This is a genomic window from Micromonospora sp. NPDC007220, assembly GCF_040634035.1.
GTDB classification, from domain to species: domain Bacteria; phylum Actinomycetota; class Actinomycetes; order Mycobacteriales; family Micromonosporaceae; genus Micromonospora; species Micromonospora reichwaldensis.
In genome coordinates this window covers 57,672-114,588 of record NZ_JBEYEU010000002.1, presented here as the reverse complement: position 1 = coordinate 114,588, position 56,917 = coordinate 57,672, and the positions used below count along the sequence as shown (strand labels likewise).

The 56,917-nt window shown below is 73.4% G+C and carries 49 protein-coding genes (2 of these 49 only partly in view); 25 read left to right on the top strand and 24 right to left on the bottom strand.

Annotation, left to right across the window (positions count from 1 at the left end; genetic code table 11):
• A protein-coding gene (locus ABZ573_RS06620; RefSeq protein ID WP_327029250.1) for a maleylpyruvate isomerase N-terminal domain-containing protein crosses the window boundary here: on the bottom strand, positions 1-375 show its 5' portion. 264 nt of this gene lie to the left of the window's left edge; only the first 375 of its 639 coding nucleotides appear in the window; it begins with the start codon at positions 373-375; its stop codon lies beyond the left edge, outside the window.
• A 244-nt stretch (positions 376-619) separates the two neighbouring features.
• On the bottom strand, positions 620-3,361 hold the full coding sequence (locus tag ABZ573_RS06615; RefSeq protein ID WP_358116321.1) for a cellulose binding domain-containing protein: 2,742 nt from the start codon (positions 3,359-3,361) through the stop codon (positions 620-622).
• Positions 3,362-3,641: 280 nt separating this feature from the next.
• On the opposite strand from ABZ573_RS06615, the gene ABZ573_RS06610 reads away from it, so the two are divergent.
• Positions 3,642-4,328: a BON domain-containing protein gene (locus ABZ573_RS06610; protein WP_151457639.1), complete on the top strand. Its 687-nt coding sequence runs from the start codon at positions 3,642-3,644 to the stop codon at positions 4,326-4,328.
• A gap of 83 nt (positions 4,329-4,411) precedes the next feature.
• Positions 4,412-4,957 carry a DsbA family protein gene (locus tag ABZ573_RS06605; protein WP_358116318.1) on the top strand — a complete coding sequence of 182 codons (546 nt, stop codon included), beginning with the start codon at positions 4,412-4,414 and terminating at the stop codon, positions 4,955-4,957.
• Positions 4,958-5,093: 136 nt separating this feature from the next.
• On the opposite strand, the gene ABZ573_RS06600 is transcribed toward ABZ573_RS06605, so the two are convergent.
• Positions 5,094-8,075: a LuxR C-terminal-related transcriptional regulator gene (locus ABZ573_RS06600; protein WP_358116316.1), complete on the bottom strand. Its 2,982-nt coding sequence runs from the start codon at positions 8,073-8,075 to the stop codon at positions 5,094-5,096.
• Between the two features lie 192 nt (positions 8,076-8,267).
• On the opposite strand from ABZ573_RS06600, the gene ABZ573_RS06595 reads away from it, so the two are divergent.
• The 5 genes from ABZ573_RS06595 (at position 8,268) to serS (ending at position 13,754) form a co-directional block, all read left to right on the top strand.
• Positions 8,268-8,717, top strand: coding sequence for a hypothetical protein (locus ABZ573_RS06595; RefSeq protein WP_358116313.1), 450 nt, complete (start codon positions 8,268-8,270; stop codon positions 8,715-8,717).
• Positions 8,714-9,892, top strand: coding sequence for a zinc-dependent alcohol dehydrogenase (locus ABZ573_RS06590; protein ID WP_151457412.1), 1,179 nt, complete (start codon positions 8,714-8,716; stop codon positions 9,890-9,892). The genes ABZ573_RS06595 and ABZ573_RS06590 overlap by 4 nt, the downstream gene beginning before the upstream one ends.
• A 44-nt stretch (positions 9,893-9,936) precedes the next feature.
• Positions 9,937-11,118 (top strand): saccharopine dehydrogenase NADP-binding domain-containing protein, encoded by a 1,182-nt coding sequence (locus ABZ573_RS06585; protein WP_151457411.1) that lies wholly within the window; start codon positions 9,937-9,939, stop codon positions 11,116-11,118.
• Between the two features lie 90 nt (positions 11,119-11,208).
• Positions 11,209-12,285 (top strand): MerR family transcriptional regulator, encoded by a 1,077-nt coding sequence (locus ABZ573_RS06580; protein WP_358116746.1) that lies wholly within the window; start codon positions 11,209-11,211, stop codon positions 12,283-12,285.
• A gap of 185 nt (positions 12,286-12,470) precedes the next feature.
• The gene (gene serS / locus ABZ573_RS06575; RefSeq protein ID WP_132237168.1) at positions 12,471-13,754 is read left to right on the top strand and encodes a serine--tRNA ligase; all 1,284 of its coding nucleotides are present in this window, start codon (positions 12,471-12,473) and stop codon (positions 13,752-13,754) included.
• A 22-nt stretch (positions 13,755-13,776) separates the two neighbouring features.
• On the opposite strand, the gene ABZ573_RS06570 is transcribed toward serS, so the two are convergent.
• The 3 genes from ABZ573_RS06570 to ABZ573_RS06560 form a co-directional block, all read right to left on the bottom strand.
• Positions 13,777-15,243, bottom strand: coding sequence for an NADH-ubiquinone oxidoreductase-F iron-sulfur binding region domain-containing protein (locus ABZ573_RS06570; protein WP_358116308.1), 1,467 nt, complete (start codon positions 15,241-15,243; stop codon positions 13,777-13,779).
• Entirely contained in the window at positions 15,240-16,838 is a 1,599-nt protein-coding gene (locus tag ABZ573_RS06565; protein ID WP_225852433.1) for a ferric reductase-like transmembrane domain-containing protein, read from the bottom strand. The genes ABZ573_RS06570 and ABZ573_RS06565 overlap by 4 nt, the downstream gene beginning before the upstream one ends.
• Before the next feature lie 124 nt (positions 16,839-16,962).
• Positions 16,963-17,388, bottom strand: coding sequence for an NUDIX hydrolase (locus tag ABZ573_RS06560; protein WP_151456763.1), 426 nt, complete (start codon positions 17,386-17,388; stop codon positions 16,963-16,965).
• 172 nt (positions 17,389-17,560) lie between these two features.
• Here ABZ573_RS06560 and ABZ573_RS06555 point away from each other — a divergent pair, with 172 nt between their 5' ends.
• The 7 genes from ABZ573_RS06555 (at position 17,561) to ABZ573_RS06525 (ending at position 22,818) form a co-directional block, all read left to right on the top strand.
• Positions 17,561-18,052, top strand: coding sequence for a YfbM family protein (locus ABZ573_RS06555; RefSeq protein ID WP_225852436.1), 492 nt, complete (start codon positions 17,561-17,563; stop codon positions 18,050-18,052).
• A gap of 122 nt (positions 18,053-18,174) precedes the next feature.
• Entirely contained in the window at positions 18,175-18,675 is a 501-nt protein-coding gene (locus tag ABZ573_RS06550) for a YcxB family protein (protein ID WP_151456765.1), read from the top strand.
• 82 nt (positions 18,676-18,757) lie between these two features.
• Entirely contained in the window at positions 18,758-19,444 is a 687-nt protein-coding gene (locus ABZ573_RS06545) for a hypothetical protein (protein ID WP_151456766.1), read from the top strand.
• Between the two features lie 197 nt (positions 19,445-19,641).
• Positions 19,642-21,090, top strand: coding sequence for an alpha-amylase family protein (locus tag ABZ573_RS06540; RefSeq protein WP_151456767.1), 1,449 nt, complete (start codon positions 19,642-19,644; stop codon positions 21,088-21,090).
• Positions 21,091-21,173: 83 nt separating this feature from the next.
• Positions 21,174-22,082, top strand: a complete 909-nt coding sequence (locus tag ABZ573_RS06535; RefSeq protein WP_225852434.1) for a L,D-transpeptidase — start codon at positions 21,174-21,176, stop codon at positions 22,080-22,082.
• A gap of 110 nt (positions 22,083-22,192) precedes the next feature.
• The gene (locus ABZ573_RS06530; RefSeq protein ID WP_151456768.1) at positions 22,193-22,402 is read left to right on the top strand and encodes a type II toxin-antitoxin system VapB family antitoxin; all 210 of its coding nucleotides are present in this window, start codon (positions 22,193-22,195) and stop codon (positions 22,400-22,402) included.
• Positions 22,399-22,818, top strand: a complete 420-nt coding sequence (locus ABZ573_RS06525) for a PIN domain nuclease (RefSeq protein WP_151456769.1) — start codon at positions 22,399-22,401, stop codon at positions 22,816-22,818. The genes ABZ573_RS06530 and ABZ573_RS06525 overlap by 4 nt, the downstream gene beginning before the upstream one ends.
• Positions 22,819-22,847: 29 nt before the next feature.
• Here the strand turns inward: ABZ573_RS06525 and ABZ573_RS06520 are convergent, their stop codons facing one another.
• The 3 genes from ABZ573_RS06520 to ABZ573_RS06510 all read right to left on the bottom strand — a co-directional run bounded on the left by ABZ573_RS06520 (position 22,848) and on the right by ABZ573_RS06510 (position 25,769).
• The gene (locus ABZ573_RS06520; protein WP_358116300.1) at positions 22,848-24,959 is read right to left on the bottom strand and encodes a prolyl oligopeptidase family serine peptidase; all 2,112 of its coding nucleotides are present in this window, start codon (positions 24,957-24,959) and stop codon (positions 22,848-22,850) included.
• A gap of 121 nt (positions 24,960-25,080) precedes the next feature.
• A complete protein-coding gene (locus ABZ573_RS06515; RefSeq protein WP_358116297.1) occupies positions 25,081-25,491 on the bottom strand; it encodes a PIN domain-containing protein in 411 nt (136 codons plus the stop codon).
• Positions 25,488-25,769, bottom strand: coding sequence for a hypothetical protein (locus ABZ573_RS06510; protein ID WP_151453714.1), 282 nt, complete (start codon positions 25,767-25,769; stop codon positions 25,488-25,490). The genes ABZ573_RS06515 and ABZ573_RS06510 overlap by 4 nt, the downstream gene beginning before the upstream one ends.
• A 31-nt stretch (positions 25,770-25,800) precedes the next feature.
• On the opposite strand from ABZ573_RS06510, the gene ABZ573_RS06505 reads away from it, so the two are divergent.
• Entirely contained in the window at positions 25,801-26,226 is a 426-nt protein-coding gene (locus tag ABZ573_RS06505; RefSeq protein WP_358116294.1) for a GYD domain-containing protein, read from the top strand.
• A gap of 132 nt (positions 26,227-26,358) precedes the next feature.
• On the opposite strand, the gene ABZ573_RS06500 is transcribed toward ABZ573_RS06505, so the two are convergent.
• Together ABZ573_RS06500 and ABZ573_RS06495 are read right to left on the bottom strand one after the other, a co-directional pair.
• Positions 26,359-26,997, bottom strand: coding sequence for an N-acetylmuramoyl-L-alanine amidase (locus ABZ573_RS06500; protein ID WP_305069285.1), 639 nt, complete (start codon positions 26,995-26,997; stop codon positions 26,359-26,361).
• Positions 26,998-27,143: 146 nt separating this feature from the next.
• A complete protein-coding gene (locus tag ABZ573_RS06495; protein WP_358116291.1) occupies positions 27,144-28,271 on the bottom strand; it encodes a DUF3103 family protein in 1,128 nt (375 codons plus the stop codon).
• A 948-nt stretch (positions 28,272-29,219) separates the two neighbouring features.
• On the opposite strand from ABZ573_RS06495, the gene ABZ573_RS06490 reads away from it, so the two are divergent.
• The 3 genes from ABZ573_RS06490 to ABZ573_RS06480 all read left to right on the top strand — a co-directional run bounded on the left by ABZ573_RS06490 (position 29,220) and on the right by ABZ573_RS06480 (position 31,404).
• On the top strand, positions 29,220-29,540 hold the full coding sequence (locus ABZ573_RS06490) for a MerR family transcriptional regulator (RefSeq protein ID WP_132237156.1): 321 nt from the start codon (positions 29,220-29,222) through the stop codon (positions 29,538-29,540).
• A gap of 305 nt (positions 29,541-29,845) precedes the next feature.
• Positions 29,846-30,049: a cold-shock protein gene (locus ABZ573_RS06485; RefSeq protein ID WP_151453711.1), complete on the top strand. Its 204-nt coding sequence runs from the start codon at positions 29,846-29,848 to the stop codon at positions 30,047-30,049.
• A 206-nt stretch (positions 30,050-30,255) separates the two neighbouring features.
• Positions 30,256-31,404 carry a site-2 protease family protein gene (locus tag ABZ573_RS06480; RefSeq protein WP_151453710.1) on the top strand — a complete coding sequence of 383 codons (1,149 nt, stop codon included), beginning with the start codon at positions 30,256-30,258 and terminating at the stop codon, positions 31,402-31,404.
• Here the strand turns inward: ABZ573_RS06480 and ABZ573_RS06475 are convergent.
• Together ABZ573_RS06475 and ABZ573_RS06470 are read right to left on the bottom strand one after the other, a co-directional pair.
• Positions 31,401-32,660 carry an FAD-binding protein gene (locus ABZ573_RS06475; protein ID WP_327029263.1) on the bottom strand — a complete coding sequence of 420 codons (1,260 nt, stop codon included), beginning with the start codon at positions 32,658-32,660 and terminating at the stop codon, positions 31,401-31,403. The two genes, ABZ573_RS06480 and ABZ573_RS06475, sit on opposite strands and share 4 nt — an antisense overlap.
• A complete protein-coding gene (locus ABZ573_RS06470) occupies positions 32,657-33,211 on the bottom strand; it encodes a hypothetical protein (protein ID WP_151453709.1) in 555 nt (184 codons plus the stop codon). The genes ABZ573_RS06475 and ABZ573_RS06470 overlap by 4 nt, the downstream gene beginning before the upstream one ends.
• Positions 33,212-33,285: 74 nt before the next feature.
• On the opposite strand from ABZ573_RS06470, the gene ABZ573_RS06465 reads away from it, so the two are divergent.
• Complete coding sequence (locus tag ABZ573_RS06465) at positions 33,286-33,489, top strand: hypothetical protein (protein WP_225852064.1); 204 nt, start codon at positions 33,286-33,288, stop codon at positions 33,487-33,489.
• A gap of 96 nt (positions 33,490-33,585) precedes the next feature.
• On the opposite strand, the gene ABZ573_RS06460 is transcribed toward ABZ573_RS06465, so the two are convergent.
• Positions 33,586-34,515, bottom strand: a complete 930-nt coding sequence (locus tag ABZ573_RS06460; protein WP_151453708.1) for an LLM class F420-dependent oxidoreductase — start codon at positions 34,513-34,515, stop codon at positions 33,586-33,588.
• A 173-nt stretch (positions 34,516-34,688) separates the two neighbouring features.
• Here ABZ573_RS06460 and ABZ573_RS06455 point away from each other — a divergent pair, with 173 nt between their 5' ends.
• Positions 34,689-35,846, top strand: a complete 1,158-nt coding sequence (locus ABZ573_RS06455) for an acyl-CoA dehydrogenase family protein (protein ID WP_151453707.1) — start codon at positions 34,689-34,691, stop codon at positions 35,844-35,846.
• Positions 35,847-35,939: 93 nt separating this feature from the next.
• On the opposite strand, the gene ABZ573_RS06450 is transcribed toward ABZ573_RS06455, so the two are convergent.
• The 6 genes from ABZ573_RS06450 to ABZ573_RS06425 form a co-directional block, all read right to left on the bottom strand.
• Positions 35,940-36,617, bottom strand: a complete 678-nt coding sequence (locus ABZ573_RS06450; RefSeq protein WP_225852063.1) for a hypothetical protein — start codon at positions 36,615-36,617, stop codon at positions 35,940-35,942.
• A 127-nt stretch (positions 36,618-36,744) separates the two neighbouring features.
• A complete protein-coding gene (locus ABZ573_RS06445) occupies positions 36,745-37,782 on the bottom strand; it encodes a hypothetical protein (RefSeq protein ID WP_151453706.1) in 1,038 nt (345 codons plus the stop codon).
• Positions 37,782-38,051: a hypothetical protein gene (locus tag ABZ573_RS06440; RefSeq protein ID WP_358116281.1), complete on the bottom strand. Its 270-nt coding sequence runs from the start codon at positions 38,049-38,051 to the stop codon at positions 37,782-37,784. Before ABZ573_RS06440 ends, ABZ573_RS06445 begins: the two co-directional genes overlap by 1 nt.
• A 443-nt stretch (positions 38,052-38,494) precedes the next feature.
• Positions 38,495-41,749, bottom strand: a complete 3,255-nt coding sequence (locus tag ABZ573_RS06435) for a DUF87 domain-containing protein (RefSeq protein ID WP_358116278.1) — start codon at positions 41,747-41,749, stop codon at positions 38,495-38,497.
• Positions 41,746-42,441 carry a hypothetical protein gene (locus tag ABZ573_RS06430; RefSeq protein WP_327029266.1) on the bottom strand — a complete coding sequence of 232 codons (696 nt, stop codon included), beginning with the start codon at positions 42,439-42,441 and terminating at the stop codon, positions 41,746-41,748. The genes ABZ573_RS06435 and ABZ573_RS06430 overlap by 4 nt, the downstream gene beginning before the upstream one ends.
• Complete coding sequence (locus ABZ573_RS06425) at positions 42,438-43,523, bottom strand: DUF559 domain-containing protein (RefSeq protein ID WP_327029267.1); 1,086 nt, start codon at positions 43,521-43,523, stop codon at positions 42,438-42,440. The genes ABZ573_RS06430 and ABZ573_RS06425 overlap by 4 nt, the downstream gene beginning before the upstream one ends.
• Before the next feature lie 188 nt (positions 43,524-43,711).
• On the opposite strand from ABZ573_RS06425, the gene ABZ573_RS06420 reads away from it, so the two are divergent.
• The gene (locus tag ABZ573_RS06420) at positions 43,712-45,973 is read left to right on the top strand and encodes a DUF4173 domain-containing protein (RefSeq protein WP_358116274.1); all 2,262 of its coding nucleotides are present in this window, start codon (positions 43,712-43,714) and stop codon (positions 45,971-45,973) included.
• An 83-nt stretch (positions 45,974-46,056) separates the two neighbouring features.
• Here ABZ573_RS06420 and ABZ573_RS06415 read toward each other — a convergent pair whose 3' ends face one another.
• Together ABZ573_RS06415 and ABZ573_RS06410 are read right to left on the bottom strand one after the other, a co-directional pair.
• A complete protein-coding gene (locus tag ABZ573_RS06415) occupies positions 46,057-46,866 on the bottom strand; it encodes a hypothetical protein (RefSeq protein ID WP_358116271.1) in 810 nt (269 codons plus the stop codon).
• Positions 46,867-47,028: 162 nt separating this feature from the next.
• A complete protein-coding gene (locus ABZ573_RS06410) occupies positions 47,029-47,823 on the bottom strand; it encodes a class I SAM-dependent methyltransferase (protein WP_358116268.1) in 795 nt (264 codons plus the stop codon).
• Between the two features lie 165 nt (positions 47,824-47,988).
• On the opposite strand from ABZ573_RS06410, the gene ABZ573_RS06405 reads away from it, so the two are divergent.
• The 4 genes from ABZ573_RS06405 (at position 47,989) to ABZ573_RS06390 (ending at position 51,719) form a co-directional block, all read left to right on the top strand.
• A complete protein-coding gene (locus tag ABZ573_RS06405) occupies positions 47,989-48,294 on the top strand; it encodes a DUF6403 family protein (protein ID WP_358116265.1) in 306 nt (101 codons plus the stop codon).
• Entirely contained in the window at positions 48,291-49,661 is a 1,371-nt protein-coding gene (locus tag ABZ573_RS06400; protein WP_327029271.1) for a hypothetical protein, read from the top strand. Before ABZ573_RS06405 ends, ABZ573_RS06400 begins: the two co-directional genes overlap by 4 nt.
• The gene (locus ABZ573_RS06395; protein ID WP_358116262.1) at positions 49,658-50,653 is read left to right on the top strand and encodes a hypothetical protein; all 996 of its coding nucleotides are present in this window, start codon (positions 49,658-49,660) and stop codon (positions 50,651-50,653) included. Before ABZ573_RS06400 ends, ABZ573_RS06395 begins: the two co-directional genes overlap by 4 nt.
• Before the next feature lie 289 nt (positions 50,654-50,942).
• Positions 50,943-51,719, top strand: coding sequence for a DJ-1/PfpI family protein (locus ABZ573_RS06390; RefSeq protein WP_358116259.1), 777 nt, complete (start codon positions 50,943-50,945; stop codon positions 51,717-51,719).
• A 98-nt stretch (positions 51,720-51,817) separates the two neighbouring features.
• Here ABZ573_RS06390 and ABZ573_RS06385 read toward each other — a convergent pair whose 3' ends face one another.
• Both ABZ573_RS06385 and ABZ573_RS06380 read right to left on the bottom strand, forming a co-directional pair.
• Entirely contained in the window at positions 51,818-55,195 is a 3,378-nt protein-coding gene (locus ABZ573_RS06385) for an ATP-binding protein (protein ID WP_358116256.1), read from the bottom strand.
• Between the two features lie 163 nt (positions 55,196-55,358).
• A protein-coding gene (locus tag ABZ573_RS06380; RefSeq protein ID WP_358116254.1) for an isoamylase crosses the window boundary here: on the bottom strand, positions 55,359-56,917 show its 3' portion. Its footprint extends 811 nt past the window's final position; the window shows 1,559 of its 2,370 coding nt (coding positions 812-2,370); its start codon lies beyond the right edge, outside the window; the stop codon is at positions 55,359-55,361.

Genomic DNA, 56,917 nt, shown 5'->3' with positions numbered 1-56,917 from the left:
CGGCTCCGCCGCCAGCACGTCCGTCAACTCGTGCAGCGTGGCGGCGCACCGGTCGACCAGAGCGGCCGGGCCGTCGGCGGCGAGGCCGTCACCGGCGCGGCGGATGGCGACGTTCACCGTGGCGTCGACCGGGGCGCCGAGCCAGGTGCCGCGCGCGTAGTGGTCGAGCAGCCCCACGGGGTCGCCAGCGGGGACGGTTGCGGCCAGCACGGCGGGGACGCCGAGCACCTGGCTGGCGAGGTGGCCGGCCAGGCCCCCCACGCCGAACGCGGGCAGGGCGCTCGGTTCGTTCCAGCGGGTTGCTACGGCGGGGTCGGCGAGCAGGTCCACCGCCGAGCGCGCGGCGGTGAGGTAGGCCGTCCTGATCGGACTCACGGAGGATCCCTCCTTCGACGGGCGAAGCTCCGAGCCTATGGCTTGCGGGGACACCGGCCCTCTCGGTGCGTGCCGGGTAGCCCGCCTCCCCTCCCGGCCACGAACCGGAGGCGGTGCCGACCGGACCCGGGCAGCCGGAGCCCGTCCGCGCCGGTAGGAGACCCGGGCCGCCGGCCGCTCCGCACGACCGCGCACGTCCCGCCCCTGGTGGGGACGGGGGTGCGCGGTCGGCGGAGCGCGGCGGTCAGCGGGCGGTGCAGGTGACGGTGGCCGGGGCGGTGTTCGCGCCGGTCGTACTGCCCAGGAAGCCGGCGGTGGCGGTGGCGCCCGCACCGAGGGCGCCGTTCCAGCCGGCGTCCCGGACGGAGACGGTCGCCCCGGTCTGGGTGTGGGTGCCGCCCCAGAGCTGGGTGATCTGCTGACCGTCGGGGAAGGTCCAGCCCACCGTCCAGCCGGTGATCGCCGCGCTGCCGGCGTTGCGGACCACCAGTTCGCCCTGGAAGCCGCCCTGCCAGGAGCTGGTGACCCGGTACGTCGCCGTGCAACCGCTGGTCGGCGGCGGCGTCGTGGGAGGCGGGGTCGTGGGCGGCGGCGTCGTGGGAGGCGGGGTGGTCGGGGGTGGGCTGGTCGGAGGCGGGGTCGTCGGGGGCGGGGTGGAGGTGGTCGGCGTCGGGTCGGGCGTGCCGCCGAGCCGGTCCGCCACCAGGATGCCGCGGCCGTTGGTGCCGAGGTAGACCCGGCCGTAGACCCGGGGGTCGCCGGTCAGTGCCTCGCCCGCGTTGCCGTACTGGTGCTGGTCGTCGTTGATCCGCACCCAGGTCGCGCCGGTGTCGTCCGAGCGGTGCACGCCGGGCCGGCCGTCGACGGTGCCGAACAGGTACAGCGCCGGGTACGTCCGGCCGGGCGCGGCCTTGCCGAAGCCGACGTTGCCGGCGGTGCTCACCCCGGCCTGCTTGGTGAAGGTGGCCCCGGAGTCGGTGGAGCGCCACAGCCCGCCCTCGCCGGACAGCCACAGCTCGCCCTCCCTGCCGGGCAGCGCCTTGAACTTGACGTTTCCGGTGCTGGGCAGGCCGGCGGCGGCCGAGGCGGTGAAGCTCGCCCCGCCGTTGGTGCTGACGTAGAGCCTGCCGCCGCTGAAGCCGTAGAACTTGTTGGGGTTGACGCGGTCGGACTCGATCGTCGCGTTGGCCGGGATGCCCGTCGACGCGGTCCACGAGTTGCCGAACCCGACCGAGTGCACCACCTGCTGGCCGGCGTCTCCCGGCGCCCAGACGAAGCGGCTGCCGTCGGCCGACGCGGCGACCGTGCCGCCGCTGTTGACGCCGGACGGCTCGCTGCCCTGGAACCAGTTGGCGCCGCCGTCGGTGGAGAACGCGACGTGGCTGTCGTTGGGGCGGTCCGCGTCGGTGAAGTTGCCGGCGCGCACCATCACGGCCGGCTTCGTTTCGGCGTAGTCCAGGCTGGTGGTGCTGGTGAAGGTGGGCTGGGTGAACAGCATCGGCGGCACGGCGTCCAGGTCGGTGTGCCGGAAGCCGCCGATGTCGCCGAGCGCGCTGACCAGCGGCGCCCCGGAGGGCGGGCTGACCAGGTCGAGCACCGCGGTCTCCTCCAGGCCCCTGACCATGGGCTTGATGGTGAACTGGCCGCCGGTGTCCCACTTGGTGAGGTCGGTGCTGCCGTAGATGGTGGCGCCGGTGCCGTACATGAAGCGGTTGCTGTCGTGCGGGTCGATCTCGACCGACTCGTTCATCCAGCCGAGCTTCGGGGTCTCCTCCGGCGGGGCGGGGTTGCTGCCGAAGGTCAGCCACGGCACCGAGCTGACGTACATGGTGTAGCGCTTGGACCTGTTGGGGTAGCTGGTGAAGTCCCAGATCCGGGTCCAGGTGGCTCCCCCGTCGGTGCTGCGCCAGAAGATCGCGTCCGGCCACCAGGAGATCTGGGTGGCCACCATGAGGGTGTTCGGCTTCTGCCGGTCGATGGTGAGGCCGCTGTAGCCGAAGTACGCGTCGGTGCTGGTGGACGGGACCGGGCTGATCCGCGTCCACGCGCCGGTGGCGCGGCTGAACTTCCAGACGTCGCCCTTACCGCCGTCGTACGGGCCGCCGGTGTCGCTGGTGGCGATGTAGAGGAAGCCGCCCACCGGGTCGACGACGCCCTTGTGCGCCAGGTAGCCGGTCGGCTGCCCCGCGATCCGCTCCCAGGTGGCGCCGCCGTTCGTGCTGCGGTAGACCGGGTTCTCCTTGTCGGCCACGCCGACGTAGATCGTCTGCGTGGCGGTGCCGGCCGTACCGGTGCTCTTGTCGAAGCTGACCCAGGTCAGGCCCTGGTTCTGGCCGTTGTAGCCGTTCGGGTCGCTCGGGTCGGCCCGGTAGTTGCCGACGTTGGGGAAGTTGGTCACCTTCGCCCAGGTCGCCCCGAAGTCGGTGCTGCGCCACAGGCCGTTGCCGCCCTCGGCGCCGTAGTACAGGATGCTGTTCCGGTTGGGGTCGACGGCGAGCCGCTCGCCCATGCCCCGGCCTGGCATGTTCCCGCCGTTCTTGAACGGCAGCTCGGTGACCTGCCAGGTGGCGCCCTTGTCGGCCGAGCGCAGGATGGCGCCGTTGTTCGGGTCCCAGTCGTTGGTGTACATCCCGACGGCCGCGTAGACGCGGTTGGTCTGCACCGGGTCCGTGGCGACGCTGACCACGCCGTTCCAGCCCCACTTGTCCTCGCCGACCCAGTCCAGCAGCGGCGTCCAGGACTGCGTGGCCTGCGTCCACCGGTACATCCCGCCGATGTCCGTGCGGGCGTAGATCAGGTTCTTCTCGGTGGGGTTGAAGACGATGCCGGGGACGAAGCCGCCGCCGTCGATCCGGACGTTCTTCCAGGTGTACGGCTCGGCGGCGGCTGCGGCGGTGGGCGCGCCGGCTGCGGTGAACGGTGCCGCCACGACGGCCGCGGCGACGACCAGCGCGGACACGACCGCGCCGGCGTAACTTCTGCGCATCTGCGGTTCCTTCCGGGTTCGGACGCCGGGAGCCGACGTGGAGACGGCCGGACCCGGCAACGGGTACGTGCGGAATCGCGCCGGAGCTGCCCTGGCTCCGGTCATCGGCGCGACGGCTCCCGCACCCGAGGAACGCGCTTACCCTAACCGATCCGACCGGCCGCCTGGAAGCGCTCCCAAGGGTCACCCGGGCGGGGTGAGGGGCCCTCACCCCGCCCGGTGCCAGGATCGGTCCCGGCGAACCCGCGCGCACCGGCAGCTATCCCGTGAGGAGTGACAGGTGGCCATCGAAACGATCAGCCGTACCGACCAGGACATCCAGTCGGCCGTCCTCGACGAGCTGACCTGGGAACCCCGGGTACGGCCGCACGAGATCGGCGTGACGGTCGCCGAGGGCGTGGTCACCCTGACCGGCCGGGTGGACAGCTACGCCAAGAAGTGGGCCGCCGAGCGGGCGGCGCACCGGGTGGCGCGCGTCCGGGCGGTCGCCAACGACCTGGCGGTACGCCTGGGCACCGGCGCGGAACGCGCCGACCCGGACATCGCCGCCGCGGCCGGGCACACGCTGGAGTGGGACGCGTTCGTGCCCCTGGAGCAGCTCGACGTGACCGTCTCGCACGGCTGGGTCACGCTGCACGGCGAGGTGGACTGGGAGTACCAGCGTCGCGCCGCCGAGCGCGCCGTGGCCCGGCTGACCGGCGTACGCGGGGTCAGCAACGGCATCACCGTCCGCCCGGACACCCGGCCGGACGGGCACGACCTGGCGGTACGGATCGTCGACGCGCTGGCCCGCAACGGGGCCACCGAGGCGGAGCGGATCACCGTCCGGGTGCATGGCGACACCGTGCTGCTCGGCGGGCTGGTCCACTCGATGCCGGAGCGGGCCGAGGTGGAACGGACCGTCTGGTGCGCGCCGGGCATCCGCGAGGTGCAGAACCACATCGCGGTCGCCCCGGTGCTGGGCTGAGCCGGGCGCCGGACCACCCGGGCGGGGTGAGCCACCCTCACCCCGTCATGGAGCAGGCTGGGAGACATGACTGAGGTGACCCGATGACCACTCCACTCCAGGTCACCGCCCGCCTGCGGACCCCGGTGACCGGGCACGACAACGTCCGCGGGCCGGTGGACGCGCCGGTGACCATCGTCGAGTACGCCGACTTCCAGTGCCGGTTCTGCGGAGCCGCGTACGCGAACCTGCGGGAGCTGCTGCGACAGCGGGCCGACACGGTGCGGCTGGTGTACCGGCACTTCCCCATCACCAACATGCACCCGTACGCGGAGCAGGCCGCCGAGGCGGCCGAGGCGGCCGGCCGGCGCGGGCAGTTCTGGGCGATGCACGACTGGCTCTACGAGCACCAGGACCAGCTCGACCCCGTGCACCTGTCGCTCGGCATGGAGCAGCTCGGCCTGCCCGCCGACGAGGTCGCCGCGGAGTTGGAGCGGCAGGCGCACGGCGACCGGGTGCGGCGGGACTTCGTGGGCGGCATCCGCAGCGGCGTCCACGCCACCCCGACCCTGTTCGTCAACGGCACCCGCCACGACGGCGACCACGACCTGGCGGACCTCCTGACGGCCGTCGACGCCGCCACCCCGTAACCCCCCTCCCCCGCCCGCTCCCGTCGATCATGCAGTTCTGGTGCCCCGCAAATGGGGCGGCAGAGGGCAGTTCGCCCACCACAACTGCATGATCGACGCGGTGGAGGGGCGGAGGGACGGGGCGAGGTGGGGTGGGTTAGATGAGGTGGAGGGCGCGGGCTCGGCGGACGGCCTCGCGGCGGCGGGTGGCGTCGAGCTTGCGGTAGATGTTGCGCACGTGGGTCTTGACCGTGTTGACCGACAGGGACAGCTCGGCCGCGATCTCCACGTTGGACAGGATGCTCTGCAGGTAGCGCAGGATCGTCAGTTCCCGCTCGGTCAGCGGCTCGTCCAGCGCCCCCGTGCCCCGCTCCGCCGGGGCCCGCTCGGCCGGCGCGTCGGCGCCCCGGACGAGGTCGCTGACCGTCGGCCAGTGCGCGGTACCGGCGTCCAGGTGCGCGGCGAGCAGGTCACGGACCCCGGGCTCGGCGCGGGTGAACGCCCGCCGGAACCCCTCCGGCCCGGCCAGGTCGAGAGCCCGCTCCAGCAGCCGTCCGGCCCGCCGGTCGTCGCCCGCGCGCCCGGCCAGCACCGCGTCGAGCACGGCGGCGTCCAGGCGTACGGGCAGCGGCCAGCCGGCCGCCTCCGGCGCCTCCCAGTCCGGCAGCGCGTACCCGGCGGCGCGCGGGTCGCCGGCACGCAACTCCACCCGGGCGAGGGCGACGGCCAGCGGCGGGGCGGCCGCGTCGGGTGCCCGCCCGAGCAGCTCCCGGGCGGCGCCCAGGTCACCTCGTGCCCCGCGTACGTCCGACTCGGCGGCCAGCAGCCAGTGCGTCAGCTCGCCGGCACGGGGGCGGTCGGCCAGCCGCTCCCGTGCCTCGGCCAGCACCCGGTGGCCCTCGGGCAGGTCACCGGCGTCCCGCAGCAGGTACGCCCGGCACAGCGCCGCCACCGCCCCCACCACGGGCTCGCCGGTGGCCGGCGCGGCCAGCGCCAGGTTCGCCTCCGCCTCCTCGGGCTGGTCCCGGTGCAGCGCGACCAGGGCCAGGGCCAGGTACGCGTGGGCGCAGTCCTCCCGGCAGGACCAGCCGTGGCAGGGCGGCATGGCGAGGGCGTCCCTGGCGAGGGTCTCGGCGGCCCGCAGCTCGCCCCGGACGGCGTGCAACAGGGCCGCCCGGCTGGCGCAGACCAGCTCCGTACGCGGTCGCCCCGCCTCTCGGGCCGCCGACAGCGACCGGGCGAAGGCGAGGCCGGCGGCGGGCAGGTCCCCGTCCGCGAGGTCGGCCAGACCCAGCGCGGTGCCGGCCACCGCCCGCACGTCGGCGTCCTCGGCGGCGGCGCCGCGCGGCTCGGCGGGCATCGGCTCAGCGGGCATCGGCGCGGCGAGCAGCCCGTCGACGGCGCTCCCCGACGGCGCCGCGTCCCCCGCTGGCCCATCGGTCGCCGGGGACACGGACGGGTCGGGCGACGCCGGGGACACGGACGGGTCGGGGGACGCCGGGGACGGTGCGGGGCGGGTGGCGAGCAGCCGGGCTGCGGCGGCGCGTACCGCTTCGGGGTCGTCGGCCAGCCGGGCCAGGGTGAGTTCCAGCGCGGTGACCAGCCGCCGGAACCGGTCCCGGCGCGGCGCCGGCAGCGTCCGGGCGGCCTCGACGGCGTCGCGCAGGTGCCCGGCGGCGGCGGTGGCGTCGCCGGCCCGGGCCCGCTCGGCGGCGCAGGCCAGCCCGAGCTCCGGATCGCGGCGCACGGCCTCCGGCGGCGGGGGCGCGGGCGGACGGCCGGCGGGCGTCTCCCGGTCGTACGGGACCAGCTCCGGCCAGCGGGCCACGAAGAGCGCGGCGGCCCGGTCGTGGTCGCCGCCGGCGAGCGCGTGCCGCAGCGCCTCGGCGGGCCGCCCGTTGTCGGCGTACCAGCCGGCCGCGCGCAGGTGCAGGTCGCGCAGTTCGTCGGCGGGCAGCCGGCCCAGCTCGGCGTGCAGCAGGTCGGCCAGCAGCGCGGGGCAGCGGTACCAGGGCGGGCGGCTGTCGTCGCGGCGCAGCAGCCCGCCGTCGCCGGCCAGGCCGGCCAGCGCCTGCTCGGCGTCGGTCCGGCCGGTCAGCGCGTCGGCGAGGCCGGCGCAGACCGCGTCGGCGACGGCGGAGCGGCGCAGCACGTCCCGCGCGTCCGGGTCGAGCCCCGCGAGCACCTCCTCGCGCAGGTAGCCGGCCACGTCCGGCTGATCGCCGCCGAACTGCTCGGCCCAGCGGGCCGGGTCCGGCTGCCCGCGTAGCGCCAGCGCGGCGAAGCGGAGGGCCGCCGGCCAGCCGCCGGTGCGTTCCCGCAGCCGGCGTACCCCGGCCGCCGGCAGCGCCACCCCGTGCGCGGTCAGCAGGTCGGCGACCTCGTCGTCGCCGAAGGCCAGTTCGTCGGGGCCGACCTCGGTCAGCTCGCCGGCCAGCCGCAGCCGGTGCACGGCCAGCGGCAGCCCGGCGCGGGCGCCGACCACCAGCCGCAGCCGCTGCTCGGCGTGGCGGAGCAGGAACTCCAGTCCGGCCAGTGCCTCGGGGTCGGTGATCCGGTGCAGGTCGTCCAGGACCAGCAGCACCGGCCGTTCCCGGGCGGCGAGGGCCGCGGCCAGCACCTCCAACTGGTCGGGGCGGGGCGGCCGGTCGGGCACGGGGCCCGGTACGTCGTCGGCGGGATCCGTGGCCGTGCGCAGCGCCGCCGCGAGGTAGGACCAGAGCCGGTCCCCGTCGTCGCCGGTCTCCACCGAGACCCAGGCCGCCCGGAACCGGCCGGGTTCCGCCGGTACGCCCGCCGCCGCGCCGAAGTCGCCCGGCGCGGCACCGGTCGGCCCGTCGTCCCGGCGCCCCCGGGCGGCGTCGGTCACCGGCCCCTGCCCCACCCGGCCCCCGGGCGCGCCGGCCTCCCCGGCGGCCCGGAACCAGGAGGCGAGCAGCGTCGTCTTGCCCCACCCCGCGGGGGCGCGGACCAGGGTGACCGGCCCGGCGGTCCCCTCGTCGAGCGCCCGCAGCAGCCGGGGCCGCAGCACCAGCGGCTCCGGCGGCGGGGCGGGGCACAGCCGCGACGCCAGCAGCGGTGTGCCGGCCGGCCCGGGTGCGACCGCGACGACTCCCGTGTCCCGTACGTCCTCCGGCATCCGGCCCCGCCCTCCACCGACGCGTCCACTCCCCCAGGTCCCGCCGGCCGCGGTTACCCGGCGCGGGCCCGTTCACCCCTTCGGGGGGAGCCGGCTTCACCCCGCCCCGGCCGACCCTGGTCCTACGCGGGCAACCGGCCGCGCGCGCCGGTGCGCGTCCGGCGTGGGAGGGGACCGGGAGGCGGGGCCGAGGTGGATCGGAGACGACGGCTGGCGGGCGCGACCGCGGTGGCGCTCGCCGTCGCGGTGGCGGGCCGGGCGCTGGCCGTACGGCGGCGCGGGTCGGCCTGGCCCCGCGCGGCCGGCGCCGACCCGCGACCCGCGCGCTGGCAGGTGGTGACCGTCGACCGCCCGCCCGGCGAGGTGCTGCCCGGCGGCCGCTGGCCGGAGCCCCTGCGCCGGCTCGGCGGCGCGGTGCAGGTCGAGCTGCGGCCGGCCCCCGGCTGCCGGGGCACGGAGCTGGCGGCCCGGCCGGTGCCCGGCGCGGCGGCCCCGGCGGGGCTCGCCGCCCACCTGGTCGGCGACGATCCCGGCCTGCTGGTCCGGCGGGCGTTGTGGGAGGTCAAGCAGCTCGCCGAGACCGGCGAGGTGCTCCGCGCGGACCGCTGGCCGGCCGACCGTCCGCCGGGACCGCCGCGGTGAGGGCGCTGTGCTGGGTGGGCGCGGGCGAGCTGGCGGTACGGCAGGTGCCCGACCCGGAGCTGCGCAACGGCCACGACGTCATCGTCCGGGTCCGGCAGAGCGCCACCTGCGGCGGGGACCTGCCGCTGCTGGCCGGTCGGGTGCCGTTCCTCGCCGTCGGGGACGTGCTCGGGCACGAGTTCCTCGGCGAGGTGGTGGAGGCCGGGCCGGAGGTACGCCGGCACCGGGTCGGCGACCGGGTGGTGGTCTGCTCGTCGGTGGCCTGCGGCAGCTGCTGGTACTGCCGGCGTGACCTGCCCTCCTGCTGCGACAACGGCAGCGCCGACCCGGCCGTCACCGAGGCGGCCTGGGGCCATCCCACCGGCGGGGCGTTCGGCCAGCCCCGGGCGATGGGCGGCTTCGCCGGCAGCCACGCGGAGTACGTCCGGGTGCCGTACGCGGACGTCGGCGCGTTCACCGTGCCGGAGGCGGTCAGCGACGACCGCGCCCTGTTCGCCTCCGACGCCGCGCCGGCCGGCTGGATGGGCGCGGACCTCGGCCAGGTGCGCCCCGGCGACGTGGTGGCGGTCTGGGGCGCGGGCGCGGTCGGGCAGCTCGCGGCCCGGGCGGCGTGGCTGCTCGGCGCGGAACGGGTGGTCGTCGTCGACGCGGAGGAGGAGCGGCTGCGGATGGCCGAACGGCACGCCGGCGCGGAGACGATCGACCACCGGCTCGCCGACGTCGTCGCCGAGCTGCGCGAGCGCACCGGCGGGCGGGGCCCGGACGTGTGCGTCGAGGCGGTCGGGGCGGCCTGGAACGGGCACGGCCCCCGGTCGCTGGCCGAGCGGTTCACCGGCGGCGCCGAGCGACCGGCCGCCGTCCGCGAGGCCGTGCACGCCTGCCGCAAGGGCGGCTCGGTCTTCCTGCTCGGCGAGTTCACCGGCTTCGTCGACACCTTCCCGCTCGGGGCGGTCACCCAGAAGGGGCTGACGGTGCGGGGTGCGCGGCAGCACGGGCAGCGCTACATCCCGATGCTGCTGGAGCGGATGGCCCGCGACGAGCTGCGTACCGAGCATCTGGCCACCCACCGGCTGCCGTTGGAGCGGGGAGCGCAGGGGTACGCGCTGTTCCGGGACCGGGCCGACGGCTGCGTCCGCGCCGTACTCAGCCCCGATCTTCCGGCCGCCGCCGGCTGAGGCGCAACGCTGCGGCCCGCCGTGCAGGGTGGCAGACTCGGCGGATGCGTGAGCAGCGGACGTACGACGTCGTCCTCTTCGGGGCCACCGGCTTCACCGGGGGGCTGACCGCCGAGTACCTGGCCCGCAACGCCCCGCCGGGGCTGCGTTGGGCGCTCGCGGGGCGCAATCCCGGCAGGCTGGCCGCCGTACGGGACCGGCTGGCCGCCATCGACCCGGCGCTGGCCGGGCTGCCCCTGCTCACCGCCGACGTCACCGATGCGGAGTCGCTGCGGGCGGTCGCCGAGAGCGCCCGGGTGGTGGCCACCACCGTCGGCCCGTACGTGCACCACGGGGAGCCGCTGGTCGCCGCCTGCGCCCGCGCCGGCACCGACTACCTCGACATCACCGGCGAGCCCGAGTTCGTCGACCTGATGTACGTGCGCCACCACGCCGAGGCGGAGCGCACCGGGGCGCGGCTCGTGCACGCCTGCGGGTTCGACTCGATCCCCCACGACCTGGGCGTCTGGTTCACGCTCAAGCACCTCCCGGACGACGTGCCGATCACCGTCGACGGCTTCGTCCGGGCCGGCGGGCGGTTCTCCGCCGGCACGTACCACTCGGCGCTCACCGCCTTCTCCCGTACCGCCGAGGCGTCCCGGGCGGCCCGCGAGCGGCGGCAGGTCGAGCCGCGACCGACCGGGCGGCGGGTACGCGCGGTGCCCGGCCGCCTCGCCCGCTCGAAGGAGCTGGGCATGTGGATCGTGCCGCTGCCGACCATCGACCCGCAGGTGGTTCGCCGCTCGGCCGCCGCCCGCCCGGAGTACGGGCCGGACTTCCGCTACCGGCACTTCGCGGCCGTGAAGCGGCTGCCCACGGTGCTGGCCGGCGGCGTCGGGCTGGGCGGGCTGGTGGTGCTGGTGAAGCTGCCGCCGACCCGGCGCTGGCTGCTCGGCCGGCTCGCCTCCGGGCAGGGGCCGACGCCGCAGCAGCGGGCGAAGTCCTGGTTCCGGGTCCGGTTCGTCGCCACGGGCGGCGGACGGCGGGTGCTGACCGAGGTGGCCGGCGGCGACCCCGGCTACGACGAGACGGCGAAGATGCTCGGCGAGTCGGCGCTCTGCCTGGCCGGCGACGAACTGCCGGCCACGGCGGGGCAGGTCACCCCGGTGGCGGCGATGGGCGACGCGCTGCTGGACCGGCTGGTGCGGGCGGGGATGACCTTCCGGGTGCTGGACCGGCCACGCTGAGCGCAGGGCCCGACCGTCGGGCCGCCCGGCCCGGCGCGGGTTGACCCTCGACCAGGTTGAGACGACAGGATCGGCGCCGTGGAGAGCGACCTGCGCAGCATCGGCGAGCTGGCCCGCGCCAGCGGGTTGACCGTGAGCGCCCTGCGGTTCTACGACTCGGCCGGGGTGCTGGCCCCGGCCCTGGTCGACCCGGTGACCGGCTACCGCTGGTACACGGGCGACCAGGTGGCCCCCGCCCGGCTGGTGGCCGGGCTGCGCCGGGTCGGCATGCCGGTCGCCGAGATCGCCGCCGCGCTGCGGTCCGAGCCGGCCCAGATCCACCGCCTGCTCGACGCGCACCTGCGCCGGTTGGAGGACGGTCTCGCCGACGCCCGTAGGGAGCTCTCCCGGATCCGTACGCTGATCGATCCCGGGGAGCCCGCCATGATCACCCGTCTCGTCCTGTCCCGCGCCGACCTGGCCGCCGCCGTGGACGCGGTCCGCTTCGCCGTCGGCGCCGACCCCGACCTGCCGGTGCTGGCCGGCGTGCTGTTCGAGTCCGACGTCGACGGCGTACGGCTGGTGGCGACCGACCGGCACCGGCTGGCAGTCGCGCGGGCGGACGCCCGGGTCGACGGGCCGGCGGTGCGGGTGCTCGCCCCGGTCGCCTTCGTCGACGAGGTGCGGGCCCTGCTCGACACCGGCGCGGGGAGCACCCCCGAGGCCCGGCTGACGGTGGCCGCCGGCACGATCTCCGTCTCCGTCGCCGGCCGCACGGTCGACGCCGCCGTCCTGCCGTACGACTTCCCGGACCACCGCCGGCTGCTCCGCCCGACGCCCGACGACGGGCCGGCGCACCGGCTGGCGGTCGACGCCGACGCCCTGCGGGCGGCCCTGACCAGCGCCGACGCCCCCGTCGTCACCCGGCGGCACGACGGCCTCCCGCTCGCGGTGACCGTGCTCGGCCCGGACGGCCGGGGCGGGGTGCGGCTGCTCGGGGCGGACGAGCTGGCCGGGGAGTCCGACGCGTTCCGCGTCGGGGTGAACGGCGGTTACCTGCTGGAGGCCCTCGACGCGGCCGGCCGGGGCCAGTTGCTGCTGGAGCTGGACGGGCCGATCGCTCCGCTGGCCGTGCGCCGGGCGGACGACGTCGAGGCGTTCTCCATCCTGATGCCCATCCGGCTCTGACCCGCCGGCCGGCTCCGACCCGCCGGCCGGCTCTGACCGCCGCGCCGGCCGTGGGCCGAGTGCCCGGCGTCGCGGGGGCGCGACGCCGGCCGGGCGGGGTCGTCGAGACCGGGCCGGGCGCGACCGGGCCGCGACGGTAGCATCGGTGGGTCCACCCGACGTCCGGACGGAGCGTACGGAGCAGCATGCTCGACATGGAGTTGATCCGGAAGGATCGCGAGGCGGTGGCGACCGCGCTGGCGAAGCGACTGGATCCCGCCGAGGTCAACCGCGCCCTGGACGAGATCCAGCGGCTCGACCAGGAACGCCGCGCCCTGATCAGTGGCATCGACGGCGAGCGGCAGCGCCGCAAGGCCGAGGCGCGCGCCTACGCGGCGGCGAAGCGCGCCGGCACCGAGCCGGAGGTCTCCACGCCGGAGGCGGGGCGCAAGCAGCTCGCCGAGCTGGAGTCCGAGCTGGACGAGGTGCAGGCGCGGCTGCGCACCGCGATGAGCGAGCTGCCCAACCTGCCGGCCGACGACGTGCTGCCGGGCGGCAAGGAGGCCAACCGGGTCGTCCGGGCCTTCGGCGAGCCGCCGGCGATCGAGAAGGTCCGCGACCACATCGAGCTGAGCCGGATGCTGGGCCTGGTCGACCACGAGCGCGGGGTCAAGCTCGGCGGCTCGGGCTTCTGGATGTACACGGGCATGGGCGCCCGGCTGGAGTGGGCGCTGCTCAACTTCTTCGTCGACGAGCACATCAGCGCCGGCTACGAGTTCCTGCTCCCGCCGCACCTGCTGCTGGACACCGCAGGCTTCGCCGCCGGGCAGTTCCCGAAGTTCTACGACGACGTCTACCACCTGGACCGGGAGTCCGCCCCGCGCGGGCAGTTCCTGCTGCCCACCTCGGAGACGGCGATCCTCGGGGCGTACCAGGACGAGATCCTGGAGACGGCGAAGCTGCCGCTGAAGGCGTTCGCGTACACCCCCTGCTACCGCCGCGAGGCGGCCGGGTCGCACTCCGACGAGCGGGGCACCGTCCGGGGCCACCAGTTCAACAAGGTGGAGATCTTCCAGTTCTGCCTGCCGGAGCAGGCCGACGCCGCGCTGGAGGAGATGCTCCTGCACGCGGAGAGCCTGGTCGAGAAGCTGGGCCTGCACTACCAGCGCACCCTGCTGTCGGCGGGCGACGCCAGCGCGTCGATGAAGAAGACCCTCGACATCGAGGTGTGGATGCCGAGCACCGGCAAGTACAAGGAGGTGTCGTCGGTCTCCTGGGCCGGCGACTACCAGGCGCGCCGGGCGGCCATCCGCTACCGCGAGCCGGGCGGCAAGCAGACCCGCTTCGTGCACACCCTCAACGGGTCGGCGCTGGCCACCAGCCGGCTCTTCCCGGCCATCCTGGAGCAGTTCCAGCAGCCCGACGGCTCGGTGCTGGTCCCCGAGGTCCTCCAGGCCCGCCTGGGTACCGACCGCCTCACCCCCCGCTGACCCGCCGGCCTCCCCCGCCCCCTCAGGGGGCGGGGGTGAGTCGCAGCGCGAGTTCGGGGCAGACCTTGACCGCCTTGCGCGCGCCCTCGCGCAGCCAGGTCGGCACGGGGGTGGGCGGAAAGGCGGGGTAGCCGTTCCCGTCGAGCCGGATGAAGTCCGGCACCACGTGCGCGCACAGCCCGTGCCCGTCGCAGCGGGACCAGTCGAGCGTGAGCCGCTGCGGGTTCGGGTCGGGGGCGCCCGGCAGGCCCATCACCGCCCGGACCCGCCGGCCACACCCCTCGCCGGTGGTGTGCAGCCGCAGGTCCTCGGCGAACACCTCCATCGCGGAGAGCGCGAACCGGGCCGTACCGTCGGGGTGGCTGCACGCCCCGCGGCCCTTCACGTCGCCGGCGGCGGCGCGGACCACCTCCACCGGGGCGCTGCCGGAGACCGCCAGGTCGACGGCGCGGGCCAGGTCGGGCAGGCCCATCCGGCACGGGCCGCACTGCCCCGCGGACTCGCCGGCCAGGTAGCGCACCACCTGGGCGGCCTCGCCGAGCGGGCAGGTGTCCGCGCCGAGCGGGACGAGGATGCCCGCGCCGAGGGTGCCGCCCACTGCGGCCAGCCCCTTGCGGGAGATCTCCGCCCGGTCGGCCGCCTCCCGGGTGATCCACCTGCCGTGGTAGCCGCCCGTCAGGATGCCCGGCCCGTCCGGCGCCTCGCACAGGTCGAGGATCTCGCGCAGCGCGGTGCCGGCCGCGCACTCCACCACCGCCGGGCGTCCCGCCGCGCCGGTGACGGTGAGCAGCACGGTGCCCGGCTCGTCGTCGGTGCCGAGCGCCGCGTACTCGTACGGGCCGAGCCGGGCGGCGACCGCGAGCTGGGCGTACGTCTCGGCGTTGGAGAGCAGGGTGGGCAGGCCGCCGACGCCGGAGTCGCTGGAGCGGCGCTTGGTGCCCGGTGGGATGTGCGGCAGGCCGTTGATGCCGTTGACCAGGGCTCCGCCCTCGCCGGAGATGAACCGGTGCGGCACGGTGACGATGCTGGTCGGCGCCGGCATCCGGCGTTCCTCCAGCGCCTCGGTCAGGGAGTCGCGGCCCACCCCGTCGTCGGCCACCCCGACGACGATCTCCTCGGCGTCCAGCGCGTACGCGGCCAGCGCGGCGCCGTCGAGGACCAGGTGCGGGGCCCGGGTGAGCAGCACCTTGTCCTTCCAACTCGCCGGCTCCCCCTCGGTGGCGTTGACCACCACCGCCGCCGGGAGGTCCCGCCGCTCGCAGGACTCCAGCACCGCGCGGAGCTTCCTCGCGAACGGGAAGCCCGCGCCGCCCTTGCCCTTGAGCTGTACGCCCTCGGCGAGCCGGAGCAGGGTGGCCGGTTCCATCGGCCCGACCGGCCCGTGCACCTCCTCGTGGGCGGGCAGGTCGAGCCGGCCGAACTCGGCGAAGCCGGCGGTGAGCCGGGGCTCGCCGACGCAGGCCACCGGGGGCACGGTCGTCCGGATCACTTCGCCTCACCCCGCAGCCCGGCCCAGTACGCCCCGTCGACGGCGTCGGCGTTGACCCGGCGGCGGCGCACGGACCTGCTCTCGCCGGCGGCCCGGCGTGCCCGCCGGGACGCGAGGTCGACCAGGGTCGGCGTGTCGTCGGCCGGCAGCGGGACCTCCTCGGGGACGTACCGGACCGGGGGCCGCCAGTAGTCCGGTTCGAGGTCCCGGTCGTCCTCGACGCTGTGCCGACCGCCGCCGCTGCGCGGCCCCGCGGACACCGGACCCGCGGACACGGGCCCGGCGGAGATCGGGTCGCTCGGCTCCCAGCGGCGCGGGCTGTCCCAGGGTTCCTCGGCCTCCTCCCGGCGGCGGGGCGGCGCGGAGGGGCGCCGCACCCCGTCCCGCTCCGCCCGGTCCCGTCGAGGGGTCTCGCCGGCGCGGCGGCGGCCGGTGGGGACGGGTTCCTCCTCACGCCGGCGGCCGGTCGGCGCGGGCGCCTCCTCGCGGCGGCGGCCGGTGGGCGCGGGCGCTTCCTCACGGCGGCGGCCAGTGGTCGCGGGCGCCTCCTCGCCTCGGCGCCGACCGGCCGGGGCGAGTTCCGCCGCACGTCGGCGCGGGCGTGCCGGGTCGTGGAGCGTGCCGGGCTCGGGCACGGCCGGCACGGTGAACCGCTCCGGGTCGCGGCGCCGCGCGGCGGGGGCGGACCAGGTGCCGGTGACCGTGGTACCGGCGATCGTGGTGCCGGCCCAGGTCCCCGCGCGCCTTTCCGGCTCCGCCGCCCGGTCGGCGCTTCGGGTCCGGCCCCGCAACAGCGACCGGCGCGGGGCGTCCTCGGCCGGCCGCCCGGCCAGGGCCTGGTTCATCGCGGCGGCCTGGTGCTGCTCCCGGCGGCGCCGTCCGAGGCTGACGGAGAGGCGGACCAGCAGCGCCAGCACGACCAGCAGGACGCAGGCGAGGTAGCTCAGCAGCACCCAGGGCTTCGCGGGCCGCCCGGCGTTGAGCCCGTGCACGATGGCGAACGGCCAGGAGAGGTACGCGGCCGAGTGCAGGGTCCGCCAGAGCCACTTCGGACCGACCCCGGCGAAGCGGGCCCGGACGACACCGGTCCAGAGCACGCTCACCATCAGCAGGGCGGCCACCGTGCCGAGGCCGACGTAGAGGCCCCGTCCACCGACGAAGGGGACCACCGCGTCGGTGCTCGCCGCCCGGCCGGTGGCGATCTTCGTGAGCACGTGGAAGACCAGCCCGGCGACGCCGAGGATGCCGGTGGCCCGGTGCGCGGACTGGAGCAGCACCCGGTGCCGGATCAGCAGCACCAGCCGGTCGGTGGCGAGCAGCCCCATCATCACGGTGAGGCTCAACGCCACGAGGGCGACGACCCCGGCGAAGAACTCGGTGAAGAAGAAGCCGTACGCGTACGCGGCCGAGCCGGCGCCGGTCAGCATGGTGGCGGCCCACAGCGCGGCGAGCGCCGAGAGGGTCAGCAGGGCCACCGCGGGCCGGGACCGGGTGCGGGCCCCCCGGCTGGTGCTGGTGGTCCGGACGGTGGGCGGCTTCTGGTTCCGTTGTGCCCGGGCCATCTGCTCCTCGATCGTCTCGCGGCGGCGCACCACCGGCCGGCCCTGTTCCCCATCGAGTACGGACGGGCAGGGCGGGCGGATCACCGGCGCGCGGAAATTCCGCGTACCGGCGCCGAAGCGGGGGCCCGCGTGTGATCTTCAGAGGGTCCGGTCGTGGTCAGGCTCGATGCTCGCCAAGGACCTTGCTGAACAAGGCGAGGTAACTGTCATGAGCCAGGGACAGTTCTCCGAGCGCGTCCCCGGTGAACCACGCGATGGCGTCGTGTTCGTCCGGCGCGGCGTTGACCGGAGACCCCGTCCACGCTTCGATCAGCCAGATCTGCATGTCGAACGTGTCGGCATGAACTTCGTGCACGGGCGGACCCGACGGCGCCGCGATGTCGATGCCCAGCTCCTCTCGAAGCTCCCGGGCAAGTGCCGCGCCGGGCAGTTCCCCGGGATCCACGTGCCCACCGGGCATGTCCCAGACGTCGGGATACCAACGGCGCCGGGGAGACCGGTGGCACAACAGCACCCGGTTGCCGTCCCGCAGCAACGCCGTGACGATGCGGGCCTTGGGAGAGCCTTCCGCGGAGATCGACACAGGCGCATTGTGCCACCCGATCCTGCTGCGACGAGGCAGGCGAGAAGGTCATTGCGAGTGCGGCCCGCTTTCCTTCTCAGCGCTGACGGAGGCTGCGGTACGGTGCCGCCTGAGATCTGTCGGTCAGCGTGACAGCCCGCCGACGACAACGGGAAGGGGCCGGTCCTTGGGCATGGTGTTCATCGGGCGCCGGTTGTCGGTCGAAGAGATGGCTGCGGTGCTCGCCGACCCGACGGCGGTCGACGAACTGATCTACGGCGACCTCGACGACGAGGCCGAAATGCCCGAGCCGGAACTCGATCTGGACAAGTCGTGGCACGGCATCCATTACCTGCTCACCGGCACCGCCTGGAAGATCGGCGAGGGTGCCGGCGCGGCGATTCTCGGCGGCGACGAGATCGGTCAGGATGGCGGCTACGGTCCGGCCCGGTTGCTTGACCCGAACACCGTCCGGGTCATCGCCACCGGGCTCGACGCCATGGACGTGGAGACGCTGCGCGCCCGCTTCGATCCGGACGCCATGGCAGCCGCCGACATCTACCCGGCCATCTGGGCCAACGGCAGTGACGAGTTCGACCACCTCATGTCGCACTTCACCGAAGTGCGCCGCTTCTATCGCGCCGCGGCCGGGAACGGCCAGGCCGTGCTGTTGGCCATCACCTGACGCAGCCGCCCGGCTGTCTCCGGTTGCCAGCGTTCCAGGGACGAGGTGCCTCCTACCGCTGACGGCCAGCCGGTGCGAGTCAGGCGCTGCCGACGGACGGTAGGGGGCACTATCGTTCTGGCGTGCACATCCGTTTCGACGTCCCAGCTGATCCCGCCTACCCGGGCCGCGTGGCCGCTGCGCTCGGCAGTGTCCGGTTGCGCAAGTTCGGCTACATCGGTGCGGTACTGGCGGTGGTCGGGGCGATCGGGTTTGCCGTCTCGCGGGGGTTCTCGTGGGGTGACCGGGTCTCGTCGCTGTGCATGGCGATGGTCCTGGGTGGCCTGCTGTCGATGTTGTACTCGCCGTGGGTGCAGTGGCGGGCCCGTCGGCGCTCCGGTCAATACGCAGTCGAGGGCGCCTACGACATCACCGACGACAACATCATGATGCGCAGCGGCTCGGAGTCCGGCGGTATCGCCTGGGACGGGGTGGCTCGGGTGCGGGACACCCCTGAGTTCTGGATCGTGTACGTCGGCCGGATGCCGGCGACCGTGATTCCACGCCGCTTGATGTCCGCTGAGGACGCGGAGACGTTGCGAGCCTTCATGGCCGATCGCGGGCTGCTCGTCGGCTCCACCTGACGAGTTCTCTGGCGGAGCCGACACCTCTGCTGACGCCTGTCGGTGCCGCTGCTTCCTGGTTGGGCGGGGATGGCAAGCTGCCATGGTGTCTGCGGCGCCGCGCGGCGACTACTCCTGGCTGTTCGACCTGGTGGCGGTCGATCCGGTCGTACGTCACCATGCGCTTGCTCGGCATCAGGCACTGCTCGCCGCGGCGAGTGAAGCGTTGCACCTGTCGAACGGTCTGTGGGCAGCGCACCACCGGTCGAGGTCCGGTCAGGCTCGACTCGCCGCGAGGTTGGACCAGGCGCGCGCCGACTTCCGGTGGCATCAGGCGCAGACGATCCACGGACCTCTCGATGCCTTCCGGGACGCTTCGGACGACGACCGCGCACGGTGGGCGCCGATCGTGGCCCTCTACCTGCGGTGGGAGGCGGAGCATCCCGACGAGTGGGGAGCGCCGGAGTCGTGGATGTGGTCCCGCTGGGGAACGAAGGAGATGCTCCTTCGCCGGCTCGGTCGGGGCGGTCTCCCGGCGGCCATCAGGCCACAGATCGCTGAGCTGATCCTCGCGGCACTGAGGCGACCGTACCGGTGCAAGGACTGGCTGTACGCAAGCCTGGTCCGTCAGCTCCACGACTCGCCGTTCCTCCATGAGGTGGAGACGCTGACGTCCGCCGACGATCCCCTGGTCCGGCTCCGGGCACAGTTCGTCCTCCATGTGGCCGCGCATCCCGAGCAGACTCCCACCCGCACGAGCTGGCGACGCTGGCTCGACGCGGCCACCTGACCGCTCGATCGCAGGCGCCTGTCCGTCGCACGAGGCCGGCAGCGCGAAGACATCCATACATGGCCATGCATTGACAGCGCTTGCAATGCGCTTGTAACCTTTCGGAAATTTTCAAGCCGTACTGCAAGATCCCGGCACCACCGGGGCCTCCCGGCCTCGCCACCGTCCCGTCCCCCATCCCCCGTCAGGAGTCCTCCATGCAGAGACGTCGACGGTTGTCGGCGATCGTCGCCCTCGGCGTGATCGCCGGCCTGATCGTCCCCACCGCCGCGACCACTCCCCCGGCCGGCGCGGCCCCGGCAGGTGGCAAGAAGGTCATCGCCAACCTCTTCGAGTGGAACTGGTCGTCGGTGGCCACCGAGTGCCGCACCAATCTCGGCCCGAAAGGCTACGGCTGGGTGCAGGTCTCGCCGCCCCAGGAACACGTGCGGGGCTCGCAGTGGTGGCTGGCGTACCAGCCGGTCAGCTACCGGATCGAGTCCCGCAAGGGCACCCGCGCGCAGTTCAAGTCCATGGTCGACACCTGCCACGCCGCCGGGGTGAAGGTGGTCGTCGACGCGGTCGTCAACCACATGTCCGGGCAGGACAACGGCGGCACCGGCTGGGCCGGCTCGTCGTACGGGCACTACGACTACCCGGGGATCTACCAGACGCAGGACTTCCACCACTGCGGCCGCAACGGCGGCGACGACATCGCCAACTACAACGACCGGTGGGAGGTGCAGAACTGCGAGCTGGTCAACCTCGCCGACCTGAAGACCGAGTCGGACTACGTCCGGACGAAGATCGCCGGCTACCTCAACGACCTGCTCTCGCTGGGCGTCGACGGCTTCCGGATGGACGCCAGCAAGCACATGCCGGCCGCCGACATCGCCGCCATCAGGGGCAAGCTGTCCCGCTCGGCGTACATCGTGCAGGAGGTGATCCACGGCGCCGGCGAGCCCATCCAGCCGGGTGAGTACACCGGCAACGGCGACGTGCACGAGTTCCGCTACGGCAAGGACCTGGCCCGGGTCTTCCGCTCCGAGAAGCTGGCCTACCTGCGCAACTTCGGCGAGGGCTGGGGGCACCTGCCCAGCGGGTCGGCGGCCGTCTTCGTGGACAACCACGACACCCAGCGCGACGTCGGCGGGGTGCTGACCTACCGCGACCGCGGCATCTACGCGCTGGCCAACGCGTTCATGCTCGCCTGGCCGTACGGCTCCCCGACGGTGATGTCGAGCTACACGTTCAGCCAGCGCGACCAGGGCCCGCCCTCGGACAGCTCGGGACGGACCCTGAACGCCACCTGCTACTCCGGCTGGGAGTGCGAGCACCGCTGGCCGGTCATCGCCAACATGGTCGGCTTCCGCAACGCCACCGAGGGCGCCGGCGTCGTCAACTGGTACGACAACGGCAACAACCACATCGCCTTCGGCCGGTCCGGCAAGGGCTTCGTCACGATCAACGACGAGGACTCCGCGGTCAACGGCCGGTCGTACCAGAGCGGGCTGCCGGCCGGTCGCTACTGCGACGTCGTCCACGGCACCTTCAGCAACGGCACGTGCAGCGGGCCGGTGATCACCGTGGACGGCGGCGGCTGGTTCGCCGCGAACGTGCCCGCCCACGACGCGATCGCCATCCACGTGGGCGCGCGGCTGAGCTGAGGCTCCACCCCTGCGGACCCCGTCCCGGCCGGCATTCCGGCCGGGACGGGGTTTCGCCGCTGTTCACCCGTTACAGTTAGTTTGTGCGTTTTGACCGAATGAACCGGCGACACGTCCGAGCGCTGGCCGCCGCCGTCGGCGTACCCCTGCTCCTGCTGGTCGGCGGGGCCACCGGCTGGGTGCTGACCCCCGGAGCCGAGCCCACCGCGCCGCCGGTCGTCGTCGGGCCGCCCGCGCCGACCGGCGCGGCCCCGACCAGCGCCGCGCCGGAGCGGGTGCCCGTCGCCGCGCCCGCGCCGGACGACCTGCCGGTGGTCGACTACGGCCCGGCGCCCACCGGCTTCCCGGCCGACCCGGACACGATGGACACCACGCCGCTGACCGAGGGCCTGCACCCGACCCGCCGCATCGCCGCCTACACCGCCCCCGGCGGCCGGCCGCTGGCGTTCCTCGACCCCACCATCAGCGGCGTCGAGCTGACCATGCCGATCGCCCAGCGGCGGGCCGGCTGGACGGCGGTGCTGCTCCCGTCGGCCAACCGCACGCTCGCCTGGCTGCCGCCCGGCGGCCACACCACCGTGGCGCTGACCGACCAGATCGTGATCGAACGCAAGCACCACCGCCTCACCTGGTACCGCGCCGGCCGGGCCGTGCGCAGCTGGGAGGTCAGCCTCGGCCAGCGCGGCCAGGAGACCCCGCTGGGCCGGACCTTCATCCTGGGCCGCACCCCGCCGCCGCAGAGCGTGTACGGGGGCGTCGACATCTACGCCCTCGGCTCGGTGCCCGACGACCCCGACTCGGTGCCGGCCGGCCTGCGCGGGGCGCACATCGGCATCCACAGCTGGTACCACGACGGCGAGCTGGGCCGGAACACCACCAACGGCTGCATCCGGCTGACGAAGAGCGGGCAGCGGGAACTGCTGGCGAAGGTCCGCCCCGGCACCGAGGTCGTGGTGGTCGACGAGCTACCCGCCCCGCCCCCGACGGCCTGAACGCCGGCGCCGCTCGCGCACGTCGGCTCCCGGTGGCACGCCCAGCGAGGTGATAGCAAGGCACCGTCAGATTGATATCATCGGCGGTACCGCCTACCGAGGAGTCAACCGTGAGCCGGACGATTCTCGACGTCGATGACGAGCTGCTCGCCGAGGCCGGCAAGATCCTCGGCACCACGACCAAGAAGGCCACCGTCAACGCAGCCCTCAAGGCGATCGTCGACCGCGAGAAGCGGCGACAGTTCGCCGACTGGCTCAAGAGCGGAGGGCTGCCCGATCTCACCGGCCCCGTCGAGGCGACCAAGCCGGACGCGGCGTGAATCACGAGCACTACCTGCTGGACAAGTCAGCGCTCGCCCGCTGGCCCAAGCCACGCGTGGCCCCGGTACTCGAAGAGCTCTCCGAGCGGGGGCTACTCGCGGTATGCGGGGCGGTGGAGATCGAGGTCATCCACAGTGCTCGCACCGCCAAGGACGCACAGCGTGCCCGGTGGCTGCTGAGCGGCTTCCGATGGCTGTTCACGCCCGACGACGTCTGGGACCGAGCGATCGACATCCAGGTGCAGGCGCTGCACAAGGGCAACCACCGTGCACTCTCGATGGCGGATCTGCTCATCGCGGCCACCGCCGAGCGACACGGAGTCACCGTCCTCCACTACGACGGCGACTTCGACATGATCACCTCAATCACCGGACAGCCCACGACCTGGGTCGTTCCGGCCGGCACCGCCGACTGACATCCCAGTAGCCGCCACCCACTCTGTGATCATCGGAGCCGGTCGGATGCCCGGTCGGTGGACTCGCCGTCGACCGGCACAAGCTGGCGCGGCAAGGGCTGGTGTGGCCGTCCGGCCAGCTTCCGCCACAGGAACTCCAGCGTCAGCGCCCAGACGAACGCGCGCTGCGCGTTGTTGGCCGCCGCGCCGTGCCCGCCCTCGACGTTCTCGTAGTAGGCCACGTCGTGGCCGTGCTCGCGCAGCCGGGCCGCCATCTTGCGGGCGTGCCCGGGATGCACCCGGTCGTCGCGGGTCGAGGTGACGAGCAGGACCGGCGGGTACGCCCGGTCGCCGTCGACGTTGTGGTACGGCGAGTAGCCGCGCAGGAACTCCCAGTCGGCCGCCACGTCCGGGTCGCCGTACTCGGCCATCCACGAGGCGCCGGCCAGCATCCGGTGGTAGCGCCGCATGTCCAGCAGCGGCACGTGCGCGACGACCGCCCCGAAGAGCGACGGGTGGCGGGTGAGCATCACCCCCGTCAGGAGGCCGCCGTTGCTGCCGCCCTCGACCCCGAGCCGCTGCGGCGTGGTGACACCCCGGCTCACCAGGTCCGCCGCCACCGCCGCGAAGTCCTCGTACGCGCGGGGCCGGTCCTCCCGCAGCGCGGCGCGGTGCCACCCGGGGCCGTACTCCCCGCCGCCCCGGATGTTCGCCACCACGTAGGTGCCGCCCCGGGCCAGCCACCCCCGGCCGATCACCCCGCTGTAGTGCGGGGTCAGGGGGATCTCGAACCCGCCGTAGCCGGTGAGCAGCGTCGGACCGGCGGGCGCGTCCGCGTCCCCGACCACGAAGTACGGCACCCGCGTGCCGTCGGCCGAGGTGGCGAAGAACTGGCGTACCGCCAGGCCGTCCGCGTCGAAGGACGCCGGTGCCCGCTTGAGCGTCTCGACCGCGCCGCCGACCTGCCCGAGACGCAGCGTCGCCGGCTGGAGGAACCCCTCCGAGGCGAGCAGGTAGGCGTCGTCGTTGTCCGGGTCGGTGTCCACGACCTCGCTGTGGTCGAACTCCGGCACCCCGGGCAGCGCCTCCCGCCGCCAACCCTCCCCGTCGGGCGTCAGCACCTCCAGCCGGCTCTTCACGTCGACGAGGGTGGCCAGCATCAGCCGGTTACGGGTCCAGGACCAGCCGCTGAGCGCCGTACGGTCGTCGGGGCGGAAGAGCACCGTCATCTCCCGCTCCCCGGCGAGGAACGCGTCGAACCGGGTAGCCAGCAGGGCGCCCGCGGGGTGGGTCACCCCGCCGACCGCCCACGGCGAGCGCGGCCGGACGAGCAGCCACTCCCGGTGCACGTCCCACCCGGCGTCCTCCGGCACGGCCACGGGGATCCGCTCCCCCGTCGCGGTCAGCAGGTGCTGCTCCGAGCGGAAGAAGTCCAGCCGGCGGCCCACGAAGTCGCGCTCGAAGCCGGGCGTCGGGTCGTGCGAGGCCCAGACGGCGACGTCGTCGGCGTGCCCCTCGTGGACGGTCTCGGCCTCGGCCAGCGGCGTGCCCCGCCGCCACCGCTTGACCACCCGGGGATAGCCGGAGGAGGTCAGCGAGCCCGGCCCGAAGTCGGTGGCGACGTAGATCTGGTCGGCGTCGATCCAGCCCACGTCGCTCTTCGCCTCGGGCAGCGTGAAGCCGTCCTCGACGAAGACGCGGCGGTCGAGGTCGAACTCCCGCACCACGACCGCGTCGCCCCCGCCCCGGGAGAGGCTCAACAGGGCGCGCCCGTAGCCGGGCCGCAGCACTGTCGCCCCGCCCCAGACCCAGTTCTCGCCCTCCTCGGCGGCCAGCGCGTCCAGGTCGAGCAGCACGTCCCACTCCGGCTCCGGCCGGCGGTACTGCTCGAGCGTCGTCCGTCGCCAGACCCCGCGCGGGCGCGCCGCGTCGGTCCAGAAGTTGTAGTAGAGGTGGTCGCCGCGCCACCCGGGGTAGGGGATGCGGTCGTCCGCGTCGAGCACCTGGCGGAGCTCGGCGCGCAGGGCCTCGAATGCCTCTCCGCCGGTCAGGGCGGCCACGGTCTCCGCGTTGCGGTCCCGCACCCACCGCGCGGCGTCCGCGCCATCAAGATCTTCCAGCCAGAGGTACGCGTCGTCGCTCTCCACGGTCAACCCAGCCACCTCGCCACTATCCCCGACGGGGCGGACAGACTCGGACCCGGCCGGCTGTCGGCATGGCGACGAGAAGCGGCGGCAGTTCGCCGACTGGCTCAAGAGCGGAGGACCACCCGACCTGTGCGCGTCAGTCCCAGGTCTCGCCGATGTCGAAGACGTCCAAGCCGGGTGGCGCCGCCGCTTCGATGGCCTTCCGGTCCCGGGTCACCAGATAACACCGGTAGAGGATCGCCGTGGCGATCGCGTGCGCGACGTCCAGTGACACGGTGAACGCGGCCGCGATGCGGGCCACCCGCCGACTCGTCGCAGCGTCGTAGACCGCCACCTGGATGTCGCGGTCCTCCGTGAACAGCAGATCAAGCATGGCGGCGGCGGACGTGCCCGCGAGTTCGAGTTGCGCCTGCCCGAGACAGAGCGCCGGAATCCACACCTGCTGGTCGGGATCCTCCTCGGCCAGGGTCAGCATGGCACCGGGCTCGACGCTCGTGCCCGACGCGTACGCCAGCAGGGCGGAGGTGTCGAGGACGAGACCGTTCACGCGGCGGCGGTCCCCTCGTTGTCGAACTGGCTGAGCCACTCGACGTTGCGGGCGTGCTGCTCGTCGCTGACGGGCGCGAGGGCCGCCAGGCGGTCGCGGGTCTGCTCGACGTCCTCGTCGGTGACCACGTAGCCGAGCTGCGCCCACTTCGCACGAAGACTGTCGGCACGCATCTTCCGCCGAAGGATCCCGGCGATGAAACCGGACGTGGTGCCCTGCGTGCGCTCGACGTACGCGGCCACGTCGTCGGGCAGGCTGATCGTGATGCGGCGAGTCATACTCCGACCATACCCGCTGCATACTGACGGAATGCCATCAGCCCGTCACGCCACACCGGTCGCGCTCGAGTCCACCACCGGCGGCGACCGGCTGGTCACTTTCGGCCATTATGCCCAGAAATTGCCTTACGATGAGATCTCTTCGTGGAGGTGGAGGGCCATGCCGACGTATGTCGCGTTGCTGAACTGGACCGATCAGGGGATCCAAGGCTTCAAGGACACCGCGAAGCGCGCCGAGGCCTTCGCCGCAGCGACACAGAAGCTCGGGGCGAATCTCCTGAACATCTGGTGGACCGCCGGTCCGTACGACCTCGTGGCCATCGTCGAGGCGCCGGACGACGAAACCGCCTCCGCGGCGCTCCTGCGGCTCGGCGGGGCGGGCAACGTCCGTACCACGACCATGCGGGCCTTCGGTCAGGAGGAGATCAGTCGCATCGTCGCCAAAGCCGCTGGCTGACTCCGTCACGGCCAGACATGGGGTGGCTGCCGACCTGAACGAGCAGCCACCCCCGTACGTACGGCCAGGACCACGGACGGGCGTCCTCGCCGGACCCGCCGCGGCGGGCAGGCGATTCAGCGACGCAGCACCCTAGAGGCCGAGGTAGGCGGCGATGCCGTTGGCGTGCCCTCGGGCGGTGGCGGTGATGAAGGCGGCGCGCTTGAGCAGGTTCGCGTCGGCCACGGTGTCGATGAACAGGTTCTCGGTCAGGACGGCGGGCATGGCGGTCTCGCGCAGCACATGGAAGTTGGCGGTCTTCAGGCCGCGGTCGGTGACCGAGCCGACGGTGCGCATGCCCGACAGGACCCGGGAGTGCACCGGACTGTGCAGGGCGCTGGAGGTGCCCGGGTACCGGTAGCTCTCGAAACCCGTACCGCCGCCGGAGTTGATGTGGATGCTGACGAAGATCGTGGCGCCCCACGCGTTGGCGTCGCTCGTACGGTACGTGAGACTGCGGGTGATGTCCGAGGTGCGGGACATCCGTACGTCGACGCTGTAATTGGCCTTGAGGATGTCGCGGGTCTGAAGCGCGATGCTCAGGGTCAGGGCCTTCTCGGTCAGGCCGTTGCCGACGGCGCCGGGGTCGGTGCCGCCATGCCCGGGGTCGAGGTAGACCTTCGGGACCGCCGCGTGCGCGACGCCGGTCGCCGCCCACGGAGCCACGACGAAACCAGCGGCGGCAGCCAGCAGGGTGCGGCGGCGCGCTGAGGAGTTACTGATCACGAGCACCTCTCCACGGAAAGTAGGGGGTGCCGGGAGGCCGTCGTGGGCCGCCTGTACCCGTACGGGCTGGCACGGCGTCACTGTAATGCATGGAAATACGTAGATGGAAAGACCCGCTGCTCGAAGACGTCCAACGGGGTCGAGCGGGCCGGTCAGAACTGCGCGACCCAGTACGGGGTGACGTCCATCCAGCCGTTGGCGCCCGCGCCGTGCTTCCGGCCGCTGCTGGCGGTGCTCAGGGTGTACCAGGCGTCCACGAAGTCCGGGTCGTCGGTGTACCAGGAGGTGGGGATGGCGTCAAGGATCGCGTTGACCACCGGGGTGTACACGCCACCGTCCACGATCACCAGCAGGGCGCCCGCGATGGCCTTGACCAGGGCCGCGTAGTTGGTGTCCCCGTCGTCCTCCATCATCACCACGTCGGCCAGGTTGTACTTGTACGACGAGAAGTGCACCAGCAGCTGGTTCGGGTAGTAGGTGGTGCCGTCGTGATCCAGGTACGGCATCTGCACGAGGTCGACCTTCACCTTGCCGTCCAACCCGAACCCGGCCACGAGGTTGTAGATCTCGGCGTCGCCCTTGATCCAGGGCTCCTCGTCGTCGCTCAGCCGGACGGCGTCGACCTTGGTGGCCCAGTAACCGGCCGACGCGGTCACCCCGGAGGCGCGGGTCGCGGGACGCGCCGGAGCCGCCCGGCCGATGCCCCTCTCGCCCAGCTCCTGGCGCATCATCGCCAGCCCCGCGGTGAGCGCCCGCTCGGTGTCCACGTCCACCACGAGCACCGGCTGCCGCGGCACCCGCGTGGCATCCAGCACCACCGTGCCGCCGGAGCGGTCGTAGGCGGTCACGCTCGTCGCCGAGTCGTCGGGCGGGGTGGCGGCCACCAGCGGCGCTTCGCCGCGGGTCAGCGCCGCGCGCATGTCCGGGTGAGCCAGCCGCAGCCGCAGCAGCGAGCCGGTGCCGCCCGGCAGGCCCTTGGCGACCAGCAGCCGCTGGTTGGCGGCGCGGAGGTCACCGGCGAGCCGGGCGTCGACGCCAGCGGCGAGCAGGTCGACCGGGCCGTTCACGGCGGAGCCGCCCAACCGGGTCAGCTCGGACCGACCGGTGAGGGCCACCTGACGGGCCACGCCGTCGGTGATGGCGAACACCGGGCTGGCGACCGCCGGGGCCGGTGCGGGGTGGTCGGGCCGGGCGTACGCCGGGGTGCCGACCGCTGCGACCAGGGTGGTCGTCGCGATGCCGAGTGACAGGACGGCGCGGCGGAAGGTACGTCGGTTCACATGGACTCCTCTGCGTCTCCCGGCCATCGGCTCGTGGCGGCGACCGGGAAATTGACGACGATGACTACATAGGTATACGTCCACGGGGAAGCCGTCAACGTCGCCGTAAGCGGTTGATTACGTACCGCAGCTCAGACAGCCACGAACCGGACCGGCCCGCCGAGCACTGTGGCGGCCCGGCCCAGACCCGCCAGGCGAGCGGCGAGTGTGGCCGATGCCAGACGCCCCCAGCAGGACCTCGCGTACCGCGCGGGTCACCTTGAAGCGCTGGCTGACCTGCGCGTCGCCGGGCGCACATCGCCACGGGCCGGCGGCACGGTGGGGAAACCCGCGATCAGCGGCCGAGAAAATCTGGTCTCCCGAGACTAGACATTCTTGGTGGGGCTGGGTAATGTTGCCTCCGTTGACGACAGAGATCGGTTAAAGACGCTGACGAGAGCAGGAGCGTCGAAGCAGGGCCCGGAACTTCTCGCGGCTCGCTCGGCAACTGCGGTGAAACCACATCACCGCACGCAACACGGCAAGTGCAGGACAAGACCTTGACGTAACTCCAGGTCAGGGCAGACCGCAGGCAGGGCCGATGCAAGGTTCGGGGCTCCGCCTGATGCAGCAAGGATCCGCCGCACATGTGCGGGGCCATGAAGTCGCGTGGGGCTCCGGCATCGGCGGATAGCAACCGTAGGCAATGCAAGAAGAGGAAAGGGAGGGCTGGACGCCGTTGGATCGCCCGCCGTCAGGACGTAGTGCAAGTTCTGAGGCGGACGCCGTAGTCCCATCGAACGTGAGGTGGTCTCCGGTCACGCTTATGCGATCCTCGCACCGCCTGCTGATAGCGGCACGGTGCGGAAACGAGAACCCGACGAACCTGTCGGTAGATGGTGTATTCAACCCGTAACCCTGGGCCCCGGCGCAACACGCGCCGGGGCCCTCGTTCACGAAGAGGAATGCATGGCCCAACCCGACGACATGCTCAACGACGACGACTACCCCGCCTACACCATGGGCCGCGCCGCCGAGATCGTGGGCGCCTCGCAGGATTTCCTGCGCCGCCTCGACGAGGCGAAGCTGATCATCCCGTTCCGCTCCGCCGGCGGACATCGCCGCTACTCCCGCTACCAGCTGCGCCTGGCCGCACGGGCCCGGGAGATGGTCGACCAGGGCACCGCCCTCGAAGCCGCCTGCCGGATCATCATTCTCGAAGACCAGCTGGAAGAAGCCCTCCAGCACAACCGCGACCACCAGTGCCGCCAGCAGGCCGGCGCTACCTGACCCCGCGCCGCACGGTCCTTCTCCACCACGAGAAGGACCGTCTGCCGCACCCCGAAGAACCTGCGGATGTCGCGCCGCCAGGACAGGGACACACGCAGGGAGACGAAGGGCTGTTACCCGCCTGTGCTACGGTCTCCTTGTTGCAGTTTTGATTTCCGTAGACGTTTCCGGCGCCTGATGGGGTTATCTGAAACCTCATCCAGGCGCTCTTTTCGTTTGTCGTGTCGGTTCGGCGCGGGCGATCAACGCGGCGGCGTAAGAGTCCGCACACCGTGCGGTCTCCAACAGCCTGCGAAGGAGCAGACATGGCTACAGGTACCGTGAAGTGGTTCAACGCCGACAAGGGCTTCGGCTTCATCGCCCAGGACGGCGGCGGCCCCGACGTCTTCGCCCACTTCTCCGCGATCGCATCGAGCGGCTTCCGCAGCCTCGATGAGAACCAGCGGGTGGAGTTCGACATCACCCAGGGCCAGAAGGGCCCGCAGGCGGAGAACATCCGCCCGCTCTGATCTCCATTCTGCGAACGGCGGCCCGACTGGTTCAGCGGGTCGCCGTCCGTCATTTCCGCTGGCGGTGGGCCTGAGCGCCGACCACGCCGGGTCCCGGCGCGGCTACCGGCCAGAACCTCGTCATCGACGGTCCGCCCGTCGCGGCATCGGCCAGCATGCCCCGCCGAACTGGCATGGGCGCGACGATCGCGGGTAGTACCCGAAACATGAGGGCGAGTTTCCGGCTCGGCCGGATCGCGGGCGTGCCGGTCGGGGTCAACTGGAGCGTCCTGGTCATCTTCGCGCTGATCGCCTGGGGGCTGTCGGCCAACCAGTTCCCCCGGGCCTACCCGGACCGGCCCGTCGCCGCGTACGTCCTGGCGGGGCTCGCGGCGGCGGTGGTCTTCTTCCTCGGCCTGCTCGCCCACGAGGTGTCGCACGCGATCGTCGCCAAGCGCAACGGGCTGGAGGTCGGCGGGATCACCCTCTGGCTCTTCGGCGGGGTGGCCGAGCTGCGCGGCGAGGCGCGCGACCCGGGCGCGGAGCTGCGCATCGCCGGCGTCGGCCCGCTGGTGAGCCTGCTGATCGGGCTCTTCTTCGGCGCGATCGCGGTGGTGCTCGCCGTGGCCGGGGTGGAGGGGCTACTGCTGGGCTCGCTGGCCTGGCTGGCCGGCATCAACGTGCTGCTGGCGGTCTTCAACGCGCTGCCGGCCGCCCCGCTCGACGGCGGGCGGCTGCTGCGCGCCGCCGTGTGGAAGGCGACCGGCGACCGGACGAAGGCGTCGGTCGTCGCCGCCCGGGCCGGCTGGGTGCTCGGCGCGGTGCTGATCGGGCTGGGACTGTGGCAGTTCCTGGCCGGCGTCGGCTTCGGCGGGCTGTGGCTTGCCCTGATCGGTTGGTTCCTGATCGGCGCCGCCGGCATGGAGGAGCGGCAGGCCCGGATGGGCAGCGCGCTTCAGGGCATCCGGGTGGCCGACGTGATGACGCCGCAGCCGCAGACCGCGTCGGGACAGATGACGGTGGGCGACTTCGTCGACCACTACCTCTTCGCGTACCGGCACACGGCGCTGCCGCTGACCGAGGACGACCGGCCCGTCGGCCTGGTCACCCTCGACCGGGTGCGCGGCATCCCGGCGGACCGTCGGGCCGGCACCACGCTGGCCGAGGTGGCCTGCCGCGCCGACGAGCTGGTGCTCGCCCGGCCGGACGAGCCGCTGAACGAGCTGCTCCCCCGGCTCAGCGAGTGCGCCGACGGCCGTGCGCTGGTGGTGGCCGACGGCCGCCTCGTCGGGATCGTCTCGCCGAGCGACATCAGCCGGGCGGTGCAGCGCGGCAGCCTCCGCGATCAGATGCAGGGCAGCCGGCCCGGTCGCTAGTCGCGGGGAAGGTAGTGGTCGAGCAGGTCGGTGCGGAACGTGCCGGCCGGGTCGAGCCGGCGCGCCAGGTCGAGGAAGTCGGCGTACCGGGGCAGGGCCGCGGCGACCGCCGCCGGGGCGAGGCCGAAGACCTTCCCCCAGTGCGGGCGCGGCGCGAACGGCGCGAGCCGCTCCTCCACCGCCGCCACCACCGGCAGCACCGCCGCCGCGTCGGCGGTCCAGGTGAAGTGGATGGCCAGGCTGTCCCGCCCGTGGTTCGGGCTGAGCCACAGCCCGTCGGCGGCCACCGTCCGCAGCTCGCAGACCTGGAGCACCGGCGCGATCAGGTGCGCCACCGGATCGAGCGCGGCCAGCGCCGCCGACGCCGAGCCGCGCGGCACGTGGTACTCCGACTGCAACTCCGCCCCGCTGCTGGGCGTGAACTCCAGCCGGAAGTGCGGCAGCCGTTCGTGCCACGGGCCCGGCTCGCCGAGTTGCGGGGTGCAGTTCCGCGCGGGCATGCCCGGCACCGGGTGCCGCGGCGCGTCGGCCGCCGTCGTGCCGAGCCAGTCCGCCGGGAGCGGGGCCGCGTCCGCGCGCTGCTTGACCCACACCTCCCGCAGCCGCGGCGACCGCCAGTCGGTGAAGACGCTGACGCTGTACGCCGAGGCGAACGCCGCGTCCAGCGCCGCGCGGGACAGGCCGAGGCGGACGTGCTGGCGGATCTCGAAGGTCGGCACCACGTCCAGGGTGACCCGGGTGACGACGCCCAGCGCGCCCAGCGACACGACCATCCCGGCGAAGGTGTCCCCGTCGGCCGCCCGGTCCACGGTCAGCAGGTCGCCGCCGGCGGTGACCAGTTCCAGCCCGGCGACCGCGCTGGCCAGGTTGCCGATCGTCTCCCCCGAGCCGTGGGTGCCGGTGGCGACCGCCCCGGCGACCGAGATGTGCGGCAGCGAGGCGAGGTTGGCCAGGGCGTACCCGCGCGCGTGCAGCCAGGACGCGAGGTCTCCGTACCGCATGGCGGCCGGCACGGTGACGGCCCGGCGGTCCGGGTCGAGCACGACGGTCGCGGGCAGCCCGGCCAGCGAGACCAGGTCGCCGGTGGTGTCGCCGAGGCGGTTGAACGAGTGCCCCGTGCCCACCACCCGGAGCCGGTCGCTGCCCGCCACCAGCCGGCGCAGCTCGTCGAGCGAGGAGGGGCGGTGGTGGCGGCGGGCGGCGTAGCGGACGTTGCCCGCCCAGTTGTGCCGCGGCCCGGCCCCGGCGGTGGTCACGGGGTGCGGTGGCGGTCGGCGGCAGGAGCCCCGCCGAGCGCGTCGACGAAACGGTCCCCGGCGTGCCGGGTCAGCGCCGCCGCCACCTCGGCGGGCCTCTCCCGGACCCGCGCCAGGTCCAGCAGTTCCACCGCGGCCCGGCCGTCGACCGGGTGGTGCGCGTCGGCCGGCAGGTCGGCCAGCGCGCCCGGCGCGGGGACCAGCAGCAGTCGCGGCGTCGACGGCAGCCCCTGCCGGGCGGGCGGCCGGGCCAGCGCCAGCGCCGCGACCTCCGCCCACGCGATCGTGCGGCGCAGCCCGGGGCGGCGGACGCTCAGGCCGTCGGCGCCGATGACGAACCGGAACGGGCGCAGCAGGCCGACCAGCACGCCCCCGCCCAGCAGCACGGCGCCGACGGCGACCAGCCGGCGCAGCAGCACGTGCTCCCCCGGCAGCGCCAGCAGCACCCCGCCCCCGATCACGCAGGCCAGGGGCAGCACCAACGCCCCCCGGTTGCGGTGCAGTTCCATGTCGTACCCCCGTTCGACACCGTGGTCGTCGGGACGCATCATCCGACGAGCAGGGCGGGACGGAAACCGGTCGATCGGGCACGGTTACGGCGCCCTCGTCGGGGAACCCTACGCCGATGAGCAGCTACCGCGATCCCGCCCCGCGGGGCGACGTGTTCCCCTCCGAGGAGGAGATCGACCCGACCGGCATCGGAGCGGTGTCGCCGGCCGGGGCGTACCCGGCGGGCACCACGCCCCGCCCCAAGCCGGCGCCGCCGCCGACGCCCCCGCCGCACCCGGTGCCCCATCCGGGGCCGGCGCCCCGGGTGGGCCGCGCCTGACGGCCGGCACGACGGGGCCGCCGCCCCGCGCGCGACTTGCCGCCGTCGCCGGCGCAGGACGTCGACGCGGTGCTGGGGCGGCGGTTGCCCGCCGGCTCAGAGCTGGGGCTTCACCTCGGCGGCGACCAGCTCCAGGTGGTCGAGGTCGGCCAGGTCGAGCACCTGGAGGTAGAGCCGCTCGCTGCCGATCTCGGCGTACCGGCCGATCTTGTCGACCACCTCGGCGGGGGTGCCCGCGAGGCCGTTCTCGCGCAGCTCGTCCGGCTCCCGGCCGATCGCGGCGGCCCGCCGGGCCACCTCGGCGTCGTCCCGCCCGCAGCAGAGCACCAGGGCGTTGGACCAGCGCAGCTCGCCCGGGTCGCGGCCGGTCTCGGCGCAGGCGGCCCGGACCCGGTCGAACTGGGCGGCGGAGTCCTCGACCGAGGCGAACGGCAGGTTGAACTCGTCGGCGTAGCGGGCGGCCAGGCGGGGCGTGCGCTTCGGGCCCATGCCGCCGAGCAGGATCGGCGGGCGCGGGTCCTGCACCGGCTTCGGCAGGGCGGGCGAGTCGCTGACCGGGTAGTACGTCCCGGCAAAGTCGAAGGTCGCGCCGGGCGGCGTCGCCCAGAGCCCCGTGACGACCGCGAGCTGTTCCTCCAGCCGGTCGAAGCGCTCCCCCAGCGACGGGAAGGGAATCCCGTACGCGGTGTGCTCCTCGGCGTACCAGCCGGTGCCGATGCCCAGCTCGACCCGGCCGCCGCTCATCTGGTCGACCTGCGCGACGGTGATGGCCAGCGGGCCGGGCAGCCGGAAGGTGGCAGCGGTCATCAGCGTGCCCAGCCGGATCCGCCGGGTGTCCCGGGCCAGGCCGGCGAGGGTCGTCCACGCGTCCGTCGGGCCGGGGTCACCGCTCACCGCGCCCATCTTCAGGTAGTGGTCGGAGCGGAAGAAGGCGCCGTAGCCGGTTTCCTCCGCGCAGCGGGCCACGGCGAGCAGGTCGTCGTACGTCGCGCCCTGCTGGGGTTCGGTGAAGATCCGCAGTTCCATGCTTCGAGCATAGGGAGCGGGCCGGGTCGGCGTGCCGTTCCGGCCCCTCCCCGGGCGGCGGCTCGGGCGGGCGCCCACCGCGCGAAGTGGCGGGCATCCGATAGCGGCGAGCCTGGCCCCGGGTCGTCCGCCGGTCCAGAGTGGAGGCCGAGCGACGAGGCGAGGAGGAACCCATGGAGGACCAGCACCGGGACGGGCTGACGGGGGCGGTGGACGCGCTGCTCCCGGAGGTGTCCCGCCGGGCCGGGGAGATCGAGGCGGCCCGGGGGCTGCCCGCCGATCTGCTCGACTCGCTGCGGGCGGCCGGCTGCTTCCGGATGTTCGTCCCCCGCAGCCACGGCGGGTACGAGGCGGACCTGCACACCGGGCTGCGGGTGCTGGAGTCGCTGGCCCGGGCCGACGGCTCCACCGGGTGGACGGTGATGATCGGCGCCGAGACGCCGCACCTGGTGGCGATGCTCTCCCGCGACCGGTTCGACAAGTTCTACGCCGACGGGCCGGACGTGGTCGTCGGGGGCGGGTTCGCCCCGCAGGGGCGCGCCGAGCCCGTCGACGGCGGCTTCCGGGTCACCGGCCGGTGGGCGTTCGCGAGCGGCGCCCGGCACGCCGACTGGATCTTCGGCAACTGCGTGCTGACCGGGGACGGCGGGCCGGCGGGGGCACCGCCGGCGATGCGCTCCATGCTCTTCCCGGCCTCCCGGGTCACCGTGCACGACACCTGGCACGTGCTCGGCCTGCGGGGCACCGGCAGCCACGACATCGAGGTGGCGGACGCCTTCTGCCCCACGGAGGAGAGCTTCGACCTGTTCACCGGCGTGCCCTGCGTACCGGGGCCGGGCTTCGTGGCGCCGCTGGTCCACTTCGTCCTGCACCTCGGCGCGGTGGCGGTCGGCATCGCGCAGGGCGCGCTGGACGACATGGTCGCGCTGCTCGAGGGCGGCCGGCAGCGGCTCTACGCCCGGCAGTCGCTCGCCGACTCGCCGGCCTTCCGCCTCCAGCTCGGCCGTGCCGACCTGGACGTACGGGCCGCCCGGGCGCTGCTGCGGGACCTGGCCGACGAGCTCTGGTCGGCCTGCGCCACCGATCCGGCGGCGATCCCCGCGCTGCACCCACGGATCTCCGCCGCGCTGCCCTGGGTGACGGAGCGGGCAGCCGCCGCGGTCGACACCTGCTACCGGGCGGCCGGCGGCGGGGCGGCCCGGGACTCGTCGCCGTTGCAGCGCCGGTTCCGCGACATCCACACGTTCAGCCAGCACGCGGCGGCGGCCGAGGGCTGGCTCGCCAACAACGGCGCGCGGGTGCTCGGCCGGCCGGTGGAACTGGCCTACTGACCCCGGGGTGAAGCAGCGCGCGGGCGCCCTACCCGGGCGGGTGTCCCGGCTTCCGACCGGAGCCGGGGCACCCGCCCGCCGTCCATCGACGGATCAGCAGCGCTGCCGCTGGCCCGTGTGGTGCACGCCGACCTTGCCCACCACGGTCAGGTCGGTCAGGGCGGTGTTCGCACCGCGGGACACGTAGCACGAGTAGCGGTGCTGGTTGATCACTTCGAGGTGGATGTGGGCCCCGCTGTCACCGTTGACCTGGTAGCAGCTGGACCAGCGGAAGCGGCCCGTCTCGCCGAGCTTGGTCCAGGGACCGACCGAGGCGCCGACGACGATGCCACCGGGCTTGTTGTTCACGTGCATCACGTCCGCGCGGCCGAGGATCTGCCCGGTCGTGGTGTCCCGGGCCTCGAGCCCGATGCGGTAGCCGCCGTCGGCGAGATTGCGGGTCGCGCAGCCGGCCTGGACGGTGACCACCTTGACGGCGACCGGGTGCCCGGAAGCGGTCTTGGTGCCGAACGGCGAGACGATCGTGGCACCCGGATTGCGGTAGATGTCGACGGCCCAGTCGTTCGGGTAGCCCCAGTGGCCGAAGACGATGTGGTGCGAGGTCGGCCCGGAGAGACCGAAGCGGTCCCACGTGGACGACCCCTGGATCGGCGGATAGACGTTTACCGTGTCCGCTGCCGGATGCGCCTGCGCGGCGCCGGCCGGGGCGACCACGGCGCCGACCGCGAGCACGAGGGCGGCCATCGCAGGGGCGAGACGACTGAACTTCACATGATCTCCATGGCTGTCCTGGCGCAGCGGGGCTCGGTGGACGTCGCACCGGGAGGCGCACGAGCGGGCCTGCGCACGATCCGGCGGATCTTATACCACCATCGATGGATCTCATGATCGACGTCTATCAGACGTACGGCCGGGTGGCGTACGCCGACTTCAGCGCGGCCAGCCCCGTCGACTTCGGCGACAGCGTGCCCCAGCCCGAGTTGAAGTAGTTGGTCCGCACGATCCGGGGTCCCCGCTCGGCGTTGAGCTGGGCGATGGCGGCCGGGACGGTGGCGATCCAGCCCGCCTGGTCCGGCACCTCCGCCACCCGTACGCCCCACTCGGCGATGATCACCGGGCGGGAGAGGGCGACCGGGCCGAGGTCGGCCACCGCCCAGTCCTTCGCCCGACGGAACCGGGCCAGCGCCGTGTGGGTGGGGCTGGTGGCGTAGGCGTTCCACTGGAGGAAGTCGAGCCTGGCCATCAGCGCCTCCGGATGGGTGCGCTGGAAACAGGCCCGGTCGAAGCCGCCCACCCCGACCGAGAACGTCGTGCCGGCTGGCAGCTGACGGGCCTTGAACCAGTTCACGATGTACGTCACCGCCTGCACCGCGCGGGCGTCGGACTGCCCCCAGTTGTAGCTGACGCCGGACTCCGTGGTGCCGAACTCGTGGTCCGTGTCGAGTTCCGAGGCGAGCTGGATGTTCACCCCGAATCCCATGGTCCGGTACTGGGACAGGGCGCGGGCGAAGAGCCCGTCGCAGTGCCCGGCCAGGACCTGGCTGTAGCCGTACGCCCGGGGCCAGGTCGTGCCCGGACGCTGCTGGATGGTCATCGCGGGCGCCGGGACGGTGTAGGTCACGCCGTCCACGGTGAAGGTCTGCGGCCCGGCGTCGGGCGCGCCGTAGTGCTTCAGCTCCAGCACCATGTTCATCTGCACCCCGGCCCTGCCGAGCGTGATCAGCCACGGCCGTTGGTAGCCGGGGAAGATGTAGCCGTCGGCGAAGCTGCGGTACTGGGTCAGCGAGCGGAAGTTGCCGCCGGCCATGTCGGCCGTCGGGTCGGCGCCGCCGGAGAGGTAGTAGCCGCCCAGCACCGGCGGCGCGATCGTGTAGTCGGCGGTCGCGGTGGCGGTACGCCCGCCGTTGTCGCGCACCGTGACGGTGACCCGGGGCATCACGCCACCGCCCGGTAGACGGCGACGGACCCGTTGTCCGACGCCCTGGCCCAGGTGCGGCCGGAGTCGTCGGTGACGGTGAGGGTGAGCGGGTCGATGACGGCGGTGACCTGGACCGGCGCGCTGCTGTTGCCCTGCGCGTCGGTCACCACGATCGTGACGGTCACCGGCTTGGTGTCGGCGTCGCCGTAGGTGACCGTCAGGATCATCTGGTCGCCGGGTGAGTAGGTGGAGGCGTTCAGGGAGGCGGTGGCGGTGGGAGCGGCCATTGCCGGCTCCTCTCGTGCTCGGTGACCGGACCGACCGGCGCGTGGCCAGGGCCGGTTCCGGTGGGCAGGGTGGGACGGGCGACGACCGGCCGCCGGGCACGCGCCTGCGCGTGCCCGGGACGGCTCGTGGGTACGGCTCGCCGGCCGCGCTCGTCCCGGGGATGGCGCGCGGCTCCGGTGGCTGCCGGAATGGGGACGTCTGTGTCGGTGCGGCGGCTTCCGCCCGGGTACCCGGGACGTGACTGCCGGAGCGCGACCTCGCGCTGCGTGGGCGGCCGGCGCTGCGCTACGCCGTGGCCGTCGCGGGGTCGGGTTCGGTGATGGCGGTGTCGGCGGGGACGATGCTGTCCCCGCCGGGCCCGAGGAATGGGTTGTGGCCCGCCATCCTCACGCCTCTGACCTGCTACAACAGTGCGCCGGAAAGGCGATCGGCGTCCTGTCCGCTATCGGACGGCCGGCGCGTCCGGCAGGTGACTGCGCTCCGGCCGGAATTGTGCCGAAGCTGCCCTGGCGACGACCTCCTCCGGGCTGAGCGGCGCCTTCGGGTGGTGGGACAGGCAGATCGGCGTGTCCACCTTGACGAACGCGAAGCCCTCCCCGGCCACGTAGAACTGGCCGCTCTGCATGAGGCCGATGTCGGGCAGCCGCCCGCCCTTGGCCTCCGCCAACTGACGGGCCGCGTCGATCTGCGCGGGAGCGTTGAGCAGCCCGAAGAACTGCGTGGTGGCGTTGCCGGAGATCTGGTTGTGCAGCCCCTTCGGCGCCTGGGTGGCGAAGACCAACCCGAGCCCGTACTTGCGGGCCTGAGAGGCGAGGGCGATCGTGCTGGCCGTGCAGGCCGTCTGCCCGGACGACGGGGCGAGAGTCTGCGCCTCGTCCATCACGAAGAGCCCGCCCAGCGGTCGCTCGCCCGCCGGGTGCCGCTTGATCCAGGCGAACAGGGCCATCTGGAGCTGATTGACGAAGCCCTGCCGTTCCTGGTCCGACGTGAGCCCCACAAAGCTGATCACCGAAATGCGTGCGCGCCGGCCCGGCGAGGGGGTGAGCAGCAGGCCCGGATCGGCCGGGGCGCCGACGCCGCCGAACAACGGATCGGTGACCATGGCGGCCTTCAGAGTCTCGGCCAGATCCTGGGCCAGCTTGTCCGCCCGGCTCAGCCGGCTCACCCCGTCGGGCAGTTCGGCGAGGAACTCGGTGAAGCCGGGCAGGCCCACCATTCCGCTCCTCGCGTACGCCTGGAGGGCCTCGGTCAGCACGGCCTTGCCCTGCTGGGCCACCTTCGTCGGCCGGTCCACACCGGCGCGCGGGGCGAGTGCCTCCACCGCCGAGCGGATCGCCTGGTCGAACTCGTCCGGCGAGTCGCGTACGGGGGTGAAGTCCGGCAGCGGCTGGAAGCTCAGCGGTCGACCGGCGTTGACCCGGGGCGTCCAGACCACCACCTCGGTGTGTTCGAGGTGGTCGCGGGCCCGCTCGGCGTCACCGGGGCCCCATCCGGCCGGCGGCTGCGGCCAGGGATCGCCCAGGCGGGCGAGGTCGTTGTTGGGATCGAGCACGATCGCGGAGACGCCCTCTCGAGCGCACTCCTCGACCAGCCGCCGGATCAGCACGGTCTTGCCGGAGCCGGAGCCGGCGAAGATCACCGTGTGACGGCGCAGCGACTCCAGGTCCACCGCGAACGGCCGCGCCCCGTCGGTGGTCCGCCCCAACAGGATCGAAGTTCCGTCGACGGTGGCCCTCCCGCCGCCGACCCGCGCGTCGTCCTCGCCGCCCACCTCGGCGGTCGGCCCGACTGACCGGGCGACCGGTCCGGCCTCCGCATTGGCCGCCCCGGCGGAGTCGCCGAGGATCGTGGCGAACAGCTGCGTGGAGCCGGCCGGTCGGCGCGCGACCAGCCACTCCTGGAGAACCGAGGCCGGTTCGCCACTCAGCTCACGAAGCGCGGCGAACACCCGCAGGTCCGCCTCCGGGACGCCGCAGCGGACTCCGCCGGCCGCGTCGAAGGCCGCCAACACCTCGGCCGTACGCTTCCCGGTCGGCCACGGGCCGTTGCGCAACAGCACCAGCCGCCGCTGCGGCAGCGCACGGTCGAGGCCCGCCATGGTGCAGGCCGCCTTCACCCTGGCGGTCGCCGCGATCGCGTTCGGATGGGAGATCCCGCGGAAGCACCAGTGCGCCTCGTTCTCGGTGGCCTCGTCCAGCACCTCGATCAGCCGCCCGTGCAGCGCCGGTTTGCGGCCCGGCAGCGGGTCGTACCTGTAGCTGGCGCCGGTCGGGGACCGCTCGGCGATCCAGGCCGCCAGACCGGCGGCGAGGAGCGCCGGCATGTGCTCGTCCTCGGTCCGCGGATCAAGCGCACCCGCCACGTCCGCCCCCGCCACCAGCCCGGCGAAGCGGGCGTCGAGCTGCCGCAGGCGCACGTCGTCACCGGTGTCCGTGTCGCGGCACGACTTCGGGCCGACGGCGGCACTCCGGTCCGGTGGCTCGGACCCGCCGACGACGTGGTCGACGACCTCGATGAGACGGTCGAGCTCGGTCACCTCGTCCCGGTCCCGGCACCAGGCGACGTGTCGATCCACTCGGCGCAGCAGCGCCCGGGGCGTCAACGCCGGGGCGTCCACGAACGCCTCGGGGCTGATCGGCCAGGTCGGGTACGGCGGTGCGAAACGCGGCCCGGCGAAGGCGGCGGTGAACCGCTTCGCGACGATGGCCCGGCCGATCTCGGGGGTGGGAATCCGGTCGGGGAGGATCGCCTGCCGGAACCGGTCGCCGACCGGAGTGGGCGCACTCCTGGTCAACAGCTCCCAGGTGTCCGGCAGGCACGACACCACGATCAGCGTCCGGCGGGTGACGTCACGCAGCTTCAGCAGGCCGTCGGCGATGGGCCCGATGACCTTCGCCTGGGCGTCCTCCAGCCCGGCGTACTGGTCGAACATGGCGGTGCTGGTCTGGGCGAAGAGCGTGTCGAGCTGGTCGACGGCTATCACCGTGGGGTCGAGCGTCAGCGCCATCAGCCGCGAGACGTCCTGGACGATCTGCTGCGGGGTACGGATCGCCGGGGTCAGCCCCCACGCCGCGCGACCGTCCGGGTCACCCGGCTCGGAGATCAGATGGGCGTAGCCGACGTCCTGTGCCTCGAAGTCCAGCGCGCCGTGCAGGACGAGCGCCCGGGCGGTGTCCTGGCAGTCCCGGCCGATCTCGCGATGGCGCGTCCGCAGGGCCCGCACGAAGGTGTCCAGGTGCTCCCGGGTGACCGGCTTCGTCCCGGCGACCGCGTCGCGTACCTCCGCCGGGATGCCGAGCTGGGCGGTGAGCCGACGCAGGAACGTGCGCAGCTGGGTGCCCCAGCCGATCGCGTCCCGTCCCATGCCTTCGACCAGGGCCAGCGCCACGCTCTCCCAGAACGTCTTCCCGCTGACCATGTCGACCAGGAAGAAGTAGCCGCCCTCACGCTGGATCCGATCCCGCACCGCCCCGAGCAGGTGGGTCTTGCCGGCGCCGGCCCGCCCCTGCATGGCCACGCCGAGGGGCACCGTGGTGTCGTCGGTGCGGGCCCTGCCCACGCCGCGCAGGATCTCCGCGACCACCTTCTCGTGCAGCTCCGGCACGTCGTGCGGGCTGGGCCGCCACACGTCGTCGGGAGTGACCGCAGGGTTGAGACTGACCGCCTCGAGCGCGGCCCGTACGTCCTCCGGGATCATGCCGAGCCGATCGCCAGGGTGTGGTTCTCCTCGTCCCCGATGCGCACCGCGGCCGCCCGGTCCCGCGCGGTCAACGACTTGGTGTTGGCGACCGGGATGATTCGGACGCCGTCCCGCTGGACCATCGCGCGCAACGTCGCGTCGACGGTAGCGCGGTCCTGCCTGCCGAGGCGTTCGCGCAGGTCGGCGAGCCCCACCCAGGCTCCCGGCTCCCGGGCCAGCTCGTGATAGGCGGCGCGGATCAGGGCCTCCACGGCGTCCGGCTCGGTGGCCGCCGGCGCTGGCGCGGCGCCGGGAGGCGTCGGGCCGGCCGCCGGACCTGAGGTGGCCGACGGCGGCGTGAAGAAGTCGGCGTGGCTGAGCCCCAACCGGCTCAGCGAGCGGTGCAGGTTGGCCAGCAGGGTGAAGAGCGAACGGGTGGCTGAGCCACTACGTGCGGGCGGGGCGCCGACGTGCAGCTGCCGCACCACCCGCCACCCCTCGTCGGTCAGCTCGTGGGAGAAGGGCCGGTGGGACCGGTCGGTCTCGACCAGGCCGAGCTTGACGAGTTTGGCGTTGTCGACGCCGGTGAGGCTGAACCCGGCCAACTCCTTCAGCTCGTTGTTGGTCAGTTCGCGGGCCTCGACCATGAGCACCACAAGCGCGTTGATCTGGTTGGGCGTCAGGTGGGGAAGGTCCGCCGTGCTCGTCATGGTGCCTCTTCTTCGTGGGGGTGCGCGCCGGCCAGGCGACGACGGGTCAGCAGTTGCCGGATCATGCCGACCACGGCCTGGACGTCGGACAGCACCTGCTCGTTGGTGAACCGGAGCACGTCCAGCCCGAGGAGTTGCAGCCGCACGTCACGCCGCCGGTCGTTGGCGAATCTGATTCGTCCCCGATGTTCCGGGCCGTCCACCTCGACCGCAAGTCCCTCGGCCGGCCAGAAGAGGTCCAGGCGGTAGGTCTCGCCGAGCAGGTGCCAGTCGTACGTGTGGTTCCAGCGCCTCCCCCGGGCCCACTCGTGTGGCGTCAGTGCCAGCTCCAGTGCCTGCTCGGCGGCGCTGTCGCCGCGTGGGACACCGGACAGCGGCGGAAACGTCAGTGCCGGCGGAGGCTCGCGGACGGTGTCGGGAACCCGACCCGCCTGCACCGCCAACTCGGTCAGGCTCGACGGCAGCGAAACCTGAACCGACCGGATCCGGTCGACCGTCCGCAGTTCCCGCCCGGCCAGCCAGACGGTGAGGCGGCCGTGCCGCACCAGCCATTCGGCGACGGCGACCAACGCGCGCTCGGTCTCCGTGGGCAGCTCGTCGGTCAGGCCGACCAGCAGGACGCACCCGTCACGGTCGTACGCGGAGGCCATGACCCGGGCCAGGCCGGCAGCCCGTACCTCTGCCGGAAAGCGCGGCCGGTGCTGCCGGTCCTCTCCGCGCAGCGCGCGCTCGGCGAGGTCGGCCAGGAACGGGCCGAAGTGCTCGGAGTGCGCAGCGGCCCGCATGGCAAGGGACCGCACCGCAGCGACGCCCAGCGTGCCGGAACCGTCGAGCCGTTCGGCACCGGGCAACCAGCGGGGGAACAGCGTGAGGGCTGCGCCGTCCAACTCGTCGAGGACGGCGGCGAGCAACTCGGTGAAGCCCCGTCGGGCCGGCACGCGGTACCGAACGACGACCGGGGCGGCGGCCGGTGCCGGATCGAGTCCCACATGGAGCAACTCGGCGTCGATGCCGGGCAGGTGGCTGACCTGCTGCGGAGGAAGGGCCTCCCACCACTCGGCGGGAGGTACGCCACTGGCCACGGCCGAGCACGTTACCGAGGATCGATCGAGCGCGCCGCCCGCCCGATCCGCTGGCCCGTGCCTGCACCGCTGTGACCGGGTACGGCCATCCGGCTGCGGCTGTCCAGCCCTTCTGCCGGTGTCGGGGGCGGCGGCGGGCCCGGAGTCGGCCGTACAGTGTGCCGACCGTTCTAACGAGGAGGGGTTCCTTGACCCAGCCACCACCGGTGTCGGGCCCCCCGGGTTCCGGCGAGGCGCCCGGCAGCACCGCCGGTGACGACCCCGGAAACGCGCCGCCGCACCTGCTCGTCATGCCGTCCATCGAGGGCGCGCCGCCCCCGATGGTGTGGCCCGGGGCGGAGGGCGCACCCGCCTGGGCGATCCCCGTCAGCATCCCGCCCGGGACGCGCGGTTACGCCGTGTTCATCCCGCTGGTGCCAACCACCGCCGCGGCGGCTCCGGTCGCCGCGGGCCCGCCGGCCCCGGCCTCGGTTGTCCCCGCCCCCAGGCCGGCCGAGGCGACCGCCGCGCCAGCCCCGACGGCCGTCGTCGAGCCGGGAGAGAGCATCCCGACGCAGACCGCCGCGGTGACGGCGGCGGACTCCGCGGCACCGGCTGCCGCGCCGTCACCGGACGCCGTCGGCGCGCCGCCGCGCGGCACCGACGCGGCACCTACCGCCTCCGCCCCCGCTACGCCCACCACGAGCGGACCCGCCACCGAGACGGCGCCCACCACCGGGACGGCGCCCAGCACCGAGGCGCCGCCCAGCACCGGGACGCCCGCGACCGCCGCGCCGGCCACCGCTGGTGCGCCGGCCGCCCCGTCGGCGGGCACCGGCGCATCCGCTGCCCGCCCGCCGGCGTCCACCGTCCAACAGCCCGCCGCCGCGCCACTGCCGGCGCCGTACCGGATCGGGGTGCCGTCCGGCGCGCCAGCGCCGTACCGCGGCTACCAGCCGGTCCCGCGCCCGCCGTCGTTCCTCGACACGCGCTGGCCGGGGCCGGCGCCCGCCCAGGATCGGGCCGTACCGCTCGCGGTCCTCGCCGGAGCGCTGGGCCTGGCGTTCTTCGTACCGCTCACCCGCACCGGCATCGGCTGGTTCCTCGGCTGGCTCGCCCTGACCGTCGCGGTGGTCCTCGCGGTCCGGCGGACGGGCGCGGAACTGCCACGCGCCGACCGGCGGATCCGCGCCGGCTGGGCGGTGGCGGCCCTGGCGCTGCTGTCGGTCCTGGCCTTCCGCAACGCCTGGTGGCTGGTGACGTTCTGCGTGCTCGGCGCGCTCTGCTGCGCGACCCTCGCGATCGTGGGCGGCCGGCTCGTCCGCTCCATCCTGTTCAGCCTGGTGGCGGCCCCCTTCGCGGCGTTCCGGGGGCAGCCGTGGGTGCGTGGGCACCTGCGCGCCCCGGCGAACCCGCACCTGGCCCGCCGGGTCGTCGGGTCGGCCGCGGCCACCGTGGCCGCGCTGATCGTCTTCGGCGCGCTCCTGTCCTCGGCCGACGGCGCCTTCTCCGTGATGCTCGGCGAGCTGGTTCCCGAGGTCAACGGCGGCGCGACGTTCCGCTGGATCCTCCTCGCCGCCGTGGGCGGGCTCTGCGCCGTCGCCGCCCTCTACACGCTGGCCGCGCCGCCCGACCTGTCGACGATGGACCGGCCCGGCACGCGCCGCTTCGGCCTCGTGGAGTGGGCGCCGGTCATCAGCGCCCTGACGCTGCTCTTCGGCGGCTTCGTGGCGGTGCAGTTCACCGTCCTGTTCGGTGGGCAGCGGCACGTGCTGCGCACTGCCGGCCTCAGCTACGCGGAGTACGCGCGCAGCGGGTTCTGGCAGCTCGTCGTCGTCACCATGCTGACGCTGGCGGTGCTCGGCGGGGTGGCCCGCTGGGCGCGACGGGACCGGGCCGTCGAGCGCCACCTGCTGCGGGTCCTGCTGGGCCTGCTCAGCGTGCTCAGCTTCGTCATCGTGGGGTCGGCGCTGTCCCGGATGTACACGTACCAGAAGGCGTACAGCTTCACCGGCGAGCGGCTCTTCGTGATGGCGTTCGAGCTGCTGCTCGGCACCGTGTTCCTGATGATCCTGGTGGCCGGGCTCCGCTGGCGCGGTGCCTGGATCCCCGGCACGACGGTGGCGCTCGCCGTGGTGATGCTGCTGGGCCTGGCCGTGCTCAACCCGGAGGACTACGCCGCCCGCCGCAACATCGCCCGGTACGAGCAGACGGGGAAGATCGACGCCTGGTACCTGCGGGCGCTCTCCGCAGACGCGACGCCGGCGCTGGCGGGCCTGCCCGATCCGGTGCGCCGCTGCACGCTGAGCTGGGTCGCCAAGGACCTCGACGAGTCGGACCCCTGGTACGCCTGGAACCTGGGCCGGATCCGGGCGCGCGCGGCGCTCGACCGGGCCGGGCCGGGCGCGGTCGGCGGTCCACGCGACTGCCGGGCCGCCGACCAGTTCGACCTGCCGAAGCGCCGCCGCTGACGGATCCGCCGTCCCCGGGTCGGTCCGGGGACGGCGGGACCGCCGGGTCGGCGGGCCGGTGCGTCCAGCGGGTGCCGGTCGGGTCACCAGGGCTCGGGGATGCCCACCGCGAGGCAGCGCCGGGTGCCGGGGACCGGCTGGTAGCAGGCGGACGCCTCCAGGTTGTTGGTCAGGTCGGCGCGGGAGAAGGACGTGCTGCCGCCGTTGACGCAGGTGCCGCCGCTGGTGGACACACCGCCGGTGACCTTGGCCGTGGCGCAGCCGACCGTGGCGGCGGTCTTCTCCACCGTGTTCAGCGAGGAGCGCTGGTCCGCGTACTGGTGTGCGCCGTAGCCGGTCAGCCGCACGCCGGGACGGGTGACCGTGTACTGGAACGCCGCCGACGTGTAGTACGACCAGCTGGCGCCCGTACCCACGGTGCGCAGCTCCGGATCGGCGGACGAACCGGGAACGAACATGGCGAAGCCCTTGTCGTGGGTGCTCGTGCCCGCGACCATCCGGTAGACGATCACCAGCAGCCCCTGGCTGTAGCTGCCGGTGGAGTAGGTCAGGTAGCTGCCGCTGCCGCAGGTGGTCCGGTCGGCGACGTAGCCGACGCCGTTGGCGTAGAGCATCACCCTGGCGCAGCGGCCGTCGTCGGCGGTGTCCTCGATCGTGCCGACCGTGGTGCTGGTGCCGGAGTTGTCGGTGGCGTAGCCGGTCAGCCGGACGCCCGGCAGCGTGCCGGCGTACTGGTAGGCGGTGGGATGGTAGTAGCTCCACGAAGCCGACCAGCCGCTACCGGAGGGCAGCGCGAGCGCCGGCGAGGCGGGCAGCAGTGCGGCGACCAGCGCGGCGGCCAGGGCCGCGAACAGCGTCGTCCGGGTCGACCGCCGTCGGAAACGGGCCTTCATCGGTCCTCCGATCTCCACGACGGGCGGGACACCCGGCGTCACGGATCAGGTTGACCGAGGACGTCGGCGGCGGGTACCGCTGGGTCTCGAAGCGGACAGCCGGACGGCCTCACCCGGCTGCGCGCCTCCGACCGCGAAGGCCCGGCGGGCGCCTGCGGGCGGTCAGGCCGGCGCCGCGCCCCGGACGGCCCAGGCCCGGGCGGTGAGCCGGATCGAGCCGTCCGGCGCCACGGGCAGGCGGGCCGCGAGCAGGTCGCGCAGGCGGGCGCGCTGCGGCGCCGTCAGGGAGGCGACGTACGAGGGGGCGGGGCCCTGCCCGCCCAGGAACGGCGTCCAGTAGTCGTCGACGTCCGCGAACACCATGGGCACGTCGACGGGCCGGAGCGCCACCGCCGTCAGGCCCGCGTCGGTCCACATCCCGCGCAGGGAGTCCGGGTCGCACCCCGCGAACCGGCGCCCCTCGTCCCGTTCGGCCACGGCCGGGTCGAGCAGGGCGGCGGCGTCCCAGAAGTGCCGCAGCAGCGCCATGCCGCCGGCGTAGTCCCAGACGTAGGCGGCGGCCACCCCGCCGGGGCGGACGACCCGGGCGAACTCGGCGACGGCGCGCGCCGGCTCGGGCACGAAGTTGACCGCGAGTCCGCTGACGACGACGTCGACGCAGCGGTCGGGCAGCGGCAGCGCCCGGGCGTCGCCGACCTGGAAGGCCGCCCGTCCGTCGCGGACGGCCGCGCGGGCGTACGCGACGAAGCCCGGCGAGCTGTCGACGCCCGAGACGTGCCTCGGGTCCCCGAGTGCCAGCACGGTCGACGTGAGCGCGCCCGTGCCGCAGCCCACGTCGAGCCAGCGGCGGCCCGGTGGCACGGCCAGCCACCGCAGGAACTCCCCCGCGACGGGGCGGCTCCACCGGCCCACGTACGCCTCGTAGGCCCTGCCGTCCGCCCAGACCGGGTGCGCCATGCGGAGACGATACGACGCCCCGGCGTGCCGGGCCGACCGCAGGCCAGGGCCGGTGAGGGCTGGTGCGCACCGATTCGCCTCGATGAGCCAGACTCGGTCGTACCCCTGCCTGCCCCGACAGCTCCCGAGCGCACCCCCGTACCCCTCGCCCGATGGTTGGAGCGCATGTCCCACACCCTCCTCGCCTGGTTGGTCGGCGGCGTCCTGCTCGTGGGCGCGGGCTTCGCGACGACCCTGCTGCCCCGGTGGCGGGCGCGGGGGCGGGAGCGCCGGACCGCCTGGTCCGCCGCCCGCGCGGCCATCGACAGCGCGGCCGTCAGCCGGGACGCGGCGGTGACCCAGGTGCCGCAGGCCGAGCAGTTGCTGGCCCGCGCCGAATCCATCGCCGCCGGGCGCGGCGGGGCGTCCGCCGCCCGGCAGGCGGCGCAACACGCGAGAGAGGCCGACCGGCTGTGGCGCACGCACCAGTGAAATCGCGCAGGCGATACCGGTACGAGCTGCTGCGCTGGGCGCTGCTCGGCGTCGCCGTGGTCGTCCTGGTCGTCTTCCTGCTCGCCCAGCGGCAGAGCGTCGACGTCAGCTACGGCCGGTCGCCGGCCGCCCCGGCGAAGATCGACGAGGGCTCGGCGGGTGAGCTGAGCGACGCGAGCGTGCCCTCGGTGGACGAGATGACCGCGCTGATGGCCGCCGAACCCGTGGTGCGGCTCCCCGGCGCGACCGCACGCTGGAACGAGCAGCGGGTCCGCGAGGCCGCCGGCGCCGAACCCGTCCGCATCCTGGTCGCGCCGCCCGGGCTCGACGAGGACGAACGCAAACGGGTACGGGACGTGAAGAACGCGACCGTCCGGGTGATCGGCACCGAGGTCAGCGGCGGCATCTACCAGGCCGTACCCGACACCCTGCCCGGCTGGCGCGCCCAGTTCGCCACCGCCGACGTGACAGGCCTGCTGGTGGCGTTGATCGCCGCGCTGCGGGAGGCGCCCGACCCGCCCGAGCACGACGAGCTGCGGTGGCGTGACCCGACCGACCGGGAGCTGGCCGCCGTCGCCGCCGACCTGCGGGCCACCGGCCTGCACCTCGGGGCCGGGGCCACACTGACCGGCATCCCCGACAAGGCCGCGCGCAACGCCTTCCCGGACGGCGCCCGGTACGTGGCGCTGCCCGCGCAGCCGTTCGGCGAGCCGGTGCCCCGGTACGGTCCGGCGCTGGCCGAGCTGTTCCCGGGCACGCCGATCGTCGTGATGTACGGCCTCTGGATCGAGTACCACGGCCCGGCGGCCGACGACTTCGCGGAGCTGGCCGGGGCGAGTTTCTACGGCCAGTTCGGCGGCCGGCTGAGCCGGTACGACTACCCCCAGGGCAACATCCTGACGGCGTACCTGAACCGGGTCACCGACCTGCGCTACTCGGGGCTGTTCGACCGCCCGCTGCCGTACCAGCCGGTCGACCCGCTGCGGGTGGCGCTGCCCGCCCTGCCGTGGCTCTTCGCGGGCTGCGTGGCGACGTTCCTGATCCTCTCGGTCCGGTCGCTGCGCCGGTCGGACGCCCTGGTGGTCCGGCGGGGCGACCCCGGGCGGGGTGGCACGCCCGCCCGGTTGGCCGGTCTCACCGCGCTCGCCGTCGAGATGTCCCTGCTCACCGACGCCCGCAGCGATCCGGCGCTGACCCGGGGCATCGTCAAGCTCCAGGCCGCCCGCGCCGCGCTGGACGAGGGGCTGCCGGACCGCCACGTGCGGACGTTGCTGGACGAGGCGGCCGACGAGCTGGACGACGGCGCCCGGACGTTGGGAGTCGCCAGCTACCGCCCGCACCTCTACCTCCGGGGCAGGTTGTCGTGAGCCAGTCCGTACGACGTCGGCTCGCCGACCTGTTCGGCACGCCCTTCGGCGTCGCCGTCCTGGCCTGCCTGGCGCTGGCCGGCTGGGCGTTGTGGACCGGCGGGGCGCTGGACGGCCCGGTCGCCCGCCACGTGCGCGCCTCCTCCGTGTACGTCGCGCCGGGCGTCGAGCTGGACCGCGCGGCGGCCGAACGGATCATCGGCAACCGCCGGCTGGTCGTGTTGATGCTGGCGCCGGGTGCCGACCTCAGGCAGGGCTGCCGCCAGGTCGAGCGCGCCGCCGACGGGACCGTCGTGCTGGTGATGAGCCGCGACGGCGACGAGTACGACACCTACGGGTGCGCGCTGCTGCCCGGGCGCGACGACGGGAACTTCGGCCGGGCCTTCGTGGCGGAGATGGCCGTCAGCCGGGGCGTCGACACCTTCGCCGACCGCCCCCTGGAGGCGCTGAAGGTCGTCACCGTCAACTACGACCTGCTGGTGAAGGCCGGCACCGTTCCCGACGGCGCGCGGACGATCAGCCCGTCGCTGCCCCGCTTCCTGCTCGCGGCCGCGGCCATCGTGGCCGTCGTCGCCGGGGCGACGGTGCTCTACGTCGGTGGCCGCCGCGCGGGCCGGCTCGCGGACGCCCGTCGCCGCCGCCGCGACGACAGCGCCGACGCCCGCAGCGCGCTCAGCGCCGCCGCCGCCGTGCTCGCCCAGCAGATCATCGACCTCGACCGGTGGTACGCCATGGCGGAGCGCCAGGCCTACGTCGACGGCGCCAAGGAGACGTTCGGCAGGAAGTACCTGGCGCTGACGTCGGACTACGCCGCGCTGCTCGAACGCGTGACGGCCGTGGACGCGGACGACGAGGACGCCGTACGCCGACTCGTCGAACGCGTCGACGCGTTGAGCGGGCGCGCGTCGGCGCTCACCGGGTCGGCGGCCGAAAACGGGGCACGCCGCCCGAAGTCCGCCCGGGGCGCCGGCGCACGGCCCTCCGGCGACTGACGACGCTGCGCCGAACCGCGTCGGAGGTACGCCGGCCCGGTCGGCCGGCACCGTGCCCCGTTCACGGAGGTGCCCGGTCTCGCCTGGCCGCGCGGGCGGCCCCTGCGGCACGTACGGGGCAACGCCCCGTCGGCGAACAGATCACCCCCCGCACCCACCGCACCGGACCCGCCGATACGGACCGGGGGCCCTCACATCCGGACCTGCCTCGCGGCCCGTGGAACCGGGGCGGCGGCGTGACCGACCACCGGGACATGCGCAAGCTCAGCTCGACCGAAGGGGGCAATCGATGTTCAGCATGGACGTGAACCGGCGGACGGTGTTGCGGGCGGCGGTGGCCGGCGGGGCCGGCGTCGGCCTGGCCGCCACCGGCCTGGGCGATCCGGCCCGGGCGGAGCGGCCCAGCGACCCGGACGGGCCCGCCCGGGGACCACGCATCGCGATCCTGCTCTTCGACGGGATCGCCCCGATCGACGCGATCGGCCCGTACGAGGTGCTGTCCCGGATCCCCGGTGCTTCCGTGGTGACCGTCGGCAAGCGGACCGGCCCGGTCCGGACGGACAACGGCGTGCTCACCCTCGGGGTGGAGCGCACGCTCAGCCAGGTGCGCCGCGCCGACGTGCTGCTGGTGCCCGGAGGCAACGTCCGCGGCGTCCAGAACGATCCCGACACGATCCGCTGGGTCCAGCGGATCCACCGGCACACGACGTGGACCGTCTCGGTCTGCACCGGCGCCCTCGTCCTGGGCACGGCCGGCCTGCTGCGTGGGCTGCGGGCGACCACGTACTGGAGCCTGAGGGACCAGCTCGCCCAGTACGGCGCGACGTTCGTCCCGGGCCGTTACGTCGAGGCGGGCCGGATCATGACCGCCGCCGGCATGTCCGCCGGAATCGACATGTCCCTGCACCTCGCCGCGAAGATCGCCGGTGAACGGATCGCGCAGGCACTCCAACTGGTCGTCGAGTACGACCCCGACCCGCCGTTCGACACGGGCAGCCCCGAGAAGGCCGGCCCGGAACTGATGCGCCTGGCGCTGGAGTTGCTGGGGCAGCCCGCTCCCCGCTGACGGCAGCACGAGCGTGGCCCGTACCCGTCGACCCGGGGCGTCGATCGCGCCGCCCCGGGTCGACGTACCGCCTCCCGCTCGCGTCCCGCGGCGAATCGTCAGTTGCTTCGGTCCGGCCGGCGATCCTGAACCGGGCCGTCCTCCCGGTGCCGCCCACTCGACAGTGACGAGTAGTAGGCCGGGACAGGGGGACGTCGCTGGTAGTCGTCCGCCAGGATCGCGACGAGAGGCGGAATGGCGGGCCGCATGACCTCGATGGACAGATTCGACAGGCCCTTGATCGGCTGGATGGCGACCTCCCTCCAGCGGCCCCGTTGCCGGGCGACGAGGTGACCGACGATCTCCTTGAACGCCTCGGCGTCATCGCCCTGCCACACGGCAAGTCCGACGCGCATCGCGGCGAAGACCTCGGCGATCTCGCGGGCGTCCGTGAGACCCCGTTCGTAGATGCTGAGGAGCCGCGGGTACTCGATGAACAGCCTCGGGTGCTGCGCCACCACCGGGGCGATGCGCACGGCCGCCTGGGTGCTGTTCATCCAGAGTGCGGTCTGGGCCAGCTTCCGTACGTCCTTGTAGCTGAGCCGACCGGCATGGCGGACCAGGTACTCGACGAAGAGGTTTCCCGTCTCCGGCGAGGCGGACGAGGCCGCCGCGTCCATGATGGCCTCGTGGTCGCCGGACCGTTCGTCGCGGTGCACCAGGGACGACACGATCTTCATGCACACGTCGCCGGTCCCGTCACCCCAGTGGGCGAGGCGACGCCCGTGCAGGGCCGTGGCGCCGAGCAGGAGCTGCAACTCACGCTCTGGATCTCCGGCGAGTCGCGCCTCGTACGGGTGGATGAGCAACCTGTCTATCGGAGCCCGCCGTTTGCCGATGGCCGGCACCTCGTCAGTGACGGACAGATCGATGCTGGACAGCAGCATCGACCACCCGTTGTCGTCGAGTCCGGCGTGCAGGAAGCGCACGGTGGACCGCCACCAGGTCAGCTGGTCGTCCCCCTCGGGCGCGAGTTCGTCGAGCGGGACAGGCCCGTCGCAGAGCTCGGTCAAGAGCGTGAGCAGGTTGCCGAGGTACGCGGCGACGCGGCCGAGCAGGAAACGGCTCGACGGGTTGTAGCCCTCGAAGCGACCCACTCCCTCCCGTTCCTGGCTGAACCGGACGAGGGCCTTCAGCTCCGCGACGATCGCCCGCCGTTGAGCCGTCGGCGTGGCCTCGAAGAGTTCCCGCAGGAACGGCATGATGGCGCCGCCGACCGACAGTTGCTGGTGGGACAGCAGCGCGAAGAACTGGTCGTCGGTCCACTCCTGGCCCACCGGCAGCCGACGGCGCGCGTCGGCGAGACCTTTCAGCTGCTCCAGCACGTGGTAGGCGATCAGGTATTCGCCGAACGTCGCGTGCAGGAACTCGTAACTGCTCCCGGAGACCACACCACTGACGTCGGCCGCGTGGATGAAGAAGAACCGGGCGATGGTGCGGATGGCGGGATCCAGCGGTTGGGCCAGGCGCTTCCGGTGGCTCCCCTGCGCCGCGCCCGCACGCAACATCGGAGCCAGGTCGCTGTTGAGGTCCTGGCCGGTGACGGATTGCTGGCCGCGGTTGAACATCGCGAAGGCCGCGATCGCGAGCTGCCAGAGTTCGTGGTCCGCGCGCGCTGCGATCTCCTCGTCCTCGGAGAGGAGGTTCGTGGCCGTCCCGGGCGTCTTCGCGACCTCGCGCGCGATGTAGCCGTTGAGCAACCACTGGTACACCTGGGCCTGCGTGACCTGACCGTCGCCGCCGGTCGGCGGATCCTCCGTGGCGCCGAAGACGGCCAACATGAGGAGCAGGAGCGGCTGGCGCGCGAGTTCGCCCATCGCCCAGACGCTGTCCACCGCGAGCGGCTTCACGGTGCCGTTCCCGATCGGCTCCTGGTTGACCTTGTTCCACATGTCGACCCAGTGATCGACCTGGTTCCGATCGAAGTCTTCGAGCTTGACGACCAGGGAGCCCGCCGGAATGTTCGCGATGTCGGCCACGACGGTACGGGAGGTCACCACCACCGAGACCGGCGAACCGAGCTTGGCCTCCTTCTCCTGGAATTCCCGGACCTCGTGCAGGAATCCCGACTCGGTCGTCCGGGTGGCCTGCATCAGCTCGTCCAGGCCGTCGAGGATCACCACCCTCGTGGCCTCCCGGCTGGCCTCGGACAGGTCCCGCCATCGCACGCCGAGGTGCGTGTCGTCGTCGAGGAAGTCCTGGATCTGTTCGTAGATCTTGGCTGCGGGGTTCCGCACCTGGCGCAACGGCACGCGGACCGTGGTGAAGTGCTCGGGCGGCAGCCGAGCCGCCATGATCTTGGTCAGGAGGGACTTCCCGGCGCCCGGGTGGCCCAGGATGACCAGCGGAAGTTCGGCGCTGCGCGCGGAGGTGAAGTACGCGGCCAGGAAGTGGTCCAGGCGGTGCCCGCGCCGCTGCTGCCCCCACCACTCCTCGTCCCAGGCGCGGGAACTGCCGCTCATCACCGCCCACTGGAAGCGTGGGTTGACGTAGCCGGTCTCGGTGTCCGGCATGCTGAGGCCGGACTCCAGGTCGATCTTCGTGACGTGCGCGAGCGGCTCGGACAGGAGCTGACGATTGCGCTGCGCCATGATCGTCCGGCTACGTTCGGTCGGCAGGTCCCTCTCCCGCATCCGGGAGAGGCCGGCGAGGAGTTGCTCCATCAGCGAGAGGGAACGCCGCTGGAACTCCTCGGACCGCTGACGAGCCGACTTCCGGGCCGCCGTCGCGTGTTCGAACTGGTCCAGCAGTGCCCACATGCCGAACTCCGGCACCTCGGCCGCCAGCCGCCGGTAGTCGTTCCGGTAGCGCGTGATCGCCCTGCTCACGACGACCGACGCCAGCGTCCTGCCGTCGTCGGAGTCCCGGATCTCGGGCTCGATCCGCTGCCAGGCGTCAAGCCCCCGGAAGAAGCGCAGGCAGCGCCCCGTCAGGTTTTCGTAGAAGGGAGCCACCGAAGCCGCGAGGTTCGTCTCGAATCCGCAGGCGGCCCACGGCATCGGCATCGGCACGTTCAGCAGGTAGGACACCATGCTCTCGTGGTCGCCGTCGACGCTGCCGGAAACCAGTTGCTGCTTCTCGGCCTCGGTCAGGCCGAGCCGTGCGTACTTCTTACCCACCACCTCGCTGAGGGCGGCGAAGAACGCGCCGGTGACCACGGCGGTGTGTGCCGCCGCGATGAGTTCGTGTCGCTCGCGGCCCCTGGCGCCCAGGCACCGGTCGCGTACGCGGTCGACGGCCGAGGTGAGCTGGCTGACCAGTTCGTTCTTCTGGTCGATCCAACCCCACCCGGCTTTGATCGCCGGCACAGCGAAACCGACGGCCCCGCTGCCGAGGGCCGCCAACCCGAGCAGGGCACTCAGCTTGTTGCTCCACTCGGGGTCTCGCTGGCCGAGGATCCGACGCGCGGTGTCGAAGGACATTGACGAACTGCTCATCGGAATCCCTTCCGCCGCGTACGCGCCGAGGTCGGTGGCCCCTGCCGGGGGTGAAGCAGAGATCACCGTAATCCGCCTCTTCGTGGCAGAAGCAGGATCGGACAGTCGGCTATCCGCCAGTTCCGTTACGTCTCCTGGAGTGATCGCCAACCTGTCCGGGCTACTACCGGGCGATGAGCAGCAGCAGTGCCCGCCCGCCCAGCACGTACGTGGTGGAGGCGCCACCGATCAGGGCCTCGCTGCCGGGGCTGGCCACCTGGTCGGGTCCTTCAGCCCAGGTGGAGGTGTCGGTGACCCGGTACCACTGCTTGCCCGGGGGCGGAGCGGGCAGGGTGAATGTCACGTTGCCGGACCAGCCGTTGTAGGCGGTGTAGAGACCTGAGTCGCCGAACTCGCTGCCGTCGATGCGCCAGGCCAGCGCGTGGTTGTTCGCGTTGCCCCAATACGCGCCATCCGGTGACGTGCCTGCCGGGGTGAACCACTCGAGCTGGCCCAGTCCGTTGCCGTTGGTGTCGGCGGCGGTGTAGAAGTTCGCCGGTCGCAGGGCGGGATGTGCCTTGCGGAAGGCGAGCAGCCGGCTGGTGAAGGCGGCAAAGGTCGTCTGGTCGGCGTCCGGGGTCCAGTCCAGCCAGTTCGCGCTGGAGTCCAGGTTGTAGGGGTTGTTGTTGCAGTTGGTGGTGCGCAGGTACTCGTCGCCGCCGGTCATCATCGGGGTGCCCGCCGACAGCATGAGGAACGCGTGGCCGTTGCGGGCCGCCCTGCGTTGGTCGGCGGCCGCGCCGCCCTGGTCCCAGGAGATGTTGTCGTCGGAGCCGCCGTCGGACGGACCGTACGGCCACGGTTGGTTGTTGTTCTTGCTGTTGCAGGCGTAGAGGTCCCGCAGGGTGAACCCGTCGTGGGCGACCACGAAGTTGACCGAGTTCCACGGGCGCCTGCCGTCGTCGCCGTAGAGGTCGGACGACCCGGCGAACCGGTCGGCGAGGTTGGCCGGGGTGACCGCGTCGACGCCCAGCTTGTTCTGGTCGCGGCGCAGAATGTCACGGTAGCTGCCGTTCCATTCCGACCAGCCGCTCGGAAAGTTGCCGACCTGGTAGCTGTTGCCGCCGATGGCCCACGGTTCGGCGATCCAGTCGACGCCGGCCCCACCGCCGGCCGGGCGCGCGGGCATCTCGGCGACCAGACGGTTCAGGGCGGTGCCGGAATTGGTCCGGCTGTAGTTGAAGCAGCCGTGCTGGCAGGTGTTGCCCAGCACGGACGCCAGGTCGAACCGGAAGCCGTCGACGCCGAGCGTGTCCTTCCAGTAGGCGACGGAGTCGACGATGAGGTCCTGCGCGGCGGGGTTGAAGGTGTTGTAGTTGCCGCCGACGCCGGTGTTGTCCCAGGGGCTCTGCCGGTCGCCGGTCAGCGAGTAGTAGGTGGAGTTGTCCAGGCCGCGCCAGGAGAACACGTTGTAGGTGTTCTTGTCGCCCTGTGGCCCGTCCTCGCCGGTGTGGTTGTAGACCACGTCCACGAGCACCTTGATCCCGGCGTCGTGGAACGCCTTCACCATCGCCTTGAACTCGGCGGTGGGACCGCCGGGGGACTTGTCGTAGGCGTAGCGCCGGTCGGGGGCGAAGTAGTTGAGGGTCATGTAACCCCAGTAGTTGTCGCCGGCGGTGCTGGTGGGGTCGACGTCGTGGGTGTCGTTCTGCGTTTCCTGAAGGGGCAGGAACTCCACCGCCG

What these genes read in the sequence shown, in the direction of transcription:
- ABZ573_RS06615 (WP_358116321.1), bottom strand. Translation starts at nt 3,361, where the DNA reads ATGCGCAGAAGTTACGCCGGCGCGGTCGTGTCCGCGCTGGTCGTCGCC.
- ABZ573_RS06605 (WP_358116318.1), top strand. Translation starts at nt 4,412, where the DNA reads ATGACCACTCCACTCCAGGTCACCGCCCGCCTGCGGACCCCGGTGACC.
- ABZ573_RS06600 (WP_358116316.1), bottom strand. Translation starts at nt 8,075, where the DNA reads ATGCCGGAGGACGTACGGGACACGGGAGTCGTCGCGGTCGCACCCGGG.
- ABZ573_RS06585 (WP_151457411.1), top strand. Translation starts at nt 9,937, where the DNA reads ATGCGTGAGCAGCGGACGTACGACGTCGTCCTCTTCGGGGCCACCGGC.
- serS (WP_132237168.1), top strand. Translation starts at nt 12,471, where the DNA reads ATGCTCGACATGGAGTTGATCCGGAAGGATCGCGAGGCGGTGGCGACC.
- ABZ573_RS06555 (WP_225852436.1), top strand. Translation starts at nt 17,561, where the DNA reads ATGGTGTTCATCGGGCGCCGGTTGTCGGTCGAAGAGATGGCTGCGGTG.
- ABZ573_RS06545 (WP_151456766.1), top strand. Translation starts at nt 18,758, where the DNA reads ATGGTGTCTGCGGCGCCGCGCGGCGACTACTCCTGGCTGTTCGACCTG.
- ABZ573_RS06540 (WP_151456767.1), top strand. Translation starts at nt 19,642, where the DNA reads ATGCAGAGACGTCGACGGTTGTCGGCGATCGTCGCCCTCGGCGTGATC.
- ABZ573_RS06510 (WP_151453714.1), bottom strand. Translation starts at nt 25,769, where the DNA reads ATGACTCGCCGCATCACGATCAGCCTGCCCGACGACGTGGCCGCGTAC.
- ABZ573_RS06505 (WP_358116294.1), top strand. Translation starts at nt 25,801, where the DNA reads ATGCCATCAGCCCGTCACGCCACACCGGTCGCGCTCGAGTCCACCACC.
- ABZ573_RS06490 (WP_132237156.1), top strand. Translation starts at nt 29,220, where the DNA reads ATGGCCCAACCCGACGACATGCTCAACGACGACGACTACCCCGCCTAC.
- ABZ573_RS06485 (WP_151453711.1), top strand. Translation starts at nt 29,846, where the DNA reads ATGGCTACAGGTACCGTGAAGTGGTTCAACGCCGACAAGGGCTTCGGC.
- ABZ573_RS06480 (WP_151453710.1), top strand. Translation starts at nt 30,256, where the DNA reads ATGAGGGCGAGTTTCCGGCTCGGCCGGATCGCGGGCGTGCCGGTCGGG.
- ABZ573_RS06470 (WP_151453709.1), bottom strand. Translation starts at nt 33,211, where the DNA reads ATGATGCGTCCCGACGACCACGGTGTCGAACGGGGGTACGACATGGAA.
- ABZ573_RS06465 (WP_225852064.1), top strand. Translation starts at nt 33,286, where the DNA reads ATGAGCAGCTACCGCGATCCCGCCCCGCGGGGCGACGTGTTCCCCTCC.
- ABZ573_RS06460 (WP_151453708.1), bottom strand. Translation starts at nt 34,515, where the DNA reads ATGGAACTGCGGATCTTCACCGAACCCCAGCAGGGCGCGACGTACGAC.
- ABZ573_RS06455 (WP_151453707.1), top strand. Translation starts at nt 34,689, where the DNA reads ATGGAGGACCAGCACCGGGACGGGCTGACGGGGGCGGTGGACGCGCTG.
- ABZ573_RS06445 (WP_151453706.1), bottom strand. Translation starts at nt 37,782, where the DNA reads ATGCCCCGGGTCACCGTCACGGTGCGCGACAACGGCGGGCGTACCGCC.
- ABZ573_RS06440 (WP_358116281.1), bottom strand. Translation starts at nt 38,051, where the DNA reads ATGGCCGCTCCCACCGCCACCGCCTCCCTGAACGCCTCCACCTACTCA.
- ABZ573_RS06435 (WP_358116278.1), bottom strand. Translation starts at nt 41,749, where the DNA reads ATGATCCCGGAGGACGTACGGGCCGCGCTCGAGGCGGTCAGTCTCAAC.
- ABZ573_RS06430 (WP_327029266.1), bottom strand. Translation starts at nt 42,441, where the DNA reads ATGACGAGCACGGCGGACCTTCCCCACCTGACGCCCAACCAGATCAAC.
- ABZ573_RS06415 (WP_358116271.1), bottom strand. Translation starts at nt 46,866, where the DNA reads ATGAAGGCCCGTTTCCGACGGCGGTCGACCCGGACGACGCTGTTCGCG.
- ABZ573_RS06410 (WP_358116268.1), bottom strand. Translation starts at nt 47,823, where the DNA reads ATGGCGCACCCGGTCTGGGCGGACGGCAGGGCCTACGAGGCGTACGTG.
- ABZ573_RS06405 (WP_358116265.1), top strand. Translation starts at nt 47,989, where the DNA reads ATGTCCCACACCCTCCTCGCCTGGTTGGTCGGCGGCGTCCTGCTCGTG.
- ABZ573_RS06390 (WP_358116259.1), top strand. Translation starts at nt 50,943, where the DNA reads ATGTTCAGCATGGACGTGAACCGGCGGACGGTGTTGCGGGCGGCGGTG.
- ABZ573_RS06385 (WP_358116256.1), bottom strand. Translation starts at nt 55,195, where the DNA reads ATGAGCAGTTCGTCAATGTCCTTCGACACCGCGCGTCGGATCCTCGGC.